Origin of the sequence: Alteromonas aestuariivivens (genome assembly GCF_003367475.1) — a bacterium.
Taxonomy (GTDB): Bacteria; Pseudomonadota; Gammaproteobacteria; order Enterobacterales; family Alteromonadaceae; genus Alteromonas; species Alteromonas aestuariivivens.
Genome location: NZ_QRHA01000003.1, coordinates 57,672 through 115,342, shown reverse-complemented (window position 1 = coordinate 115,342; position 57,671 = coordinate 57,672). Strand labels below are relative to the sequence as shown.

Annotated in this window: 46 protein-coding genes and 2 pseudogenes (2 of these 48 cut by a window edge); 37 read left to right on the top strand and 11 right to left on the bottom strand. The window is 49.5% G+C overall.

Annotated elements, in window-relative coordinates:
- From DXV75_RS04920 to DXV75_RS04900, 5 genes are all read left to right on the top strand, one after another.
- Positions 1-602, top strand: the 3' portion of a protein-coding gene (locus DXV75_RS04920; RefSeq protein WP_115592496.1) for an NHL repeat-containing protein. 463 nt of this gene lie to the left of the window's left edge; 602 of the gene's 1,065 nt are visible here — the last part of the coding sequence; the start codon falls outside the window, past its left edge; its stop codon occupies positions 600-602.
- A 147-nt stretch (positions 603-749) separates the two neighbouring features.
- Positions 750-2,156: a DUF1549 domain-containing protein gene (locus tag DXV75_RS04915; protein WP_245953125.1), complete on the top strand. Its 1,407-nt coding sequence runs from the start codon at positions 750-752 to the stop codon at positions 2,154-2,156.
- Between the two features lie 88 nt (positions 2,157-2,244).
- Positions 2,245-3,075 (top strand): DUF1961 family protein, encoded by an 831-nt coding sequence (locus DXV75_RS04910; protein ID WP_245953124.1) that lies wholly within the window; start codon positions 2,245-2,247, stop codon positions 3,073-3,075.
- A gap of 177 nt (positions 3,076-3,252) precedes the next feature.
- Positions 3,253-4,731 (top strand): sulfatase, encoded by a 1,479-nt coding sequence (locus tag DXV75_RS04905; protein ID WP_245953123.1) that lies wholly within the window; start codon positions 3,253-3,255, stop codon positions 4,729-4,731.
- Positions 4,732-4,809: 78 nt separating this feature from the next.
- Positions 4,810-6,369 carry an arylsulfatase gene (locus DXV75_RS04900; RefSeq protein WP_115592278.1) on the top strand — a complete coding sequence of 520 codons (1,560 nt, stop codon included), beginning with the start codon at positions 4,810-4,812 and terminating at the stop codon, positions 6,367-6,369.
- 106 nt (positions 6,370-6,475) lie between these two features.
- On the opposite strand, the gene DXV75_RS04895 is transcribed toward DXV75_RS04900, so the two are convergent.
- On the bottom strand, positions 6,476-9,811 hold the full coding sequence (locus DXV75_RS04895; RefSeq protein ID WP_115592277.1) for a glycosyl hydrolase: 3,336 nt from the start codon (positions 9,809-9,811) through the stop codon (positions 6,476-6,478).
- A 240-nt stretch (positions 9,812-10,051) separates the two neighbouring features.
- Here DXV75_RS04895 and DXV75_RS04890 point away from each other — a divergent pair, with 240 nt between their 5' ends.
- The 9 genes from DXV75_RS04890 to DXV75_RS04850 all read left to right on the top strand — a co-directional run bounded on the left by DXV75_RS04890 (position 10,052) and on the right by DXV75_RS04850 (position 24,571).
- Positions 10,052-12,406 carry an alpha-L-rhamnosidase-related protein gene (locus DXV75_RS04890; RefSeq protein ID WP_115592276.1) on the top strand — a complete coding sequence of 785 codons (2,355 nt, stop codon included), beginning with the start codon at positions 10,052-10,054 and terminating at the stop codon, positions 12,404-12,406.
- 36 nt (positions 12,407-12,442) lie between these two features.
- Positions 12,443-13,906 (top strand): BNR-4 repeat-containing protein, encoded by a 1,464-nt coding sequence (locus DXV75_RS04885; protein ID WP_115592275.1) that lies wholly within the window; start codon positions 12,443-12,445, stop codon positions 13,904-13,906.
- A gap of 4 nt (positions 13,907-13,910) precedes the next feature.
- On the top strand, positions 13,911-16,796 hold the full coding sequence (locus DXV75_RS04880; RefSeq protein WP_115592274.1) for an alpha-L-rhamnosidase: 2,886 nt from the start codon (positions 13,911-13,913) through the stop codon (positions 16,794-16,796).
- Between the two features lie 132 nt (positions 16,797-16,928).
- On the top strand, positions 16,929-18,044 hold the full coding sequence (locus tag DXV75_RS04875) for an alginate lyase family protein (protein WP_181898361.1): 1,116 nt from the start codon (positions 16,929-16,931) through the stop codon (positions 18,042-18,044).
- Between the two features lie 43 nt (positions 18,045-18,087).
- A complete protein-coding gene (locus DXV75_RS04870) occupies positions 18,088-18,924 on the top strand; it encodes a heparin lyase I family protein (protein ID WP_115592272.1) in 837 nt (278 codons plus the stop codon).
- A gap of 25 nt (positions 18,925-18,949) precedes the next feature.
- Positions 18,950-20,407: a sulfatase-like hydrolase/transferase gene (locus tag DXV75_RS04865; protein ID WP_181898360.1), complete on the top strand. Its 1,458-nt coding sequence runs from the start codon at positions 18,950-18,952 to the stop codon at positions 20,405-20,407.
- 58 nt (positions 20,408-20,465) lie between these two features.
- On the top strand, positions 20,466-21,986 hold the full coding sequence (locus DXV75_RS04860) for a BNR-4 repeat-containing protein (RefSeq protein WP_181898359.1): 1,521 nt from the start codon (positions 20,466-20,468) through the stop codon (positions 21,984-21,986).
- 22 nt (positions 21,987-22,008) lie between these two features.
- A complete protein-coding gene (locus DXV75_RS04855; protein ID WP_115592270.1) occupies positions 22,009-23,670 on the top strand; it encodes a hypothetical protein in 1,662 nt (553 codons plus the stop codon).
- A gap of 325 nt (positions 23,671-23,995) precedes the next feature.
- Positions 23,996-24,571, top strand: coding sequence for a hypothetical protein (locus DXV75_RS04850; RefSeq protein WP_115592269.1), 576 nt, complete (start codon positions 23,996-23,998; stop codon positions 24,569-24,571).
- A 102-nt stretch (positions 24,572-24,673) separates the two neighbouring features.
- Here the strand turns inward: DXV75_RS04850 and DXV75_RS04845 are convergent.
- Positions 24,674-25,791 (bottom strand): annotated as a pseudogene (locus DXV75_RS04845) (IS4 family transposase).
- Positions 25,792-26,001: 210 nt separating this feature from the next.
- On the opposite strand from DXV75_RS04845, the gene DXV75_RS04840 reads away from it, so the two are divergent.
- From DXV75_RS04840 to DXV75_RS04820, 5 genes are all read left to right on the top strand, one after another.
- Complete coding sequence (locus tag DXV75_RS04840) at positions 26,002-26,340, top strand: hypothetical protein (RefSeq protein WP_181898358.1); 339 nt, start codon at positions 26,002-26,004, stop codon at positions 26,338-26,340.
- 80 nt (positions 26,341-26,420) lie between these two features.
- Positions 26,421-27,059, top strand: coding sequence for a LysE family translocator (locus DXV75_RS04835; protein WP_115592268.1), 639 nt, complete (start codon positions 26,421-26,423; stop codon positions 27,057-27,059).
- A 403-nt stretch (positions 27,060-27,462) separates the two neighbouring features.
- Complete coding sequence (locus DXV75_RS04830) at positions 27,463-27,963, top strand: hypothetical protein (RefSeq protein WP_115592267.1); 501 nt, start codon at positions 27,463-27,465, stop codon at positions 27,961-27,963.
- 117 nt (positions 27,964-28,080) lie between these two features.
- Entirely contained in the window at positions 28,081-28,284 is a 204-nt protein-coding gene (locus tag DXV75_RS04825; RefSeq protein ID WP_115592266.1) for a hypothetical protein, read from the top strand.
- Between the two features lie 86 nt (positions 28,285-28,370).
- Positions 28,371-28,943, top strand: a complete 573-nt coding sequence (locus tag DXV75_RS04820) for an SEL1-like repeat protein (protein ID WP_115592265.1) — start codon at positions 28,371-28,373, stop codon at positions 28,941-28,943.
- Positions 28,944-28,999: 56 nt separating this feature from the next.
- Here DXV75_RS04820 and DXV75_RS04815 read toward each other — a convergent pair.
- A pseudogene (locus tag DXV75_RS04815) lies at positions 29,000-30,039 on the bottom strand (IS481 family transposase).
- Positions 30,040-30,439: 400 nt separating this feature from the next.
- On the opposite strand from DXV75_RS04815, the gene DXV75_RS04810 reads away from it, so the two are divergent.
- The 4 genes from DXV75_RS04810 (at position 30,440) to DXV75_RS04795 (ending at position 33,094) form a co-directional block, all read left to right on the top strand.
- The gene (locus tag DXV75_RS04810; protein WP_115592264.1) at positions 30,440-30,805 is read left to right on the top strand and encodes a hypothetical protein; all 366 of its coding nucleotides are present in this window, start codon (positions 30,440-30,442) and stop codon (positions 30,803-30,805) included.
- Between the two features lie 121 nt (positions 30,806-30,926).
- Entirely contained in the window at positions 30,927-31,352 is a 426-nt protein-coding gene (locus DXV75_RS04805; RefSeq protein WP_115592263.1) for a hypothetical protein, read from the top strand.
- Between the two features lie 387 nt (positions 31,353-31,739).
- Positions 31,740-32,045: a hypothetical protein gene (locus DXV75_RS04800; RefSeq protein ID WP_147291796.1), complete on the top strand. Its 306-nt coding sequence runs from the start codon at positions 31,740-31,742 to the stop codon at positions 32,043-32,045.
- Between the two features lie 572 nt (positions 32,046-32,617).
- Positions 32,618-33,094 (top strand): DUF4265 domain-containing protein, encoded by a 477-nt coding sequence (locus DXV75_RS04795; RefSeq protein ID WP_115592261.1) that lies wholly within the window; start codon positions 32,618-32,620, stop codon positions 33,092-33,094.
- Between the two features lie 706 nt (positions 33,095-33,800).
- Here the strand turns inward: DXV75_RS04795 and DXV75_RS04785 are convergent.
- Together DXV75_RS04785 and DXV75_RS04780 are read right to left on the bottom strand one after the other, a co-directional pair.
- The gene (locus tag DXV75_RS04785; RefSeq protein WP_115592259.1) at positions 33,801-34,991 is read right to left on the bottom strand and encodes an amino acid aminotransferase; all 1,191 of its coding nucleotides are present in this window, start codon (positions 34,989-34,991) and stop codon (positions 33,801-33,803) included.
- 92 nt (positions 34,992-35,083) lie between these two features.
- Positions 35,084-35,869: an NRDE family protein gene (locus DXV75_RS04780; protein ID WP_115592258.1), complete on the bottom strand. Its 786-nt coding sequence runs from the start codon at positions 35,867-35,869 to the stop codon at positions 35,084-35,086.
- Between the two features lie 109 nt (positions 35,870-35,978).
- Here DXV75_RS04780 and DXV75_RS04775 point away from each other — a divergent pair, with 109 nt between their 5' ends.
- The 3 genes from DXV75_RS04775 (at position 35,979) to DXV75_RS04765 (ending at position 38,769) form a co-directional block, all read left to right on the top strand.
- Positions 35,979-36,605, top strand: a complete 627-nt coding sequence (locus tag DXV75_RS04775; protein ID WP_115592257.1) for a 1-acyl-sn-glycerol-3-phosphate acyltransferase — start codon at positions 35,979-35,981, stop codon at positions 36,603-36,605.
- On the top strand, positions 36,602-37,846 hold the full coding sequence (locus tag DXV75_RS04770; protein WP_115592256.1) for a cystathionine gamma-synthase family protein: 1,245 nt from the start codon (positions 36,602-36,604) through the stop codon (positions 37,844-37,846). Before DXV75_RS04775 ends, DXV75_RS04770 begins: the two co-directional genes overlap by 4 nt.
- Positions 37,847-38,169: 323 nt before the next feature.
- Positions 38,170-38,769, top strand: a complete 600-nt coding sequence (locus DXV75_RS04765; protein WP_115592255.1) for an FMN-dependent NADH-azoreductase — start codon at positions 38,170-38,172, stop codon at positions 38,767-38,769.
- Positions 38,770-38,915: 146 nt separating this feature from the next.
- Here the strand turns inward: DXV75_RS04765 and DXV75_RS04760 are convergent, their stop codons facing one another.
- Entirely contained in the window at positions 38,916-39,458 is a 543-nt protein-coding gene (locus DXV75_RS04760) for a glutathione peroxidase (protein WP_115592254.1), read from the bottom strand.
- Positions 39,459-39,656: 198 nt separating this feature from the next.
- Between DXV75_RS04760 and DXV75_RS04755 the strand changes: the two genes are divergently transcribed.
- The 3 genes from DXV75_RS04755 (at position 39,657) to DXV75_RS04745 (ending at position 44,788) form a co-directional block, all read left to right on the top strand.
- Positions 39,657-42,158 (top strand): S9 family peptidase, encoded by a 2,502-nt coding sequence (locus DXV75_RS04755; RefSeq protein WP_115592492.1) that lies wholly within the window; start codon positions 39,657-39,659, stop codon positions 42,156-42,158.
- 141 nt (positions 42,159-42,299) lie between these two features.
- Positions 42,300-43,775 carry a glutamate-cysteine ligase family protein gene (locus tag DXV75_RS04750; RefSeq protein ID WP_115592253.1) on the top strand — a complete coding sequence of 492 codons (1,476 nt, stop codon included), beginning with the start codon at positions 42,300-42,302 and terminating at the stop codon, positions 43,773-43,775.
- On the top strand, positions 43,766-44,788 hold the full coding sequence (locus tag DXV75_RS04745; RefSeq protein WP_181898357.1) for a M14 family metallopeptidase: 1,023 nt from the start codon (positions 43,766-43,768) through the stop codon (positions 44,786-44,788). The genes DXV75_RS04750 and DXV75_RS04745 overlap by 10 nt, the downstream gene beginning before the upstream one ends.
- A gap of 22 nt (positions 44,789-44,810) precedes the next feature.
- On the opposite strand, the gene rrtA is transcribed toward DXV75_RS04745, so the two are convergent.
- Positions 44,811-45,404 (bottom strand): rhombosortase, encoded by a 594-nt coding sequence (gene rrtA / locus DXV75_RS04740; protein WP_181898356.1) that lies wholly within the window; start codon positions 45,402-45,404, stop codon positions 44,811-44,813.
- 89 nt (positions 45,405-45,493) lie between these two features.
- Here rrtA and DXV75_RS04735 point away from each other — a divergent pair, with 89 nt between their 5' ends.
- Positions 45,494-46,258 carry an enoyl-CoA hydratase gene (locus tag DXV75_RS04735; RefSeq protein ID WP_115592251.1) on the top strand — a complete coding sequence of 255 codons (765 nt, stop codon included), beginning with the start codon at positions 45,494-45,496 and terminating at the stop codon, positions 46,256-46,258.
- Positions 46,259-46,272: 14 nt separating this feature from the next.
- Entirely contained in the window at positions 46,273-48,039 is a 1,767-nt protein-coding gene (gene ggt, locus DXV75_RS04730) for a gamma-glutamyltransferase (RefSeq protein ID WP_245953122.1), read from the top strand.
- An 8-nt stretch (positions 48,040-48,047) separates the two neighbouring features.
- On the opposite strand, the gene DXV75_RS04725 is transcribed toward ggt, so the two are convergent.
- Both DXV75_RS04725 and cysK read right to left on the bottom strand, forming a co-directional pair.
- On the bottom strand, positions 48,048-48,506 hold the full coding sequence (locus tag DXV75_RS04725; RefSeq protein WP_115592250.1) for a nuclear transport factor 2 family protein: 459 nt from the start codon (positions 48,504-48,506) through the stop codon (positions 48,048-48,050).
- A gap of 166 nt (positions 48,507-48,672) precedes the next feature.
- Positions 48,673-49,638, bottom strand: coding sequence for a cysteine synthase A (cysK, locus tag DXV75_RS04720; protein WP_115592249.1), 966 nt, complete (start codon positions 49,636-49,638; stop codon positions 48,673-48,675).
- 243 nt (positions 49,639-49,881) lie between these two features.
- Between cysK and DXV75_RS04715 the strand changes: the two genes are divergently transcribed.
- The 6 genes from DXV75_RS04715 (at position 49,882) to DXV75_RS04690 (ending at position 55,706) form a co-directional block, all read left to right on the top strand.
- Positions 49,882-50,718 carry an AAA family ATPase gene (locus DXV75_RS04715; protein ID WP_115592248.1) on the top strand — a complete coding sequence of 279 codons (837 nt, stop codon included), beginning with the start codon at positions 49,882-49,884 and terminating at the stop codon, positions 50,716-50,718.
- Positions 50,718-51,908 (top strand): vWA domain-containing protein, encoded by a 1,191-nt coding sequence (locus DXV75_RS04710; RefSeq protein ID WP_115592247.1) that lies wholly within the window; start codon positions 50,718-50,720, stop codon positions 51,906-51,908. The genes DXV75_RS04715 and DXV75_RS04710 overlap by 1 nt, the downstream gene beginning before the upstream one ends.
- 75 nt (positions 51,909-51,983) lie before the next feature.
- Complete coding sequence (locus DXV75_RS04705; RefSeq protein WP_115592246.1) at positions 51,984-53,117, top strand: RDD family protein; 1,134 nt, start codon at positions 51,984-51,986, stop codon at positions 53,115-53,117.
- Positions 53,114-54,100 (top strand): XdhC family protein, encoded by a 987-nt coding sequence (locus DXV75_RS04700; protein ID WP_115592245.1) that lies wholly within the window; start codon positions 53,114-53,116, stop codon positions 54,098-54,100. Before DXV75_RS04705 ends, DXV75_RS04700 begins: the two co-directional genes overlap by 4 nt.
- Entirely contained in the window at positions 54,085-54,687 is a 603-nt protein-coding gene (locus DXV75_RS04695) for a nucleotidyltransferase family protein (RefSeq protein ID WP_181898355.1), read from the top strand. Before DXV75_RS04700 ends, DXV75_RS04695 begins: the two co-directional genes overlap by 16 nt.
- 329 nt (positions 54,688-55,016) lie before the next feature.
- On the top strand, positions 55,017-55,706 hold the full coding sequence (locus tag DXV75_RS04690; protein ID WP_245953121.1) for a rhomboid family intramembrane serine protease: 690 nt from the start codon (positions 55,017-55,019) through the stop codon (positions 55,704-55,706).
- Here the strand turns inward: DXV75_RS04690 and DXV75_RS04685 are convergent.
- Together DXV75_RS04685 and moeA are read right to left on the bottom strand one after the other, a co-directional pair.
- On the bottom strand, positions 55,703-57,064 hold the full coding sequence (locus tag DXV75_RS04685; protein ID WP_115592243.1) for an MATE family efflux transporter: 1,362 nt from the start codon (positions 57,062-57,064) through the stop codon (positions 55,703-55,705). The two genes, DXV75_RS04690 and DXV75_RS04685, sit on opposite strands and share 4 nt — an antisense overlap.
- A 7-nt stretch (positions 57,065-57,071) precedes the next feature.
- A protein-coding gene (gene moeA / locus DXV75_RS04680; RefSeq protein WP_115592242.1) for a molybdopterin molybdotransferase MoeA crosses the window boundary here: on the bottom strand, positions 57,072-57,671 show its end. It continues 651 nt past the right edge of the window; only the last 600 of its 1,251 coding nucleotides appear in the window; the start codon falls outside the window, past its right edge; its stop codon occupies positions 57,072-57,074.

The following is a 57,671-nucleotide window of genomic DNA, read 5'->3' as shown; positions in this document are numbered from 1 at the left end:
TGCCAGATAATCAGCCTCGCCCTGAATTAAGGCTGACTGCGGTTGCCATTGATAGCGATGACAATATCTATACCGTTGACGGTTACGGCAAAGACTTTATCCATAAATTTGACGCCGAGGGTAATTACCTGAGCACTTTTGGCGGTAGGGAAGTACCGTACAATTTCCATAACTGCCACAAAATTCATATAGACCCCAGATTCGAGCCGAACCGCCTGATGTGCACCGACCGCAAAAAAGGCCGTCTGATCCACATGCAGCTGGATGGTACTTTAATCGGTGTCTACGCTGATGAGTTGCGCCGCCCCAGTTCGGTGGCTTTTTACAATGATATTGCTGCAATAGCCGAGATAAGTGGGCGGGTAAGCTTATTGGACAAAGCGGGCAATACGGTAAAAACCCTTGGAACAAATGACGTCGACGATGAAATAAATACCAATAACACCAGCCCGGAAAAATGGCGCGAAGGGGTGTTTACGGCGCCACATGGTATCACCTTCGACGCAAACGGAAATCTGTTCATCACTGAATGGAACCTGTGGGGGCGTATCGTCCGATATGACCTGCGCCTGCCCGCAACAAGCCTCAGTGCTGCCCACTAAAACTCGGTAACCATTATTATGCTGCTCAAAGGTCTCCGCTTTACATTAAGTTGTATACCGCTCTTCTTGGGGCTCACTGGCTGTTCAAAACAACCGTCTCCCGAACTGGCTGAGACTATCTCGTTCAATCAGCACATTCGCCCCATTTTGAACAAGAGTTGTACCGGGTGTCACGGCGGGGTAGGCAAACAGGCCAACGTTTCATTTATCTATCGTGAAGAGGCGCTAGGGCGCGGACATTCTGGCCGTTTAACCATAGTGCCGGGCGACCCGGATGCATCTGAGCTGATTGCAAGGGTAGAAAGTCAGGACCCAAACCTGCGCATGCCCTATAAAGGCGCCCCATTGCCTGAACATGAAATTCAGCTGCTTCGACAATGGATTGAACAGGGCGCACAGTGGGAGGAGCATTGGGCGTTTATTCCACCCCAAGCGCACAATGTGCCAACGGTTAGCAATCATCGGGTGGTCAATAATGAGATAGACGCCTTTTTACAGGCCAGCCTTGAAACGCATAACCTTTCACTGGCTGATGTTGCCAGCAGGGAAGCACTGCTGAGAAGGGTGTCCTTCGATTTGGTTGGGTTGCCGCCGACACCCGAAGAACTGGACGATTTTCTGGCCGATGACGGCGAGGATGCATTTGAAAAATATGTCGATCGTTTGCTGGCCTCACCACGCTATGGTGAACGCTGGGCTGCAATGTGGATGGACCTTGCACGATACGCTGACAGCCATGGCTACACGCGCGACGAATACCGTGAGACCTGGCCGTACAAACAGTGGGTGATTGAAGCCCTGAATGCCAATAAGCCTTATGATCAGTTTGTTATTGAACAGTTGGCGGGCGATTTAATTCCCGATCGCAGTTTGAATAACGTCATCGCCACCGGCTTTCACCGTCAGACTCCGACCAACAGTGAGGGGGGCACAGACGACGAAGAATTCCGTATGGTTGCGGTTATGGACAGAAATGCCACCACCTGGTCGGTATTAAATGCCATGACCATGAATTGTGTGCAATGCCACGCTCACCCTTACGACCCCATTGAACATGAAGCCTATTACACCTCACTGAGCTTTTTTAATACCTCCAAAGATGCGGATTATCGCGATTACAAACCGCTTTATAAGCTGGCCAAATTCAACAGTCAAAAACAGCGGGCGTTCGAAATCCAGGAACAGATGATTGAAATAAGGCATCACGAAGCTGAGCAGGCATTCAAATTACATCAGCAAACAGTGCAATCCGAGTCACCCTGGCAAAAGCTGCCCATTGAATTGGCTCAGGGTGATGAATATCGCGCATTATCCGAGTACGTCCAGGGCATGCAGCACAGCAACGCTGAACTGGAGGCGCAGTTGGATAATTGGTTACTGGATACCGGGGCGAAATTTCCAACCCCAAACCCGGAATATGATCCGGCTAAACGCCAGGCACGGCTGGATAACATCAAAGACAATGCCATCCCTGCTTTAGAAAAACGCCATGAAGCCTATCTGGATGAAAATTTTTCTCCACAAAACCAATGGTGGGGAAGTCAAATTGATTAATGGCCTGATGTGCCCATCAGGGTTGAATGGGTTATCGCAAAGGCGGGCAAATCGATGTTGTACACAAATAAAAAGAAGGAGGGGTAAATTGAACAAGTTAATCATCAAAACATGGCTGTTGCTGCTAATGAGTGTTTCTGCACAGGGAGAGGAGCTGGCCCAAACAGTAACGGGTAATCCTTCGGATCCAGAACAAACATTCAATCAAATCAACCGCGCCCGCTGGAAGCAGGTAATGTTTGATAGCGGCGACACGGACTGGCAGCAACACTGGCTGGTGGATGGGCTTGTTGGCACGGTTGAGAATACCCCGCAAGGGATGCATGTCGAGGCTGGCCCTGAAGCGCAAAATCACGCTCATCATCTGGTGGTATGGACCAAACAGGTGTTCGAAGGCGACATAAAAATTGACTACGAATATACGCGAACTGACGAAACCACGCGCTATGTCACAATCCTGTACGTGCTGGCAAGCGGTGAAGGCACTCCCGGTTTCGAGAAGGATATCATGGCCTGGGCTGATTACCGCAAAGAGCCTTTTATGCGCCACTACTTTGACAATATGGACGCATTGCATATCAGTTACGCGGCCTATCCCATGGTAAACCTTGATGAGCAGAATGATTATATTCGTGCACGCCGTTACCTTCCCCTTGCCAATAAGGGCTTGGCCGGAACGGATCTGAAAGGCGACAACTTCAACACCGGATTTTTCCGCCCCAACGTACCACACCAAATCACCGTAATTAAAAAAGGGCAAAGTCTGTGGATGAAGGTCAGTAACAAAGAGCAAAGCCAGGTTTACCATTGGTCGCTCAATGAACACCCGGACCTTACCGAGGGTCGTATTGGTTTGCGGCACATGTTCACACGCAGTGCTCTGTACAGGAACTTCAGCGTTTCCACGTTAATGCAATGAAACGATTCATTTTTGCTTTGCTGCATTTCTGATTGGCCTCAGTTCGAGTTTCGGTATTCACAATGCTGATGGCTGGTCATCCAGCGGGGCCCGTGAGCATCGTGGCTGTCGAAAAGGTAGGCATTAACATTGAACAGAGCAGATTCAGAGAGTTGTAAAAGCAGGGGAAATAAGTCAATGAAAGCAATAAGCCGTGTTAAGTCATGGGTAACTCTTTTATTTTTTGCGGGCAAAAGCGTGCTTTTGCTGTTGCCATTCAATGCGCTGGCGCAGACCGGGCAGACAACTGTAAAGCCGCCGAATGTACTGATGATTGTCGTGGATGATCTGGGCTGGGCGGATGTGGGTTACAACGACCACACGGATGTATTTCAAACACCGAACATAGACGCGCTGGCCGCGACAAGCCTTGTTTTTACCGATGCCTACGCCGGTGCAGCGAATTGTGCGCCAAGCCGTGCCGTGTTAATGAGCGGGCAATATTCACCCCGGCATGGCGTTTATACCGTATCGCCTTCAGCGCGAGGGGATGAAAAAACAAGAAGGCTCATTCCAATTCCCAATGTTGATGTGCTTGATAACGACATTGTAACCCTGGCAGAAATGTTTAAGTCTGTGGGTTATAGCACTGGTTCATTTGGCAAATGGCATTTGGGCGAAGATCCCAGAACTCAGGGCTTTGATCACAACGTGGCAGGGAGCATCAGGGGGCTTCCGAAATCTTATTTCAGCCCGTACGATCTGCCATTTTTAGACAATGGCCCTGACGGGGAGTACCTGCCCAACCGCATTACCAGCGAACTGCTCACGTGGATTTCACAGGTCAAAGAGCAGTCATTCTTCGCCTACGTACCTTATTACACCGTACATACCCCGCTTCAGGCTATTGATTCAGTGAAAGAAAAGTATTTGAGCCACCCTCGCATTCAAAGTAGCAGGCATGCCACTTATGCCGCTATGGTCGAGCTTATGGATATTAATATTGGGCGCATCATGCGCAGTCTGGAAGAGCAAAAGCTGTTGCACAATACACTGATCATTTTTACCTCGGACAACGGTGGTATTCGCTCAATCGCGTATCAGGATCCTTTGCGCGGCGGCAAGGGCAGTTACTATGAAGGGGGGACGCGGGTGCCTTTGCTGGTCTCTTGGCCCAAAAGAGTCATGCCCAGGACAGATTCTACTCCGGTCATCAATGCCGATTTCTACCCAACCCTGGCAAATCTCGTAAATGCCGACGTCAGTAACCGGGTACTGGACGGCGTTGATTTATCCCGCTTGTGGTTGGATGAACAACCAATCGAACCGCGCAATTTGTACTGGCACTTTCCCATTTACTTGCAGGCCTACAACCCAAATGCAGACCAAAGCCGGGACCCGTTGTTCAGAACCCGCCCGGGTACAACAATGCGCCAGGGAAAATGGAAACTGCATCATTATTTTGAAGATAACAGTTACGAGCTCTACGACCTGAGCAACGATTTGGGTGAGCACGTTAACCTTGCTGGCTTCCTGCCAGAGATCGCAGCCCGCCTGAGTAGCGAGCTCAGTGCCTGGCGAGATTCAGTGCAGGCGCCGATCCCGACCGAGGTCAATCCGGAATTCGATGCGGACTATACTGCGACTGTGACCGCACAAAAGCTGATGAAAAACTGAAATGGATAATGTAGGGTCATTATCAATACTTTGTGTCTCCAGATAAAGATTAAGACTCAAAAGATGGAGTGAGTGATAATGTTCAGGAAAAAAACATCTAATCTTGGTCTGTGCATCGTTTCGGCAGTCTGCAGTGCAATTCTGGCAGGCTGTTCGAGTAGCTTGGATGCGGCAGAGCAAACGGCGCCGATTGAGCAGGACAAACCCAATGTGATCTACATCATCGTGGATGACATGGGAATTGGTGATATCGAGCCGTACGGGCAGGATAAAATTCGTACTCCAAACCTTCAACAGTTTGCCAACGAGGGGTTAACCTTTACCCAGCATTACGCTGGCAGTACGGTTTGTTCGCCTTCCCGGGCTGCGCTGATGACAGGCTTGCATACTGGTCATAACCAGATACGGGGAAACTATGAGTTGGGCGACTATACTGACGACAAAGAATACGGGCAGATGCCGTTAAACCCGGGCTCTACTACCCTGGCAACAGTGATGAAGCAGGCGGGTTACACCACCGCACTGATCGGCAAGTGGGGGCTGGGCGGGCCTGGTTCTTATGGTGTGCCCAACAGGCATGGTTTCGATTATTTTTTTGGATATCTGGATCAAAAGCAGGCCCACAACCATTATCCAACACACTTGTGGCGCAATGAGCAATGGGTGGCGCTGGACAATGAATGGGTACATCCGCACCAGCCATTTCCTGAGGGTTTGGACCCCTATGATCCTGAAAGCTATAAAGCGTTTTTACGGGAAGACTTTGCGCAGGAACGATTAACGCAGGATGCCCTCCGTTACATAAAAGAAAACCACAACCGGCCTTTCTTTCTGTATCTGGCGTATGCGGGTCCGCATGCGGCATTGCAGGCTCCGGAAGCTGAGATTGATGCCTACAACTTTGAGGAAACACCCTATGGGCCTGGGGCACTGTACTTACCGCAAAGAAGGCCCCGTGCGGCACGGGCAGCCATGATCAGCCATATTGACAAAAGCGTGGGGCAAATCACCCGTTTGTTGGAGGAACTGAACCTGGATGACAATACACTGGTGATTTTCACCAGTGACAACGGGCCGAGCTTTGAAGGTGGTGCGGATTTGGAATTTTTTGACAGCAATGGCGAGTTCCGGGGATACAAGCGTGACCTTTATGAAGGTGGAATTCGGATGCCGACCATCGCACGCTGGCCCGGCAAAGTGGCGGAAGGGCAGCGCACGGATCACGTTTCAGCCTTTTGGGACGTGCTACCTACACTGGCTGATTTAGCCGGTGTTGAATTGACCACTCCCACCGATGGTATTTCCTTTCTGCCAACATTGCTGAACGAGGAAGGCCAGGAACAACACAGCAGTTTGTATTGGGAATTTCACAATATGAAGGGCTATCACATTCAGGCAGTGCGCATGGATGACGACAATAAAGCGGCCTGGAAGGCGGTACGGATTTACAAAAACAGGCAGAGAGTTGACCCGCCAATCGAGTTATACAACCTGACAACCGATCCTTCAGAAACCCACAATGTTGCTGAGAACTACCCGGAGGTGGTGGAAAAAGCGGCGCAGTTAATGAAAAGCTCCCGTACCCCCTCGTTTATGGATGCCTGGAACTTTGACTACAGGCCTGACAATAACCACTAAAGTGTGCGCGCCCTGCCAATTTCTGTCTGGCAGGGCCTTTGTTCGCAGGCCCGTGTGAATTATCTGCGCTTAGGTTCTCTTCAGCGTGTATCCAGGGCTTCACCAATCACTGATTGTCTGCTTTGCGTTTGAACAGTTGTACCGGGCCAATCAGCCCCGAGGGTAACAGCGCATCGTCTTTGCTCCAGTGTTTCCAGGTGGCAAAGGTATTACGTTGCCCGGGCTGTTGAGGGGTTGCTCCTTTCAACCAACCGGGAAAGTCGGTCAACTGAAAACCCTGAAAACCATTTTTTTTCCAACTGGCGGTGTCTGGGTATTCGCGTTCATCGCCAATCAAACGGTTGGGCCATAAGTTGGTCACTTCCACCTCCAGGCGGTTAATGCCGGTTGAGAGGTGGCTGCCGACTTCAAACAGGTAGGGGGCCCACATTTTTACCCCCAGATCATGGCCGTTCAGGGTTACCCGGGCAAATTGATGGGCCTCACCCAAATCCAGCCAGTACGTATCCTTGCCATCGGTTTTGCCAGTGAAACTGAATTCTGTCTGATAGCGGGCAGTACCTGAGAAAAATTTCACGTCATCCGTTGAGTGATCTTTCAGGTCAATCAGGTTATTGAGGGTAATCGGCTCAGGCTGTTGGGCACCTTTTATAAATTCAACGCGCCAGGGGGAGGTAACCGATTGGACCAGCGCCAGCTTTTCTGTGGAAAGCGTTTGCTGTGTGGTTGGCTGGTTGGCAAAAACCAAAAAGAAAGACTGTGCCTGTTCGAAGGTCAGGTTAATTTGAGTGCGACCACTGTGTTCGGCGTAATCGGTGATCCGCAGTCGCTGACCGGTCATCGGGTCCCACAGCTCAGGAATTTTGCCTGACACTCTCAAGTCCAGGGTAACATCGGCTTTTTGATGCTCCAGATTGCTGACGAAATACACATCCAAATCGCCGTTATTGAGGTAGTGGTGGCGCCAGATAAAGCGGTTTTCAGTGCCGGATACGGTCACGTCCGGTTGAATACCTAACGCGGCGAAGGCCTCAGGTAACGTGTTGAAGATCTGATCAGCATACTGCCCGTGCCAGATTTCCTTTACCAGTTGTTTAACCTTCAGGTCGGCACGGGCGGCGTTCGTCAGGCTGGGGGAAAACTCCGGTGCCTTGCCTACAATGAAGGCACCCTGGCTGAGCAACATTTGAATTATTCTCAGTACTGCCGGGCGCATGCTGACATCGTCAGCCAGTGATAAAACCCGATATTCCCTGCCGGTATCGTAGGCCAGATTATTGTTGGTGTTTACGGACAGTTTGTTGAGCAGGCCGTGGGCGGAAATAAATTCAAAATCATGGCCTTCCGGCAGTGTTTCATTTACAAAGGTTTGGTCGAATTTGGTTGCTGAATCGTCGCCTAAAAGGTGCAGAACATCAAACACCGGCTGCCCCTGGCTCAGCACGGCTTGGGCTCGGGTTACATAATCATTCCAGGCGTTGATCTCATGCCACCATGTTTGAGTGCGTTCAAAGTGCAGGCCCCAGTAGCCCAGAGTCATGCCCGGTTGCAGGTTTGTCCAGGGCTGGTGGGTGAACAGGTGGTGCGTGACCAGCGTGACCCCTGCGGCAAAGTCGGTATCAGCCTGCGATTTATAGGTTAACGGATGACTCAGCCAGCGATTGGCCTGAGGCAGTGACGTAAATGATTCAGAGCGCACCGGTTTGCCGTAAATCGAACCGGCGGATGCACTCATTTTGGCGGTCAGATACGCAAATTCCTGATTACTTTTGTTGTCCTGTGGGTTGAGTGAGCGAAAACTGCTGTTGGCGTAAATGATATCGGCTTGCCCAAGCGCGTACAAATTATCGATAAACGGCTTCATTGATTGGGCGGAAAACTGGATGCCCATGGCGTTCGCACGTTTTTGCATTCCCCCGTAAAAGCGTTCGGCAATCAGGTCGGCCAGCGTTTTGCGCAGATCCCACAAAAATCGTTCGCTGGTCTCGCTGTTGTCAACTCGGTAGCCCAGGGTGGCGGGCAAATACCGAATGGGTGAATAGCCCCGTTTTTCCGCGAAATCCTGTGTAAAACCCTGCGTCCAGTTTTGACGCCCGACTTCCCAGCTGTCGGCGTGGGTGCTGACAAGGCTGGTTCCGGTGTGTTCGCCTGCAAGGTCAACCGCTCGGGCAAGGTAATTTGCGAAGTGAACGTCCAGGGCCAGCTCGCTTAATTTGTCAACTTCCAGGCCTTCACCGCCTTCTGAGCCGGGCCGGTTGATCGCTTCGGTGGATGACATGCCAAAACGCACCACCGTCCAGTTGTCTGAAGGAGGAACCCAGTTAAGTTTGCCATCTTCGGTCAGATATTGGGAAACGTCAATGATGGAATCCAGCGCTATGCTGGTACCTGTGTGAGTCGTGTTCTCGAAGGTGTTTCGTTCGGCGGCCGGGGTAAAAAACGGGAATGAATGAGCGGCTTTCTGGCACCAGTTATCCAGCCTCGGGCGGTTGTCCAGAATAATTTCCCTAACCGATACTTTCACCTTCGGCATGGCGGTGTACAGCAATTTGTTGTCAGTGGGTTTGAATACGATTTTTGCATGGCGCGTGGTTACAGGCTCGAACTGAAAACAGCTGATGTCATCGTATATTTGCCCGCGATTTGAAAAAGCCACCTGCCGGTAATTTTCGCCGTCGTCCGACACCATCAGGTAGTTGCGTCCCATCATTCCATAGGCAGCAAACTTCACAAAAGCATTGCTGAAGGTGTATTCCTGTTTGAAGTCGAGTTTGATGTAGGTTTCGCCACTGTCAGGATCAACCGTTGGTGAGACCTGGCTGTTCCAGTCCCCGTCTATGGCTCTGGATGCTCGTTCAGGTTTAATTGGTTTTTGACCTGAAACGGTGATTTTACTGACCAGGCTGGAAAACTCTGGTTCAATAAACGCTTGTGGGGTGGGAAACGCCAGGGTGGTAATGTCCTTGTAAAAGCCCAGAGGGGAATGGGGGGGCGGAAACTGAATAGCCTGGCCTGCAACCGTGGTGTGAATTTCACTCCAGCTCAGTTCTTTCATGCCCAGTTCTGGTGTTACCCATGGGCCACCAGCCACAGACCAGCCTTCGCTGTTGTACAGGTTAACCTTTAGCCCAAGTTCTGCTGCTGTTTTGAAGGTAAGCTTCAATAACGACCGATATTCCGCAGACAAAAATCGCACTGGGCCCTGGGGGATCACATTGTGCTCATTGATGTGCATGAGCACAACACCACCCAGCCCCGCATCGGCCATTGATGTCAGGTCAGCGCGAATACCCTCAGCGGTCACATTGCCGTTTATCCAGTACCAGAACGCCCAGGGTTTATGTTGCTCTGCCGGGTGTTCGAAATGCTGAACTAACGATGTTGCAGAAGCACAGAATGTGAACAGGTAAAAAGAAAAGGCAATCAACTGCTTTATTTGCACAATGGCTCCAGTATCAAAAACGGATCGTGTTTCACGCCCGCTAAACGCCGAATCCGGTTAGAGATAGGGGCCCCTTTATAAGAAAAGATGCCAAATCATAAAACTGATACCCCTGCTGTGAAAAATGAACAAAAAAATTTTGTTAAAAAAGGGTAGCAATTCCCATTTGAGGTCAGCTTTTCCTGATAAAAGTCACCGCTTTGTAAACGGTGCATAAACCGGCAATTCACGGAGCAATGAATGAGAAAACTGCTGTTACTGACCGTTTTGGCAACACTAGGGTTTATTACCTTCAATACCCAGGCTGTAGACTGGGAGGCCGAATGGATATGGAAAAAAGAACGGTTCACCGACCCAAATTCGTGGATGGCGTTTCGTAAAGAAGTAAACCTGGCTGAAACCCAGGATAAAACCATTGCTTACATCAGCGCTGACACCAAATACTGGCTGTGGATCAACGGTGAGATGGTGGTGTTTGAAGGCAGTTATACCGGTGGGCCAAGCCCGGTTAAACCCTCACCCCGAGTGGATTTTTTCTCCATTGCTTCGAATAAATACTACGACCAGGTAGACATTACGCCATATTTGAAAAAGGGTAAAAACACCATAGCGGCATTAACCTGGTACTACGGCGATGAAGGCCAGAAAGGCACGTATATTTCCTCAAGAAGGGGGGGCTTTATCTTTCAGGCTAAGGCGGGTAACACGCTGATACTTTCAGACGATTCGTGGAAAATTAACCCCCATCCGGCCTACGACAAAAAGGTGATCAAGAAGCCACCTTACCGAGTGGCGGCATGGAGCATTAAGTACGATGCCCGTAATGATATGGACGACTGGAGTGCAGGCGCCTGGTACATGCCGGGTTATGACGATTCCCAGTGGCAAAATGCCAGAACCTTTCGTCCGCCACCCCGCGAGCCTTTTTTTGATCTCTATCCCAGTGAAATACCGATCCTGAACAACTATGGTTTGGCGAACTGTACCAATTACCCGGAGAGCGCGTTCCCGTTTGTTTCCGATGGTGAAACCATAGAGTGCAAACTCGATTTCAATAAAAATTTTACGCCCTACTTCGATATCGAGGCCGAAGCGGGGCAGGCCATTCATATAACGTCGAATATGCGTTTGAACACCATCGAAACCTTTTATACCACCAAAGCTGGCCGCCAGCAGTTTGAGTCCTATTCCTGGCTGAATGGCCGCATTATCGAATACACCATTCCAGCCGGTGTTACCGTGCATGGGCTGAAATACCGCTGGACCGGTGTTGGCAGTACCCCGGGGCATTTTGAATCGGATGACCCCTGGTTCACCCGAATTTGGCAAATGGCCGAGAATACTCTGTACATCTGTGCACGGGATAATTTTATGGATACGCCCGACAGGGAACGGGGCTTGTGGATAGGTGATGTGGCAGACCAGGCCAGTTACCTATTCTATTCAATGGACCAACCGGGCCGTGATTTACTTAAAAAGGCGATCAAGGTCACCATGGCGTTCAGCGATTCCGAGTCAGGTATTTTCGCCGGATTGGGGCCGGGGCGTTTTCGCGAGTTACCAGCCCAAAGCCTGCAGTTTATTGAACAGGGCGTGTGGCACTACTATTACAACACCGGTGATCTGGACACTCTCGAATATGCCTACCCTTACGTGCATAATTACCTGACCCTGTGGGAACTGAAAGAAAACGGTCTGGCAACCACACGCAACGGTGCCTGGAATTGGACCGATTGGGGCCCGCAGGACACCATTGATTACGACGCCATACAAAATGCGCTGTATTACAGTGCTTTGGTTGCTGCACGAAAAATGGCGGTGGCCCTGGGTGACTCTACCCACATTGGGTTCTATGACCAGCGTATAGATTCAATTAAAGCCGCTTACCAACAGCACTACTGGCAGGACGGCTTTTTCAGCAGCGATCCTGAAAAGTTCAAAGACGACCGTGCCAACGCCATCGCCATTCTGTTTGGTCTGGCAGAACCCTCACAATACCAGCAAATAGTGGATAACGTTCTGGTGCCAAACCAGTTTGCCAGCCCCCATTTTGAATGGATGGTGTATAACGCCATGGCGATTGCCGGGCGCTATGATGAAGCTCTGGCCAGAATGAAAACCCGCTACGGTGAGCAGGTAGACAACCAGGAACGTTCTACACTCACCGAATACATGACCGGGAAGGGCACGGAGAACCATGCCTGGAATGCGCCAAGTACAGTGTTAAGCCGCTATGTTGCCGGCATTGAACCGACTTCCCTGGCTTGGCAAACCTATCAGATCCTGCCCAATATGGCGCACATGAAACGAATTCAACAACGGGTTCCAAGTGTAAAAGGCGACATTGACTTTGAGATTAGCCGAACGGCCACTGCCATCCAAATCAATCTGACATCACCGCAGTCGACAACCGCAACCGTGGGCATTCCTAAAGCCTATTTTGCCGTTAATGAAGTGATGATCAACCAGCAGTCAGCCTGGAAACGCGGTGAACCTGTTAGTGCATTACCCGGGGTTAGTTTTATTGGTGAAGACGACAAATACCTCAGATTCGGGTTGGCAGCCGGGGAGTGGAGCATCAGTGCCAAGCAGTGATTCATTGATAAAAAAAATAATATTAAGGACACATTTATGTCATGCCTGAAACCCTTGCTGATATCCGCTTTGTTATCAGGTTTGCTGTCGGGATGTAATAACGCTGATGTTTCAGTACCCCAGCCAACCGTCGACTATTTTGCCGACAACGGCTTTGGTGAAGGGGTGGCAGTGGTTCAGCACCCGGCGGGTGAATACCGCAATGGCGTTACCTATGTTGCCTATCAGGGCACTCTGGAAGACCCGTATGTAGCTGCATACGACCACAACAACAAACTTTGGCTAGGCCCGTTTCAGGCCGGAACCAGCATACTGGGTAAGGACCCGAATGGCATAATTGACAGCCATGGCAAGCCAACCCTGTTGATTGATGACGAGGGTTATATTCATGTTTTTTACGGCGGCCACGGTGGTGTAAGTGAACTGCATGGCGAGAATGCTTTCGGCAATCCCCACTCCGGTCACAACAAGCATTCTGTTTCGGTCAGGCCCTACGACATCAGCAGTTGGCAGGCTCTGGACAACATTGCCCCGTTTGGTACCTACAACCAGGCGATAAAAATGGACAACGGTGACATCTACCTGTTCTATCGCCACGGTGCCCACCGCAGTGACTGGGTGTACCAGAAATCCACCGACCATGGCCGCACCTTTGGTGCGCCGGTTTCCTTTCTTAAGTACAAAAGGCGCGATGACATGCCCGGCGTCGACAGCTGGTATGCCTACGTTTCAAAGGGCCTTAACAATGAAATTGTAGTGGGTTTTGATTACCACTACTGCTGGGACAGAGATGCTCCGCGCAACAATCGGGGTGGCCACTCCACGGAGCGCAAGAACCTCTACTACATGACGTTCAATACCGTCACTGGTGAATGGAAGAATGTTCAGGGGGAAGCACTCAATATACCGCTCACCAAAGAGGAGGCGGATGAGAAAACCCTTGCGGTAAATACCGGCGACATGTGGACCTTCAACGGCACGACAAAAGTTGACGCAGAGGGGATTCCGCACATTTCCGCTTATATTGGTGAAGACATCGGCTGGCAGATTGGCGGGCCCAAGCATGCGCGCTATTTCAGTTGGACGGGTGAAGAATGGGCCGGAAGTTTTTCCAGCGGCTTACCCATTGCTCGGGGGGATTTTGTCAGTTCGGGCGAAGAGGTACGCTTTTTACTTAGCGGTATCGACCCGCAAACCGATAAAACCATTGTGCGCTGGTGGGAAAGCCACGACGGTGGAATGAGCTTCAGTAAGGGCGAAGAATTGCTCAGGTTCAAGGACGATGTTGTGACGGAACCTGAAAGAAGCAACAACAAGCGCCCCAAATCGCTGAGTAATCTCGATAGCCCGGGCTCGTCAGCAAGCTCCTTCATTCGCAATGCTCACCCGGACGCCAGAATCGTGATTGCCGAAAAACTGGACGGCACAGATTTCAGGCGCATGTATCTGGTGGGGGATAACGGCCCGGTTGTTCGTAGCCTGCCGTTTAGTCTGGAGTAAACCGATGTTTGTTGTATACACCCGATTTACCCGGTACGGAAACCTGTTCAGGCAATGTGGCCCAGTTGCAATAATTTTGCTTTGCGCAGGTCTGCTGGCCTGCTCGTATTCGGGCGAAAACGCCACAGTGGCAAGCCCTGGGCCAGTGGAGTTGAAGATCAATCAGGGCTTTGTTAATCCCCTGGGGTTTTATGATGCCACGCCCAATTTTTCATGGCAGTTACCGCCTCACAGCGGTGCTGTAAATCAAACCGGCTATCAGCTGGTGGTTGCCAGTAAGCCGGGTTTGTTACCAGAGCAGCCTGACTTATGGGACAGCAAAAGGGTAACCAGTGCGCAGAGTACCTTTGTCGATTATGAGGGCAAGCCACTGGCTTCAAGGCAAAAAGTCTACTGGCAGGTGCGTTTCTGGGACCAGCAGGGAAGGGCTTCCGGCTGGAGTGACATGGCCCGTTTTGAGCTTGGGTTGCTATCCAACCAGGACTGGCAGGCCAGGTGGATAGAAATTGACAGCCAACAGCCAGTAACGCTGAACAACTTTGATACACCGGTGCATGTTCCGCAGCATTTGCGTACCGAATTTAGTGCCGAAAAAACCGTTAGGCAGGCACGTTTATACGTTACCGCCAAAGGGGTGTTTGAAGCCTTTTTGAACGGCAAACGGGTGGGGGAAGATGTGCTGACTCCGGGTTACACGCCCTATAAAAAGCGCATAGAGACCCTGACATACGATGTTTCGGAACTCATTGAGCAGGGAGAAAATGCCTTTGGTATCCAACTTGCTGAAGGCTGGTATGCCGGGCGTTTTGGCCCTAAACGTCACTGGTACAAAAAGCTTGGCCTGACGCCGAAAGTATTTGCCCAGCTTGAAATCGAGTATACCGATGGCAGCAAACATGTGGTTGTTACGGATGACAACTGGCAGGCCACGCAAAACGGCCCGGTTCGTACTTCAGGCCTGTATGACGGTGAGGCGTATGACGCCAATCACGAGTTAACCAGCGATACCGCTTCATGGCATCAGGCAGGGTATGACACCCGCAACTGGCTGGGCGTGAAAACCAGTGCGTTGGAACCAGAGGTGTTGTTACAGCCAAAACGTCACTTCACGGTAAAGAACAAACAAACGCTGCCCGCCATTTCGCTTAAACAGGTGGCGGGTAAAACTGTGTTTGATCTCGGCCAGAACATGGTGGGTGTGGCTCGTATCAAACTTCCGATGCTAAAAGGGCAAACTCTTGAAATGCGTTTTGGTGAAGGGGTTAATCCGGACGGCTCGCTCTATACCAAAAACCTCGGCAGTGCCGGGCAGCGGGATTATTACACCGCCAACAAGGACGGGGTGGTTGAATGGCAACCACAGTTTACCTTTCATGGCTTTCGCTATGTTGAAATCAGTGGTTTCGATTCGAATTTCGAGCCAGAACTTTCGTGGGTTACCGGCGTGGTGCAGTTCACCGACTTTGCTATGACAGGCACGTTTGCCAGTTCCAGCCCGCAACTTAATCAGTTGCAATCGAATATTGAATGGGGCTTAAAGGGCAACTTTTTGGATATCCCCACCGACTGCCCGCAACGTTCTGAACGACTCGGCTGGACAGGGGATGCACTGGCATTTGCCAACACGTCATTGTTTATTGCCGACAGTCACGCCTTCTGGGCGGCCTGGCTTAAATCGCTTCGTGAAGAACAGTTTGAAAATCACGGTGTGCCTGTGGTAGTGCCCAACGAAGTGGGTGATATTGTCCAGGCCGGCTGGTCGGATGCAGCAGTTACTATTCCCTGGGATATCTACTGGCGCACCGGTGATAAAAACGTGCTGGCTGAAAACTACCCAATGATGACCCGCTGGATCAAGTATCACCAAAGCCAGCTTGATAAGGGTATTAGCAACATGTGGACGGTGGGTGACTGGTTACAGCCCTATTCCAGGCGGGAAGATTCCAGACGGGGTGAAACCGACCACAGCCTGATTTCTACCGCGTTCTATGCTCGCTCACTCGACCTGGTGGCCCGCAGTGCCAAGGTGTTGGGTAAGCAGCAGGACTGGGAGCACTATGAGCAATTGTTTACCCAGGCCAGACAAACTTTTCAGCGGCATTTTTTCGATGAGCAGGGTCGCTTGCAGGTAGGTGAACAAACGCAAACAGCCTACCTGTTGGCCATCGGGTTCGATTTACTTGATGAAGCTACCACCCAAAAAACCGTGCCACACCTGCTGGCACAGTTTGATGCCGCCGGGGGCCATTTACGCACCGGCTTTTTGGGTACGCCACTGATCGCGCCAGTGCTCGACAAACTCGGTAGAGCGGATGTCGCTCTTGATCTGGTGTTTAAGCAAACCTATCCCTCCTGGCTGTATTCGGTAAGCCAGGGCGCTACTACCATGTGGGAGCGTTGGGACGGTTATACGCGGGAGAACGGCTATGCTAATAAGGCGGGTTCGTTGAACCATTACGCTTACGGCGCTGTTGGCCAGTGGTTGTATGAGCGTATAGCGGGGATCAGCCCCCTTAGCGCGGGCTATCAAACCATACGGATCGCACCTCTGATTACGGAACACCTGACTTCGGCGCAGGCGAGTTACCAGTCACCTTATGGGCTTATACATTCCGGCTGGAAAAGAAATGCCGGTGAACTGACGATGGAAGTGGTCGTTCCGCCCAATACTCATGCCCTGATTGAAATTCCAAAATACCTACTGGGCGCAGACAGTACCCTTGATAACAAGTCGCTGCGTACTCTTGGCGATAACCTGCAGGTTAATGGGATCTTCCTCAGTGAGGAAGTCAGTGCCAAAGGGGTGAAAAACATGAGTGCCGGGCTTTCAACAACCACCATTGAAGTTGAGCCTGGTCAATACCAGATAACACTTACCCGGAAGTCTTAGATGTTTAGAATACTGAAATTATTCAATACCCAACTCGCTTATTTTGCAGTTTTGCCAGCGGTCTTGTGTGGAGGAATGGCTACCGCGATAGCCAGTACTGAACTCATATATTTGAATGAAACAAGGCTCAAAATGTCCCGCTCAGAGATTCAGGCAAAGAACCCGGTGTTTTTGAGAGCCTATGAACAACTTATTGAACAAGCGAACAAAGAGCTGAAAAAAGAGATCGACCCGGTAACCAATAAAACGGTTTTACCTGCCAGCGGTGATACTCACGATTATCATACGGTTGGCTCTTATTACTGGCCGGACGAAAGCAAACCTGATGGCTTGCCCTGGGTATACAAAGACGGGCAGTTCAACCCAATAAGTAACAGTGCTGCCACAGACTGGCAGCGCCGCAAGGAGATGCTCGACTCATTGGGAACACTTAATATTGCTTACTATTTTTCTGACCATGAAAAGTACCTGGAAAAAGCGGGAGAAATCGTTCAGGTCTGGTTTATTGACCCTGAAACCAGAATGAACCCAAACGTTAACTACGGTAAGGCCATTCCCGGCGCAGCCGAGGGTACCAATTTTGCCATTATTGACTGGACCGATATTGGCAAAGTCATTACCAGTGTTCAGTTGCTGGAAAGAGCAGGGTTGTGGAATGAGCAAAACAAGGTAGCCATGGATAAATGGTTCAGCGACTACTACACCTGGCTGACAACCAGTGAATTTGGCATTCTGGAAGATACGCGAAAAAACAACCATGGCACCAATTATGACTATCAGGCAATTGGCCTGATGATCTATCTCGGCAAAATTAAGCAGGCTGAAGCCAAAATTGAAGCGGCAAAGACAACCCGCATTGCCGCTCAGATTGAGCCTGATGGTAGCCAGCCACTGGAGTTGGCTCGCACCAAATCGGTTAATTATACCGTGAATAATCTTTGGGCGCTGGCAAGGATCGCGGATTTGAGCCGTCGTAATACTTCCGTCGACCTTTGGGATTATGAAAGAGAAACCGGTGCGAGCATCAAACAGGGCTTCGAGTTTGTAATACCGTATATCACTGGCCAAAAAAACTGGCAATGGAAACAAATTACCGGTGGCGGTGCCAAGGCACAATTGAACAAGTTGGCGTTACCCATGGTTCGCCGCACTGAGTTGCTGCTGGGGGAACAAATTGTCAGTCAGGATATAGGGGGTTACAGTAAATTCAATGCAATGGAAACACTTGTTTATGCCCCCGATTTCTGAAAGAGTAAGCATGCCCGAAAACAGGCATTTGGAAGGTTGAATTATGAAAAAAATTATTGCTTTTATGACATTTGTTGCGCTGAATGCTCTGCCTGCTTCAGCGGAGATTTTGTGGTCGGCAGATCCCAATGTCAGTGAAAAAGTTTCGGATTATTTTAAGCGGCTTGATGATGGCAACTACCCGCAGGATTATTGCGTGGTTAAAGGCGATGAGAAAGGCGTGACACCGTCATCGGTAGAAGTTGTGGATGACGAAACGCAGGGTAAAGTTTGGAAAATTAACAAACCCATCAACCGTAAGCGGGGGGAGTTTGCCCGTTTTGAAGGTGAGGTTAATTCCCTTTCACCAAAAGAGGGGGATGATATTTACATTGCCTGGAACTGGAAAATAGATACCCAGGACGGCGCTCAAATTGATAAGGAAATCACCGTATTTCAATGGAAATCTGCCAGCCCCCATGATCAGAATTACCCGCTGAACATGGAGTACGATGGGGATTTAACCCTGAACGCTTTTGGTCCGGATTATGAGGGCAGAAAAAACCAGTTTGCCCGTCGTTCAGTTTTGTGGCGCAAAGCAGTACCTCAGAATGAATGGGTGTCACTGGTCGTTCGAATTAAAGTCGATAAAGACGATTTTGGTGGTCTGGTTGAGTTTTGGTTTAATGGTGAGAAACAACCACTCGACAACCTCAAATCAAAACTGTATCGGGTGAAATTATCAGACGACAAAATGACTGTATTTCACCGCACCAACGATGGGCGCTTTGTTTATCCCAAGTGGGGCGCGTACAACAAAAAGTCCTGCCAGTACAATGTTAATGCCTACTTCCATAATATGAGGGTTGGCACCAGTTTGGCTTCGGTTATTGCCAATTAACCGGGAAGGAGACAGGAACGATATTATGCTAAGCAGAAGAAACTTTATGTTGGGTACAGCGGCCTGCGCTGGTGCCGCGCTTACGCCTTTTCAGGTTTGGGCTGAACTCAAAAAACAGTACCCGAATGTGTTGATGCTGATTGTGGACGACCTGAACGATTGGGTAGGTGCAATGGGCGGGCACCCAAATGCCAAAACGCCTAACATTGACAAGTTGGCCGATCAGGGGACCCTGTTTACCAACGCCCATGCGCCGGCGCCCTTATGTGGCCCCTCCCGTGCGAGTATTATGACCGGGCTCGCCCCTTCCACCACGGGTATTTACGGTCACATTGAAGATAACAATATTCGTAAAGCCAACGACAAAGCGGCCCATTCGGTATTTTTAAGTGAGTATTTTAAACAGCACGGTTATTACACCGCTGCTGTGGGTAAGGTGTTCCACCAGAGTGTGGCAGACGGAAGTTTTGATGATTTTGGTGGGCGGGTAAAACTGTTCGGCCCATACCCCGAGAAGAACTTCAAATGGGATCAACCCAAAACCAGCACCGATTGGGGCCCATTTCCGGAGCGCGATGATCAAATGCCGGACTTTGATTCTGCGCATTGGATAGCCAATAAACTGAAACAGCAACACGACAAACCGTTCTTTATGGCGTGCGGCTTTTTACGCCCGCATGTGCCCTGGCATGTGCCGCAAAAGTGGTTCGATATGCACCCGGCCAAAGATTTGTATTTGCCTCCTTACATGAGTGAAGATTTAAGCGATGTGCCTGAAATTGCACGTATTATTTCAGACCATCCCATGATGCCTACTACTCAGTGGGCTCTGGAAAACGGAGAGTACCGCAATATTGTGCAGGCCTACCTTGCCAGTGTTTCCTTCGTGGATTCCTGTGTGGGTATTGTGCTGGATGCGCTGGAAAACAGTGAGTATGCCAACAACACGGCAGTGGTTTTGTGGGGAGACCACGGGTACCATTTGGGTGAGAAAGACAAATTTGCCAAAATGACGTTGTGGGAGCGGGCCACCCGCACACCGCTCATTATAAAGCCCCCCAAATCGTCGGAAAAACAAGTCAGTAACAAGCCAGTGAGCTTGCTCGACCTGTACCCCACGCTGGTAAAAATGTGCGGTTTGCCTGAAAACCCCGACACCGAAGGTAAAGATTTAACTCCGTTATTGCACAACCCGAATGCGCCCTGGCAGCACGCTGCTGTTACCACCTATGGTGAAAACAATCATGCGGTAAAAACCGAGCGTTATCGTTACATCCGTTATGAGGACGGTTCGGAAGAACTCTATGATCATCAAATCGACAAGGAAGAATGGCGCAATTTGGCGGGCGACCCTGCCTATGCCCAGGTAAAACAGCAACTGGCGCAACATTTGCCCAGGGTTAATGAAAAATGGTCCAGTCAGTCCCAGTATCGGGGTAATGATTATTTTACCACCAAAACAGAACAAGCCGGTGGCAATTAGGGCAGAACACCGTGGTTGTTCTGTTGGATTGGTCTGTAGTCAGGAAGTGTATAAAAAGATGAATTACTGGAAAAAACAGTTATTACTGATGGTATGTCTCAGTGGTATTGCAACGGTTAGTGCCGAGGTTACCCTGGAACAGGAAGTGAAAATAACCGATTCTGCGCTGCATTTTGATGGTGTAAAAGTCAAACGCGGTACGCCCGACAATAAAGAGGGGAAGTACGACTACTATTTTGGCCCGCAGATATCGGCTCACGGTGACAGCGTTAAACCTTTTGGCGATTACGTGTTTTTGACCTGGTATCACGGCGGAAAAGACAACCGCCACGTAATGTTAACCCGGTACAACACGCTAACCGGTTCACTTGCTACCATTAAGTTTCCTCACCGGCATACCGGGTGGCAGGGCATTCGCCATATTGGCGAGTCTCACAACACCATAGCCGTAGCAATAAGCCCAATCGATGGAACCATTCACCTGCTGTACGATATGCATGGTTATGATCGCATCCGGCCCGGCGATGGCAGTTTTGCCAATGATTATTTTCGCTATTCCTACAGTGTTCCAGGCGCGGCCACATTGCCCGATTCGGAATTTACCCTGGATAAGTTCGTCAAAGATACCAGCGCCAAAAGTGAAGGTAATGATGATTACAAACACCTCTCCCTGACTGGCGTTGAAGATCACGAACAATACTCCCGCTTGACCTACCCCAAATTTTTCACCAATACCGACGGTACCTTGTTAATGTACATGCGTAAGGGGCGCGACAATAACGGCGGCTACGTGTTTTCCAGATACGAGGCTGATAATAAGACATGGTCGCCGTTTATACGTTTCAATGTTACCGATGCCAGCAACTATGGGCAGCCATACGACTGGGGTTTGTATGGCAACATGAAATACGTAAACGGAAAACTGAGGGTTGGGTTTCAACGCCGCCTGGCCAACAAGGAAGACAAGTATTCCCATCAAAATGGTTTTTACTACGCCTATTCTGACCACCCGGATGGCCGCGACCAGTGGAAAACCCATGAAGGCAAGCCCTTACCCGTTTTTCCCGTTCAGGATGCCGACACCATCAAAGTAGGTGAACCCGGTGATTTGGTAGAGGCCAGTGGTAAGAACCAGGTGTCCATTACCGGTGGTTTTGACTGGAATGTAACCGCCAGAGGGGACATCCATATTGTGGGTAAGGTAAAAGACAAACTGAACAATCAGACTGTTAACGTGCACAGCTACAAGCCAGCGGGTGCAAAGAAATTTACCACTACAAAGGATTTTTCCGGCGCGGACAAAATATATACGGCGGGCAATGATATCTACATTGTCGGCTTAAAAGATGGCAGACCGTTTATCGAGAAAGGCATTGGTGGTACTAACAATTTTGCCCTTGTATACCATGCACAGAGCGGTAAAACCTTCAATCATGGCACGGTGCACATTGCTAATGGCAAAGTGTATTTTTATATGATGGAGAAAAAGTCAGGCAGTAGCCAACCGCTGTATTTGCAGATCATTGATCTGGGTATTGGAGGGGGATCTGCCGCTTCCAATATGGTTGCTGATAACTGAAATTAAAGGATTTACAAGTATTATGAAATTACGCACATCGTTTACTTTGGTTATGGCAACGCTGATGGCTGTGGGTTGCACCAACAAATCTGAACAAACCCAAGCGGTGCAGCCTGATGAAACCTTTTCGGAGAGCCAGGCGCAGGCAAACCTGACTTTTGCCAAAAATCAGTATCTGAAAATGATCGACCACATTGAAAACGGTCGCAACCTCCATTTTCGTCCTGCCTGTGAAGCCGATCCAACCATGATCTGCATACCGCGCTCAGAGGAGCACGGTGGCATTTTCATGGACAAAAATGAAAAATGGACCAACGGCTTTTTCCCCGGGTTAATGTGGAAACTGCTCGCCAACAAAGAGAATGTTGAGTGGCAGAGTGGCGAGGAGCAAAAACTGTATAACAGTGCCAAATATTTTCAGCAGGCACTGTATGGCGACGCCACCCTGAGCAGCACCCACGATTTAGGCTTTATGCTGTACGATTCGTTTGGTGAAGCCTTGCAATACGAAGGGCTGGATGCTCAAGCTCGCGAACTGTATCGGAAATTACTGGACACCGGCCGTGCCACGTTATCTGCCCGTTACAGTGACCAGAAAGGTGTGATCAAATCCTGGGATTTCGAACCAAACATGAAATTAACCACGGTGGAGAACGGAGAACAGGTTGTCGGTTTGTATTCGCTGGCCAACCCCTGGACTTACCCGGTCATTATCGACAACATGATGAATCTGGAATATTTGTTAGACAGTGATGTCGAGCGTTACCATGAAATTGCGTTTACCCACGCCAAAACCACTCTTGCCAATCATTACTTTTATGACGAGTCTGACAGTAAAAAACAGTTCCCACTTTCGTACCATGTATTTGATTACGGTGCCAATAAGCCCGGAAACTGGCAGGGGGTCGGCAACATTTCTGCCTGGGCGCGAGGGCAGGGGTGGTCGCTGTATGGTTACCTGACCATTGTTGAAGCCATGGATAATGCCAAAATAGATTTATCAGAGTTCCCGGATTTCAACGCGCATTTACACCGCCTGCTCGGCAGTATCGAGCATTTGCTGGAAGACGGTTACGTGCCGTACTGGGATTTTTTTGCTGCGCGCGACAATGCCTATGAATACGCTGAAAATACCTCGCCGGAAACGGCGGTCTATTCCGGGATCCTGGAATTGTGTTCTAAGCGCCTGGAAGCGCACATCACGCCCTATAAAGGCTATCGCCCGCAAACGCTGGATGCTTCGCTGTTGTCACAGGAGTCTCTGGACCGCCTGCAAGGCAAGATAAACTGGTATGGTGAGCCAGTATTACAGGGGGATAAACTGGTTCCCTGTGGCAGTGAACCTTACCCTCAGAGCCATCAGAAGATCCCCCGTGACACCTCCGCTGCAGCCCTTTATGCCTCGGCACTGTACCGTTATGCAACCATTGCTGATGACCGCGCTGAAAAAGAAAAGTACGCGGCGCTGGCGGACAATATTATGGCAGAACTGACCACCCAGTATCGAACCGACCGCAACAACAGCCGCCCGCACAGTTTTGATTACGGATTTGTGCTTGCCGAGGCTACCGGAGATATGGGCAATGCCGGCGAAATCAGCACACCGATTGTTTATGGCGATTTTTATTTCGTTGAGGCAAACATACGTAAAATTGCTTACGAACAAAGCATTATCGCGCCGTAGGAGTACCCCATGCATTACAGTCATCGACTGACTGTAATGCATAAAAAACGGTGCTGTACTCAAGGCATTATTCCTGCAATGGGAATGTTTGGAGTTTTGGAAAGCAAACACGATGCCTGGATACATTCCCTTGGCATCGTTTCTACTCGATGTAGGGCTGCTTAAGTGCCAGTCGCTGCTGTTCAGACCTTATATCGTGAAGGGCTGTTTTGTACGTATAGCAGACATTTTGCCTTTCCCATGAAACACAGAATATGGTTTTTCAGGAGAAACGGGTGTTACTATGAAGTCTCAGTAATAAGCTGTTAGGCATAGCGAGGAATTTGTGAAAACAGGAGATTGGGTAGATACATTGCACGGAATTGGAAAAGTAATATCTATACATCCACTTTACGCGGATGAATTCGATGTTCTATTTTCGAACAAAACACTTGGAGAAAAACTACAAGATATTGTCATTTATAAAGTATTTTGTGACTTTAAAGGCAATATTAAAAAAAGGGTACATTTTGATAGCGGTGATTCTTCTCTTTGCACTCCTTTGTGTCAGGAGAGTCAAAATATAATTAACCGACTTTCTACCAGTCACCTTAAAGAAATTGATAACTTTTCCAATAAAACATCTAAAAAGAAATTTGGTAATTGGCTTTACCTTTACTTAAATTATAATGATAACCAATTCAATGCGTTAAAAAGCTTGGAAGGCGTTAAATATCCTATATCTTTTACACAATATTCTGATTTAATATCTGAGCTAAATTTAGATCTTAAAATCAGGCATTATAATGTCGATCCTAGTTCATATATTACTTTGAGCTTTTTTCATGAAAACTATGAATATATAAAAGGACAAAGGGTTTTTACAAAAGTAAATTGTACTCATATTGAAGGGTATGCCTAACAAGTCATTCAAGCAGGACAAAAAACAGCTGGTTTTTGCTCGTGCCTCGCTAATTTTAACCAGCTATTTTATTGCCTCTTAATGAGGCGCTGGGGGATCCCCTCATAATTCTGGCACTCCAGTGACGTGAATTCTCCGAATGTACTGGTCGATTGCCCACCGAATTTCAACCGTTGAAACTGGATAATCCCGCCTTCGTTTTCGTACTTCTCTGCCCAGGCGGATCAACGAGAGTACCGGCCGATGCCGGATGGTGTTGGCCTGAAACGCCCTCTGCCACTGGTGTTTGTGCGCTACCATTCCGATCAGTCTTAGCAGCCACTCAGCCAGCATGGCGATGAGCAGCAGAATATCGAAGCGCTTGGTACAGCGACTGTTACTGTGACGCAGGCCCAATCCATACTGTGGACTTTTGAGATCCCGGAAACTTTCTTCTATCTGCATCCGTTTGGCATACAGGTTCACTAGCTGTTTTGAGGTCATGGCCGACGCTGGTAGATTGGTCGCCAGCAACCAGGGCTCTTTGCTGCCATCCCGATAACTTTGCTGGGCGGTGTGGTTTCGTCCTGCTTTGGATGATCGGCTGTCCTGCCGCCCTTTGGGCTTTGCCTTGTATAAATGCAAGTGCGCGTTGATGGGGCTCTTGCGGCCTAGCTCACCCAACCCCAGGTACCGGGCCTTGGCGTTTGCAGAGGGATAATAGGATTTATTGCTGCGCCAGGTTTCACTGCCTTGCAACTTGAATCCAACTTCACCGCGCACCCGCCTCAGCCATGCTTTGCCACCTCCCGAAACCAGGGATTCCGATAGCCTGCATCCGTGATTATTAATGGGCAGCAGGTCGCCGGCAATATGGCCGCCAGTTCACGCAGGAATGGGTTGTGACTGACTGGAGAGTTATATTCCGAAAACGAGAATACCCGCTCGTACAGGGTTACCGAACGCCCTTCAAAACTGACAGAAGCCCTCAAGGTTTGATGGCGCATCTGCTCCCGTACATCCGACCAATCAATCAGGATTATCGGCATCGGATTGGCACCACACAGCAACCGCGCGTGCCAGCGATAAATGTCCAGACGCTCCTGATACAAGGCCCGGTTCCCAAGCAAACGGTCAATCCGTTTGATGTTGTGTTTGGCCGCTACGTTGCCCGTAACATTGCGGCCCAGCTCCGTAAGCGACAGTTGCTGCCCGTCCAGCAACGATTTCACCGCGACCATTAGCGAGTTCAGACGCTTTTGGTGCAAATTAGGGCATTGATATTGAAGCAAATCATGTAATATGGCGATGTCACGCATGGTGTGATGTTCTGAATTGTTTTTGGCGAAATAAATTAGATCAAATCGCGCCATGCGTGTCCATGTTATTGAATCTGCTTTAATTTATGAGGGGATTCGTTAGAGCTTAGTGTTATAAGCCAGTTTAAGGCCATGGAAATATTCATTTTTACAATTGGCGCTGCCATCTATTTAGTCGCAGTAAACTTGTTGATTAAAGGTCACAAGTCGTTAAACCTTCGCTTCGGTTGGCCAACCCCATCAGGGTTAGCTAACAACGCCATTTGCTATTTCTTTTTTGCTGTTTTTATTTGCGCGGTCATTCCATTCGCTTTCTTTTTCCCATTATGGCTCAACACGGTTGCGCCCATACTACAGTCAACTCAAACAAACAGGGCCCTTCTAATATTGGCCGGTGGCATTGTTCTTTCACTTGCAATGTGGTTAAACTATAAAAAGACTAAACAAGGCAGTTTTAACAATGGCTTATAAATTAATAAGCGGTTCTTAGGGTCCGCTTCATTTAAATGTTAGCTGCCGTTTAGCATTTGTTCTTTTTTCGGAGATTTGAAATGGATTTAAACAATATTCTTACGTTTATCGCTGTTGCAACGTTGCTCGTAATTTCTCCTGGCCCTAATGGGTTTCTTATTGCCAAAACAGTGCCTCTATCTGGGCATCGCGCAGGTCTAGCCAATGTTGCAGGTTTTGTGGCAGCTTTTTATGTCCATGGTACGCTATCAATATTTGGTATATCTATTCTATTGGTACAATCTGCAAACGCCTTTTTTGTTTTTAAAATGCTGGGGGCTGCCTATTTAATTTGGCTGGGTGTAAAAGCGCTTAGAAACGCTGTTAGTCAAAATTCAGTTGTACATAATTTAGAGCCGGAGTTGCAACAAAAACCAGTATCTACAAAAGGTGCGTTCTTTGAAGGCTTTTTAACTAATTCCCTTAACCCTAAAGTGTCAATATTCTACCTCGCTGCTTTTCCGCAATTCATGCCCGCAGATGGTAGCGCGTTCAGTGCGTATTCTCTTGTTACGGCCCACGCAATAGTTAATGTTGTATGGTTTTCAGCAATGGTATTTACTCTTGCCAAGGTTAAAAGTGCAACTAACCACCCTAAATTTAAAGTTTGGTTAAACTCAGTTACAGGTATTGTATTTATTGGGTTTGGCACTAAATTGGCATTTGCGAAGAGCAGCTAACAAACAACTGTAGCCGTTCGCTGGCGCTCACTGGGACAATAACACGCAGGCCCAGTCGCTCCGCTCCCAGTTTAGCCTGCGTGTTATTGCCCCTAAGTTGGGCGTTGAACGTCTGCTGTTTGTCTGATGGGGCCGCCTGGTAACGCTTGCTGTGCGTCATAACAGTACGTGAAGCAGACAGTTGTAATTCGGGCAGCTACAGTGTTTCGAATGGCCTAGGAAGCGGTCTCTGGGCGACATGATTTGTAGCGATTGCTGACCACGAATTATGCATTGCAAATGCTAAGCGACATACCTGTAGTTATGTACAAGTTTGATCACTTTCCCCCATATTCAGAAAAACGACCCAATCGCGCGTTTATGTCTAACTAATAATCAGACCAAGCAACTTACAGCCATTGTTATGCTTGGCTTTGATAAACATGACGAGCATGGCACTATAGATAAAAACGAGCACAGGCTCGGTAGAAAAACGCGCAATTTGCGCACTATTAAATTGTTATATTTTCGGAGTAACATGCTAATGAAATGGGTTTTATTTTGCTTGTTTCTATGCGGTACAGCCGAAGCTACAACTTGTATTGCAACAGATGAAGACTTTTTTCTTTGGAATCAAAAGTATCAATCTCTTATCGATGTTAAATCTAGAATGTCTGATGGGGATTATGTTGTTGAAGTAATCGCACCTAGCAGTCTAGATGATCGTGAGTTTGAAAATGTTGTTTTAATTTTCGGTAACTCCGAGTCCCCATTTTTATTTGTGCCTTTACAAACTTACGATGAAGACGGTAAAAAAGTTACTTGGTATACCGTTGCTGGTGAAATGGTTCGTAATCAAACCTTAGAGTTTTCCTACGGCGAAGGATGCGGAATCTCAGTCAGCGTGCCGGTAATATTTAACTGAAAATATAACAAACCAAGTCAGCGGGACACTAACACGTAGGCTCCCGTCACTTCGTTCCGGATTTTAGCCTACGTGTTATTGCCCCTGCTTGGGGCGTTATAGGGCTTCAAGGTGACTATGAGCAAACTCGCTGGAATGGCTATCAATGAACGTCTTTTCCATGTCGGTATCATGGAGGAGTTTGATGCGGCCATTTCGTCATGCAATCAAAAAGAAGCAGTTGCTCTATTACAGCGTGCAGAGATCTCTAGGGAAGAGGCAATGGTGGCTGTGGCAACAATTTTTGAGAATCCTGGTAGGTATGGCTACCCCAAGCAGTAACCACGGTGCCATGCAGTCCACTAAAAATTAATAAGCGGTTCTTAGGGGCCGCTTCATTTAAATGTTATATCGCATGGAAAGTTTAAATGTATAAATTGGTCGCTCTACTTGTCAGCCTTCTCACAACAAATGTCGTTTACGCAGAAAAGTGCAATATTGAGTATTTGGAAGAAATTGAATATACCGATATAGAATGCCAGTTCTATATGGGAACTCAAGCTTATCGAAATCATGTTTACTCTGTTGCGGCCGCGCACTGGCAATATGCAACTAAAGCTGAGGGTCGATTTGAAGGTGATGACTCGTTGAAGGCAATGGCACAAAGTACTTTAAATTTTCTTTATTACCAAGGGTTAGGTGTAAAAGAGAATAAAATTTTAGCCGTAAATAACTGGAAAGAGGCGGTTAAGAAAGGGGATTTTGAAGCTAGAAGGCATTTGGGGTTTGCTTATTCAGATCCTGCTTTCAAGCAAAAAGATGCCATAAAAGCTTTAGGCTGGTATGAATCAGTTTTCATGGTCGCAGAAAAATTCGACGAACTAGATGAATCGGATAAAAATGTTTATACCGATGCTCTTGATGCTGCTGAGAAAATTAGAAAACAGTTGTCAGTTGAGGAAAGAGGTCAATCGCTTGAGTTCGCTAGATCAACACTGTAAGTGTACTAGCTCAGACCTGATCTGACAGTTACCCGTTTTACGGTGCCAGTGTCAGATTAGCTTTGAGCTAAGTTCTTCTCAGCCCAAATCTGCTTCCCATCGGTTAATGTTTCCATTGGCGTTCTACCGCAGCACATTTTGCCCTGATGAGTCCTTCCATTGTTGTAGTATTCCAGCCACTCGTCCAGATCTTTCTGTAATGCTTCCAGCGAGTCATAGAGCTTTTTGCGGAAGGTGACCTGATAGAATTCATTCAGGATGGTTTTGTGGAATCGCTCACAGATCCCATTGGTTTGCGGATGTCGCGCCTTGGTTTTTGTGTGGTCGATATCGTTGATGGCTAAGTAAAGCTGATAATCATGCTGTTCTACTTTGCCGCAGTATTCTGTACCCCTGTCTGTCAGTATTCTCAGCATCGGCAGCTCCTGCGCCTCAAAGAACGGCAATACTCTGTCGTTGAGTATATCGGCCGAGGTGATTGGCGTTTTGGTCGTGTAGAGCTTGGCGAACGCAATTTTACTGTAGGTATCGACGAAGGTTTGCTGGTAAATGCGGCCGACACCTTTGAGGTTGCCGACGTAGAAGGTATCTTGCGAGCCTAGGTAGCCGGGATGGTGCGTTTCAATTTCACCGCAGGCCTCGTCGTCCTGCTTTTTCTTCTCAAGCGCGGCAACCTGCTCATCTGTCAGAATGATGCCATCACTTTCAACCTTGGCTTCCAGTGCAGCAAGTCGCTTTTTGAAGTTTTCCAGATTATGCCTGAGCCATATCGAACGAACACCGCTGCCTGAAACGAACACGCCTACTTTACGCAGCTCATTACTGGTTCTCGCCTGACCGTGTGCAGGAAACGCAATAGCGTGTGCTCTGACGGCCTGCTCGGTCTCTTCATCGACTCTGTTTTTGAGATTAGGTGTGCGTCTTGAACGGTTAATAGCGAATCGACTCCGCCTTCCTCAACCAGTTCCTGATACCGATAGAATGTATCGCGGGACACGCCCATCACTTTACAGGCCTTCGATACATTGCCCAGCTCTTCAGCCAGATTTAACAGTCCTGCTTTGTGTTTAATGATTGGATTGCTAGTATGCAACATGAGAGTTACCTATTTTGTTTTGATTAAAGATTCGACACCTTTATCAAAACGGGTAACTCTCAACTTTTCAAGAAGATGTGTCAGATCTGGTCGGAACTAATTCACTGTAAGTGCGATATAACAAACGCATTAAATCGCTCGCAAGCTCGCTGGGACGTTAACACATGGGCTGCGTCACTTCGTTCCTAATTTTAGCCCATGTGTTATCGCCCTTTATGCGGGTGTTGACCGTCCGCTCCTTGTCTATTGATGCCCGTCGGTGCTCGCTGCCAGGCAGCTCCATACGTATAGCAGTCATTTAACCCTTCCCATGAAAACACAGAACATGTTTTTTCAGGGGAAACCGGTGTTACTATGAAGTCTCAGTAATAAGCTGTTATGTTTCTTGTAAGGTTGTCCGATGTTAAATAGGCTTTCAGTAAATCTTTGCTTTGGTACCCAGCTCTTTGGGCGAGCACTATTTATGTTGATTCTCCCTATTGCTCCAATCGCTGTAATATATAAGCCGTTTGAAAAAGTTTTAGTGATTTATATTCTCTTTGTTTTAGCGTTTTTGTTCATGTGGGCTGCACCGATCTACGTTTGGGGCGCGTTTCAAAAGTGTCCAAAATGCTCAAAGAGAATACTTGTATTGCCTAAAGGAAAACGTCGCCCTGAATTTGTCAAAGGGAAAGGGTGGTGGTATCAAGATTTTGGTGAGTTAATAAATATCATGCGTAGTCGTGAGCTTCCGTGTCATCACTGCGGTAATTTGCACGAAATGTAACAAACATAACAAACCAAGTCAGCGGGACACTAACACGTAGGCTCCCGTCACTTCGTTCCGTATTTTAGCCTACGTGTTATTGCCCCTGCTTGGGGCGTTAGGTGCCATACAAGGAATTAATATGGATTTGGATAACCAAATTGGTAACTTTTATCGTGCAGGTATTGGCTTAGTTACCTCTGCAATATCATTAGCTTTTTTTGCGTTAATTGGCTTTTTACTCCTAAACAAAACCGCTCCCTTATCTGTTCAAATAATCGGTTTCATTTTTGTTTTACTGCTTCTGGCTATTTGGTTTGCCAAGTTAAGCTATCAACTTATTTTTCAAACCTCCAAACAACATACTCGCTTGTTTTCGCCAATATCCATCATTGTCATATTTTCAGTTGTTGGTTTAGGCGCATTGGCGGGTATCATATTTAGGTTTGTATCAGGAGACTTGGAAAACGGTTTCTTAAGTATTTTTATTTTGCTCATGCTGTTTCCGCTTGGTCATTTTTGTTGGCAGCATGCTAAAAACAATAGTGGCAGTACAAATGGCACCTAACAAGCCACTCAAAGCTCTCGCTTCGCTCGCTGGGACGCTAACACATGGGCTGCGTCACTTCGTTCCTAATTTTAGCCCATGTGTTATCGCCCCTTAGTGGGGGGTTGACTGTCCGGCTATTGTCTAACTGAGTCGGCAGGTGAAGCTTGTAGTTCGGCATCGTACGTATTGCAGACGCTGGCGCTATATTAAATACATCTCATTTTTCGGTGAATTTCAGCCAACCTCAAAACTGCGCAGGAATGTCCTGCTTCCTTACAGCCAATGCCTCCTTTGGCTTTCAGAAAAAGAGTTGTTCTGGCACTATGGATAAAAAATGAACACATACTCGGTAGAAAAACGCGCAGCTCACGCACTATTAAATTGTTATACGTCATGGAGGAACTATTGGATACTCGTCAACTAAAGGCAATGAAGCGATTTCGAAAAGGTGCCAGGTTCATCGGATTTTGGTTTATTCTTATCGGTGGTTTTATGCTTTACCAGTTTTTGGGTATCTTGATGGACCCTGAGGCCACGATAACTTACAACGGAGTTCCTACTAATGAGTATTCGGTAAAGTTGGATGCTGTTATTTTTATGGGCTTATTTGTTGTTATTGGGTTGTTGGCGGCAGTCTCTCCTTCAAGTTGGCTTAATAAAATATTTGTTGCAAAAATGTCTTTTAAATCAGTCATCGGATTTAAAAAATGACACCGGCCTACATAATTGCTGTTTTAATTGGAATACATATAGTGTGGGCGTTTCTGAATTCAGTCGCCTTTAAAGATACTTTATTCGTCAGAAGTTATTCCAAGTATTTATATGCGCTTTTGAATTGGCTAATTCCTTTACTTGGGCCATTAATCGTTCACTTTTCAATAAGAGGCTCCTTCGCGGCCGGTAGTGCAGGCAATCCAGTAAAAGACTCCACTGGAAGCGGTAATTTGTATTCTGGTAACGAAGGCTCTGGTTGTGGCGGTGACTCTGATTAATTGTCTTAAGCAAAGTTGAACAAGGACGTCTTCGCTATGGCTTATAACAAGCCGTGAAAGAACAACGCCAGCAAACAGAGCTGGCACGGACACACAAACTACGCTCGCCCGTTAACGGGCGTTACTGAATGTCCGCTCCTTGTCTGATGAAGCCACTTGGTAACGCTTGCAGGGCGGCATGGCATTGCGTATAGCAGACATTGAACCCTGCCCACGAAAACTCAGAACATAGTTTTTCAGTGGAAACGGGTGTTACTATCAATTCTCAATATTAAGGTGCTAGACATCTAAATGAGTAATGAAGGATTAGTTAAAGTTCACGTTTCTTTACCCAATCATTGGATGATTGGTGGGGAGTCTATGTGGGCAGAACCTTTAGGGAACGATATTTATCGGCTAGAAAATGTTCCATTCTTTTCATATTCGTTAAATTTTAAGGATGAAGTAAAAGCCTATTCGGACGATGACGGCGTTTTAGAAATCACAGATGTAGTAGCACGAAGTGGTAACCGTACACTCAGAATAATCTTTGATAAATCAATCGATAGGCAAAAGCAAGAATATTATATTGAACAAATTCGCGATTTGGATTGCTCATTAGAAAGATGGGATGAAACATACTTAGCGATTAATGTTCGTAAATCTGCTCATTATTTAGATGTAATCGACCATTTTGACATTTGGAATGAGAAAGATATTTTGGCCTATGAAACATGTGACGAACAGATTCCTGGCTCCTTCGATGCTGAGCCGGATGAGGGTGCCTGACACGGCACAGCTATCGTTAAATTTTTCCGCATAGTACGGAGTGAGAAGTACCAGAAGGAGTTGCCATTGTCTTACTACAATTCGGCAATTATAAGGACTGCCGCAAAAGTATCGTTTCTTCATATATCTTGGCTAGTCGCGTTAATTGGCATCCCAATTGTCTTTTTTAGGGATGGCCTAGGGCCAATCGAGAAGACCCTACTATTCAGTGGGCTTTTGTTATTTTTCTGGTTGGTGTATTTGTTTTTTTGTATTGCGTTTCATCGGCTTAGTATGCGAAATGAGCATAATCGTTTCGGTTATTTAGCTAAGGACGATACTGAAAAAGGCAAAGAGGTAGGTACACACTTGGAGGGTTGGTAGGTATGTTATTTCTAACAACGCGCTGTTTGCGTGCCACAACTAATCGTTGAACGTCCGTTCCTTGTCTTTAGCAGACTATCGCTTTATCGGCGGTCATGAGCCACTATTCATTCAAAGCGGCGGTGAATACTTCAGGTTTAATTAGGTCTGGGTTCGCTTGGGTACTCCAAGCACACCTGGTAATAGCCGAAGCACACTAACTGAATGGCAATGCAAAAAAGCACTTTCGAATAATCGAACTCTCTTTGATTCACCTCTTCGAGGTAATGCCTTGGTTGTATCACTTACGTTTTACGCAAGAGCCGCCTTTACAGCGGCCCTTTGTTGTTGCACCTTAGCTTTGTTACAGCACTGAAACCAGCGCTTTAGCCAGTGCATCAACGTTGTGCTGGTTAATACCGGCAATGTTGACGCGGCTGGATTCAACGAAGTACACACTGTGCTTGGCACGGACTTCCTTGACCTGCTCAGGGGTAATGCACAGGAATGAGAACATGCCTTTTTGCTCGTTCACGAAACCGAAGTCTTTTTGTGCACCGTATTCGGCCAGTTTGTCGACCAGCATGGCGCGCAGGGATTGCATACGCGTGCGCATTTCGTTCACTTCGCCAACCCATTCCTGCTTAAGATTGGCGTTGGCCAGAATGATGTCGACCAGAGCGCCGCCGTAACTGGGGGGCATGGAATAGCTGCCACGGGCAACCGACTGAATTTGGCTTTGTGCGATTTTACGGGTTGTGCTGTCTTCGGTAACGATAGCAGCCAGACCCACCCGTTCACGATACAGACCAAAGTTTTTGCTGCAGGACGCTGCAATAATCACTTCCGGCAGATTTTCGACCAGCAGACGTATGCCATAGGCATCTTCTTCCAGACCTTCGCCAAAGCCCAGGTAGGCAACATCGATAAATGGCAGGAATTCACGTTCCTTGGCCAGTTCCAGAATGGCATTCCACTGTTCTTTGGTTAAATCGGCGCCGGTGGGGTTGTGGCAGCAACCGTGCAGCAGCACTACGTCACCCTTTTGCGTTTGCTTGAGCGTTTCCATCATGGCGTCAAAGCGAATGCCTGCAGTGGCTTTATCGAAATAGGGGTAGGTTTCCAGAGCCAGACCAGCAGAGCCAATCAGTGGAATGTGGTTGGCCCAGGTCGGGTCGCTAACCCAAACACGGGTTTTGTCTGAGCAACGTGCAAGCAATTCTGACAATATGCGCAGCGCACCACAGCCACCGGGGGCCTGAACCGCAGCTACCCGGTCTGCCAATAGGACCGGGCTGCTTTCACCCAACAGCAATGCAAGCATGCCGTCAATAAAACCCTGATTACCCTGGGGGGTGATGTAGGTTTTGCTGGTTTCTTTCTCCAGCAGAATACGTTGTGCCTTTGCCACCGATGTCAGGATCGGCGTATTACCTTGTTCGTCTTTGTAAACGCCCACACCCAAATCAATTTTATTCGGGTTGCTATCTTCTCGATAAGCTGCAGACAGACCAAGAATCGGATCGGGAGCCAGAGGCGGTAATACTTCAAACACGATAGTTCCTCACGTTGCGTGATAATTAAGCGAGCTCGGCATTATGCCACTGATGAAATAAAAAACGAGAGGCAACCGTAAAATTATTGGGATTATGTACGCTTTTGACTTTCAGCCAGTGGAAATTCGAATTCCTGACAATGGCTTAGCCCACCATTTGGGTTGAATGTACGCTCCTGCCAGTAGGCCAGACCGGTTGAATTGATTAACAGCAGGGTTGAGCTGCGGGTGCCATATTGTGGGCTGCGGATGAAGATGGCTGAGAGTGCTTTTTCCCACTCGTAGCCCACGCCGGTATCGGGCAAAAATTCGTCTTCTGCAAGTTCGTCGTTGCGCAGTAGTTCAAATAAATCCTCACACTGTATTGCACGTTGCTGCTGGCAATATTGGGAAAGGGCCTGCATGCCCTTGGTTACTTTTGGCCACGGGCTATTGAGCTGGGCGTTGGACAACCCGTGTATACCTGGCGCCAGACTTTGGTATTGGTTGTAGCGGTTGTTGTAGACACCCGGTTTTGACCAGTGACCAAACAGAAAATTGTAGCCGTTGAACTCTGCGCGTTGCGATACTAACTGGCTCAATTGCTGATGGTGGGGGAGCGGATTGTGCAGGTAACCGGCACACACTTCTCCGCGGCTGCGGGCCTTGTCATTTTGCCTAAGAGGTTCCCGGATGTTGGTTAAAGCACTGATGAATCCGTTACGCGTAACCCCCATCCATGTGCCTCCGGCCTTTAAATCCCGGCCTGCCAGCAAATCAGGGTTTTCTGGCCAAAACTGGCTGGGGGCCGTTGCCCGTTGATGGAATTCATCGCGATTGGCAGCAATAATAAGGGGAAAGTCTGCTCTTTGTCGGTAGGCGATAAATAGGATACACATGCGTTTGGCCCCAAATTCCGGTTAGCGCATTATGGTAACAATCCGCATTGGCAGCAAGGCCCGAGAGGGGCAATCTTAGAGGGGTTTACAGAGCAGGAGGTGAGTGCCAATGACAAACACAGTTCATAAAATCTGTTCTGCGGTAGTGCCCGATAGGATCCCACGAAGAGACGCAACATTAATATCTCGAGTCTGCCAGTGGTGCCTGGAAAAGTTTGGCTGGCAAATTGAAGGGGAAATGCACAACAGCGAAAAACTGGTGTGCACGGTAGCGCCGCATACTTCAAACTGGGATTTTGTGCTTGGTGTTTTTATCCTGTTTGCGTTGCGTTTGAAGGTGTCTTTTTTCGGTAAACACACATTGTTTAATTCGCCACTGGGCGGTTTGTTTACCCGCTTGGGCGGCATTCCTGTTGAACGAAGGCAGGCTCACGGTATGGTGGAGTCGATTGCAGAGGCAATTCGCAAGCAGCACAAAATTTTGCTGGTTATCGCGCCAGAAGGCACCCGAAGCCCGGTTTACCCATGGAAAAAGGGCAGTGTGCTGATTGCCCACAAAGCGGACATACCTTTGCAATGTGTTGGCTTTGACTATGCCAGAAAACGGGTGTTGTTCGGCCCGGTGCTTTTACCTTCCGACAATATCGACAATCAAATGCAAACTCTTTATGCATTTTATGCTAACGTTGCAGCCAAATTTCCAGAAAAATGTTTAGTAACGGAGCCAAAAGCGTGACAAAGCAGGGATTTACTACCCGCCAGGTGCATGCCGACCGACGCCTGAATAAACCCCAATCGGGCGCGGTGCATACCAGTACCAGCAATTCGGTATTGTTTGAATTTGAAGATGCCCAGGGCATCATTGATGTGTTTCAGGGCAAGGTTCCCGGGCATGTGTATTCACGATCTTCCTCACCTTCGGTAAGTGCGCTGCAGGAGATAATCAATGATCTGGAAGGCGGCGTGGGCGCATTGTGTTTTGCGACCGGTATGGCAGCAATCAGTGCGACCTTTTTGTCTCTGTTCAGGCACGGCGATCATCTGATTGTCAGCCAGTTCCTGTTTGGTAATACCCGCAGTTTGATGAATACCCTGATGGATTTTGGTGTTCAGATCAGTTTTGTCGATGTGACCGACGTGCAGTGCGTGAAACAGGCTTACCAGCCCAATACCCGAGCTGTGTTCACTGAAACAGTGGCCAACCCCGTAACCCAGGTTGCCGATGTGCAGGCGATAGGGCGCTATTGTGAAGAGCGAGGGTTATTGCTGATCGTTGATAACACCATGACGCCACCACCTTTGCTCAGTGCGAAAAACATGAAAGCCTCGTTAGTGGTGAATTCTCTGACTAAATATATCGCCGGGCATGGCAACGTGCTGGGTGGGGTGATTGTTGATACCGGTAACTTCGACTGGCGCAGCTTTAGCAATATTGCACCGGGCTACCAGGTTGGCGAGCCAGCTCAGTGGGGCTTAACCCAGATTAAAAAGAAAGGCTTGCGGGACATGGGTGCAACGCTGGCTCCTGCGTCGGCACACAGTATATCCATTGGCCTTGAAACTCTGGCTTTACGGCTGCAGCGCAGTTGCACCAACGCACTGAGGCTGGCGACTTTCCTAGAAAGCCATGCAAAGGTCAAAGCGGTATACTATCCAGGGCTGGCCGATCACCCACAGCATTTTCTGGCTAGGGAGCACCTAACCGGTGGTTACGGCGCCATTTTGAGCCTGGATGTTACTGATGATATCGACCCGGTTGAATTTTTGAACCAGCTTAAATTAGTTATCTGTGCGACGCATCTGGGCGATAATCGCACACTGGCGTTGCCGGTTGCGGCAACCATATTCCACGAAAATGGGCCGGAAGAACGGGCCAGAATGGGCATCAGCGAGACCATGATTCGGGTGTCGGTGGGCATTGAAGACACTGACGACCTGGTGGCCGATTTTGCCCAGGCACTGGATTTCTTTGCATAACAGCCTGTCACCAAAGGCCCTACGCTCATCCGGGAAATTTTTGTAAAAAAGTTGTCATCGGATGAGCATCTTTCAATTAACGATGTTATCATCTTTTTTTGCAAGCTACGTGATCCTGATTCATTGTCATGTTCTCGCGATTGTGTTTTGGCAAACTCGGTTTCGTACCATCACAATGCGGGGTCACCATGCTTGCACCTCATCCAACCCCCATTCCTGAATATCCGTTCTGCTAATTCGAATGAATTAAGCCAATTAAAGCAATTTTAGTTCTGTTTTGTTTTTTCTACACTCAGCCGTATTGAGATTAAGGAGAGCAAAGCATGTCTAATATTCTAGTGATCTATTCCAGCATAAACGGGGCTTCCGGCCATTCCAGCCAGCTTGCCAAAGACTATGTGGCATCTCTGTCAGGCAGGTCAGGTGTCAGTGTGGTTGAACGCAACCTGTCGTCGGGTGAGCTTGGTCATCTCAGTGCTGAAGAGATGGCAGCCTGGATGACGCCGGCAAACACCCGGACAGAGGAGCAGGAGGTACTGGCATCCCAGTCAGACCTTTTGATTGAAGAGGTAAAGGCGGCGGACGAGATTGTTCTGGCGGTACCCATGTACAATTTCGGAATTCCGTCGGTGTTAAAAGCGTGGTTCGATCGAATCGCCCGCGCGGGTGTGACTTTCCGTTATACAGAAAGTGGCCCGGTTGGGTTACTGGAAGGCAAGCGGGTAACCATTTTTGCAACCCGGGGCGGGATGTATCAGGGCACCGAACTGGATACCCAAAGCCAGTATCTGAAGCATTTCCTCGGATTTATTGGGCTCACTGACGTCCGTTTTGTTTACGCGGAAGGCCTTAATATGGGTGAAAAATCCGCCGAAGCTGCATTAATTCAAGCAAAGCAAAAAATTGTTGAACTTATTGCCTGAGGGGCTGACTAACCCTATGCAGTTAGCAAAAAACGTTATCTCATCCTGAGCTAATGCAAACGGTGCAGATGGCGTTCCCGCTAAAGTGTGTTCCAAGTTGAGTGTGCTTGATTGCCCCGCAGGACTGCGGGGCTTTTTTATGCGAGTTACATTGCCAGTGAACGCTCAATGTCCTCAACCAAAGTTTCATCGGTAGGTTTTACACGGCTGCCATAGTGTTTGACAATGTTGCCGTCTTTGTCGACCAGATACTTATTGAAGTTCCAGCTGGGTTCTTCACCGGTGGCTTCGCTTAACATCCGGTACAAAGGGTCGGCGTCGTCACCCTTGACGGCGATGGGTTCAAACATGGGAAACTTCACGCCGTAGGTCAGTTCGCACAGTTCCGCGGTTTTGCCTTCATCTTTGGCTTCCTGGTTAAAATCGTGGGAAGGGAAACCCAGAACGGCAAAATTCTTATCTTTGTATTTTTCATACATGGCTTCCAGCCCTTCGAACTGGGGGGTAAAGCCACAATAGCTGGCGGTATTTACAATCAGTAGTGTCTTCCCCTGATATTCACTGCACAGGTTAACCGTTTCCTGTGAATTGAGTTTACGTTTCACAAATTTCAGTACTGAAGGGCACTCTGAGGCAAAGGTGGGGGCCGAGAGCAACGCTACAGTCACAGCTAAAATCATCTTTTTCATTGTTTATGCTTCCGTTTTATGCGTAAAAATGTCGGTTGACCGAATCAGATCATCGACCTTCCTGATTCGAAGTTTGCGCCCATTCCGATCACTTCGCAAGACGATTGACCCGCTGACGTAGACGAAGCTTGACCGTTGCAGGCAGGCCTTGAGTATAATGGTCGGGATATTCCGTACAGCTATAAGACCGACAATAATATGAAAAAAATTTCAACATTTGTGGCGACAGTGGGGCTGGTAACCGGGTTGTCTGCCTGTGTTTCAACGACAGAAGCGCCTGCCACCGGCCCAGCACCTCAAACTTCCGGCACCTACCAGCAGGTGGGGCCAACTGTGGTCCAGCCGGTTCCTGACCAGTCTGTCAGCCCTTCCGGCATAATCACTCTTGAAAAAATCATGTCGGATCCGGACTGGTTGGGTCGTCAGCCCCAATCTCCCGGCTGGTCACTGGATGGCAGCGCACTGGTTTATGAACGCAAGTTGCCCGGCAGTCCGGTTAAAGCGGTCTATGCCGCCAAGGTTACTGCACCCCAGTCCGCCAGCGAGGTATCCCTATCAGAACAGCATCTGTACCGTTTTGATGAAAAGGTAACCAGCGCCGAAGGTTCCCTGATTGCCTTTCGCGTGGAAGACAGTGTGTTTGTGCAGTTCCAGGATGGCTCGGTGGCGCAAATCACGCGGGGAGGAGAGCCACTTAAACACCTGCGTTTTATGACCGATAATCGCCTGATGGCTCAGCAGGGCAACCGCATTATCGCTATCAATCTGCAATCCGGCCATCGCCAGCAGTTAGTCAGCTGGCAGTTTAAGAAAAAACCTGAGGCCGTCAGTGAACCCAAGGATTATATTGCAGGGGAGCAAATCAGTCTTATCGAGTACATTGCCAAACAGCGGCGCGACAAGCAGGCTATTGCGGATCACGAGCAGGCTTTGGCAAAAGCCAGCCCTGCGGCTGCACCTGATCCGGTTTACTTTAACGAAGGTGATCAGCTGGTAGCGGTAACTGTTTCCCCCAAAGGGGACAAAGCCATCTTCGTTACCTCCAAGGACGTTGCATGGCGGGATGACTCCGACATCATGCCTCACTATATTCAGGAAGATGGGCGCATCGCATCGAAAAAAGTGCGTCGCCGCGTGGCCGACGCGGAATCGGTTAATCATGATGTCTGGTATGTTGACCTGGTCAGCGGCAAAAAATCGCCGTTGTCATTTGTCTCCCTGCCTGGTTACAACGAAGATGTGCTGGCCGAAGTAAAGGCTGAAAATGCCAAGGCCAAGGGTGAAACCTACCAGATAAACCGTTTGCCCAGAGACATCATGCTGATGGAGGGGGGCTATTGGGGTGAGCCATCTATACGCTGGCACGCCAATGGCGAGCAGGTCGCGCTGATGCTGGAAGCCTGGGACAACAAGGATCGCTGGATTGCGACGGTTGATTTCGACCGGAAAACATTGGTCAATCAGCATCGCTTGCATGACGATGCCTGGGTGAACTATTACTTCAACGAGTTTGGCTGGCTGAATCAGTCGGAAAAACTGTATTTCCTGTCTGAACATAGCGGTTATTCCCATCTGTATGTGCAGACACCCGGGCAGGCTCCAAGGGCCATGACCAGTGGCCAGTACGTGGTCAGTGATCCAACCCTTACCAGCGACGATCGCTACGCGTATTTCAAAGCAAATAAAAAGCACCCGGGCATTTACGAGATATACCGTGTGGATTTACACAGCGGCCAACACGAAGCCCTGACCGATCTGAATGGTATGACCGATTACGTACTGAGCCCCGATGAACAAAATCTGCTGCTTACTCACAGCACAGTCAGCAGGCCGCCGGAGCTTTATCTGCAAGCCGCTGAGTCTGGTGCCAGCGCTCAACAGATTACCGATACCGTGAGTGACGAATTCCTGGCATTGCCATGGACCGCGCCGCAGGTTGTGGCCATACCTTCGTCCTACACAGCCCAACCCATTTATGCACGGGTGTATTTACCCGAAGACTATCTGCAGGGTGAGCCTCGTCGGGCGGTGGTATTCAATCATGGTGCCGGTTACCTGCAAAACAGCCATTTGGGCTGGTCAGGCTATTTCCGTGAATACATGTTCCACAGTATGCTGGCGCAACAGGGTTACGTAGTGCTGGATATGGATTACCGCGCTTCCGCTGGCTACGGCCGGGATTGGCGCACTGCGATTTACCGCCAGATGGGGACACCGGAAGTGCAGGATTTGCGCGAGGGCATTGAATGGCTGGTAAGCAATGCCAACGTTGATCGCGAGCGTATTGGTACTTATGGCGGCTCTTATGGTGGTTTCCTGACGTTTATGTCCATGTTTACCGCACCTGAACTATTCCAGGCAGGAGCAGCATTGCGTCCGGTTACTGACTGGGCGCATTACAATACGGGGTACACGTCCAATATTCTGAATACGCCGGATGTTGATCCCATTGCGTTTGAACGCAGTTCGCCGATTTATTTCGCAGAAGGGCTCGAAAAACCACTGCTGATCAATGCTCCAATGGTGGACGATAACGTGTTCTTTCTGGATACCGTGCGTTTGGTTCAGCGTTTGATTGAGCTTGAAAAAACGGATTTTGAAACAGCCATTTACCCGGTGGAACCTCATGGTTTTGTGCAGCCCAGTTCCTGGCTGGATGAGTACCGCCGTATTTATAAATTGTTCGAAAGCAACCTCTAAACTGAAGTGATCCGGTGATCTGTGCCCTGCGAAAGTGCAGGGCACAGATCAACCAGCAACCCTGCCACATAAACGCGCCTGCGCGTTTAAAAATTACCCGGTTCTGTTATGCTAAAACTGGCCATTCAAAAGGAGCCAGGCATGGGACGTAAACTCGAAAACCGGGAGTTCACCAGCGCTGATTTTGAAGCTTTTAACCAGCGGATCCACCAACAGGCCGACCGCCTGAAGTCTGCTATTACCCAACCGAATTTCGGCCAGCAACCCCCGAGCCTGGGTGCCGAAATTGAGATATATCTGTTGGATTCACACGGCGAAGTTAACCCAGTAAACCAGCAACTGATTGATTTACTGGGCGACAATCAGTTTCAAACCGAATTGAATCAATACAATCTGGAACTCAATCTTTCTCCGGTGCCCGCACAGGGCACGCCTTTCAGCGCCATGGTGCTGGAAATGCTCGATAAGTATCAAAAGCTGCTGGGTGCAGCCAGACAATTGGATGTGAAGCCGCTGGCAATTGGCACACTGCCCACTATGCGCGAAGAGAAACTCACCGGTGAATACATGACCCGGGAGGGGCGATACCGGGCGTTGTCGCGGGAACTGCTCCGGCGCAGAGGGCAGCAATTTGAAATCAGGATAAATGGCGATGAGTCACTGAATTTCACCACACCGGAAATTGTGGTTGAGGGTGCCAATACTTCTATGCAGGTACATTTAACCGCCAAACCAGAAGAATTCGCCGATGTGTTCAATGCATCACAACTGACACTGGCCATGTCGGTGGCGATGGGGGCCAATTCGGGGGTTTTCATGCATAAATGCCTGTGGGACGAAACCCGTGTGGCATTGTTTAAACAGTCTATCGACAGCCGCATACACAAGGACGGAAGCTGGCGGCCACCCTCAAGAGTCACGTTTGGTAAAGGCTGGGTACGTAAAAGTGCCTGGGAAGTCTTTGCGGAAACGGTCAATCTTTATGATCCCATACTGCCTCAACTGTTCGATGAAGATCCGGCTGTGGATCCTCCGGTGTTGGCAGAACTTAACCTGCATATGGGGACTACCTGGCCCTGGAACCGGGCAATTTACGATCATCATGGCAACGGCCATCTCAGGGTGGAGCAGAGGGCATTGCCCGCAGGCCCAAGCGCAATTGACATGGCAGCAAATGCAGCATTTGCCGTAGGCATGATTTCGGGCCTGAAAGAAAACGTTGATGAATACCTGGCCCGGCTGCCGTTTGACTACGCAGAGTACAATTTCTACCGTGCGGCAAAGCAGAGTCTCAACGCCAGCATTTTATGGCCACAAAAATATCAGAATAAACCGGTTGAAGTGGCCATAACCAGTGCCGTGGACGAAATGCTTAGGATCGCCAATGATGGTTTAAGCCAGTTGGGAGTTGAATTGAGTGAGCGGGATAAATTCCTCAACATCATTCACCGCAGGCTTGTAACAGGGGTAAATGGAGCCATTTGGACCAAGAAAACCTATCAGCATTACAAAAAAAGCTATTCTGATGAGAAGGCATGCCAACTTATGCTGGAACGTTATTATGAACATCAGTACGCCGGGGAACCTGTGGCGCACTGGGAGCAGCTGTGGCGGTGAACACGTTTTTGGAACAACCCCGCCACATAAAATTCAAACCGGGGCAGCCAGTTGAACCGGACCCTTTACGTTTTTTGCATCAGCTGGAGGGTTTTACCGTTGTGGATATCAGTGGCCGGGATACTGGCCGCTGGCGGGTGATCACTACGCTGATCCACGGTAATGAACCTTCGGGTTTTCTGGCGTTGCATCGTTGGCTAAAAACTGGCTGTGTTCCCAGTACCAATGTCCGGCTGATATTTTGCAATGTGGAGGGGGCGTTGGCCGAGCCCTTGTTTTCCCAGCGTTTTGTTAACGATGATGCGGATCTGAATCGTTATTTTGATACCGCTGACGAACGGAATCCGGTTGCCCGCCGAGCCGGCCAGATTAAGGAACTTATTACCAAACTTGCGCCGGAATGGTGCCTGGATATGCATAATACGTCTGGTAGCAGCCCGTCTTTTGCCGTCAGTGTTCACCAGCGACATTCCGTGCACCAGCTTGCTGCATATTTTACCCGCCATCTGATAGTTACCGATACACGGGTTGGCGCGCTCATGGAACTCGCGGTTGAATTCCCGGTTGTCACGATTGAATGCGGTGGTGCACATCAGGAACATGCCCATCAACTGGCCTTCGATGGCATATCGCGCTTGTTGGATGAAAATGCACTGGCTGAAGTTTCAAACGCGGATCTCTACGTTTACCGCAATCCCTATCGGGTTGAGTTGCAAAGAGAGTATTCTGCGGACTTTGAGAATTTTCAGCTTATCACCGCAGACTTTACTCTGCGGCGGGATGTTGAGAGCCTGAATTCCGGGGCTGTAACTGCCGGTGAATTTATTGGCTGGTTCAGTGGGGCGGGGATGCCGTTTAGGGTGAACGATGCCAATGGAAACGATCGCTCAGGGCAGTTGTTCTATCGCGAGGGGAATCGGGTTTTCTGTAACGTCTCAATGCAGATTTTCATGGCAACAACCAACCGCGAGATAGCCACCCGCGATTGTCTGTTCTATTGTGCTCCGCTGTGAAAATTACACGTGGGCCGCTGCTTTACTTTTGCGCTGGGCGGCTCAAAGCCCACATCACCAAAAACAGCGCCAACCCGCTTATTGCGCCGTACAAATGGGCATCAACCGCCACATTGGCATCAATCAGTTCTGCCAGTTCGGCACTGCTTCCCTGCCATTGTTCCATACCAAGTTTGAAGACGATGCCTGCAAGCAATAGCCAGCCTGACTTTATGCCCATCCGGATGTCCATACAGGCACCCCAGATAAATACGCCGTGCAATGCGCCAGACAGGCCTGCGTACCAGATGAGACTGGGTGAGAAAAAGTAAATGCCCAGACTGGTCCCCAGACAACACCAGACGAACAGCTTCAGAAACAGACCAATGCGATAGTGATCACCGTGCAGGGCCCACAGCAATATCAGCCCTGCCAGGTTCAGCAACAGATGAAAACCGTTGGTATGCACAATATTGCCGCTTATCAGTCGCCAGGTTTCAAACCCTTCAATGGCGTAGCGGTCGTAGGCGAACCAGTCGTTAGAGTACGGAGAAAACAGAAATCCCAGTATGGCCAGTAGGGCAATCAGAAGGGGCCCCAAACATTGGGTGGGGCGGTACGGCAAAGAGACTATCATTGAATGTGATTGTTGTTTGGTTGAATGACTGGCTATGATACAGAAAAATAACATTTAATCCGGCATAAACTCGTCAAGTGGAGGTATTTATGAGTGAAATTCATTGCAGTGTGGATAAAGGCGTATTGACTATCTCGCTGGCCAGGGCACAGAAAAAAAATGCCTTAACCCGCATGATGTATCAGCAAATGGCTGATGCATTAACCGAAGCGCAAAATGATGATGGTATCAAGGTGGTGCTGCTGGAGGGGCAGGGAGACAGCTTTACTGCAGGCAACGACATCAGCGATTTTGCGTCTGGCCGCGGTACCGGAAATGTCACTGAGGTATCGGCGTTTATGCGCGCGCTGGCTGATTTCGAAAAACCTGTAGTGGCCAAGGTGCAGGGCATGGCAGTTGGCATTGGTACCACCATGCTGTTACATTGTGATTTGGTCTATGCTGCAACCACCAGTAAATTTGTTTTGCCGTTCATCAATCTGGCGCTGGTTCCTGAATATGCGTCAAGCTACCTGCTGCCTAAATTGGCTGGTCATCGTAAGGCCAGTGAGTGGTTGATGTTGGGAGAGCCCTTTGGTGCCCGGGAAGCAGAACAGTTCGGACTGGTCAGCCAGGTGCTTGAGCCAGAGCAATTGGACGCCCACGTACAAACCGTATGCAGTAAACTGGTGGCCAAGCCCACATTTGCGTTGATGCAGACCAAACAACTAATGTGTTTTGATCGGGATAACATTCATCAGTACATGGGAATAGAGATGGACGTATTTCTGGAAGCGTTAACTACCGAAGCGGCCCAGGAAGCGTTCGATGCCTTTTTACACAAACGCCCGATAGACCCGGATAAATTCAAATAAAGGAATACTCGATTTTGCTGTATCGTCAATCCACTGTCACTCTGAAACTGGCTGTTGCCCTGGGAGCCTTCTGGCTTGCCGGTTGTGCCTGGGCCGATAAACTTACTCCGGTTGAGACCCGTGAACCGGAAGCGGCCACAGGTTACATCGACAAGAAAGCCGTGGTTACCGATGACTACATGGTCGTTGCTGCCAACCCCTACGCATCTGAAGCTGGAAAGCACATCCTTGAGCAGGGCGGGAGTGCAATTGACGCCGCTGTGGCGGTGCAGGCCATGCTGACTCTGGTGGAGCCGCAAAGCTCCGGGCTGGGTGGTGGCGCTTTTATCCTTTACTGGGACAACAAAAACAAGCGTCTGCACACTTTCGATGGCCGGGAGATGGCACCTGCTGCCGTGGACCCCAACTGGTTTATGAACGGCGACAAACCTATGGGGTGGCTGGAAGCCGTTGTGGGTGGCAAGTCGGTGGGTGTTCCCGGGGCTGTGAAAGCACTGGAAGTGGCACAGCAAAAATTTGGTAAGCTGCCTTGGAATGCGTTGTTCAGTGATGCCATCAGTACCGCGCAAAACGGCTTTACGGTTTCCCCCCGTATGGCAAAACTGGTAGCGCTGGACTATCACCCGGGGCTCAAAACCTTCCGCGACAGTGCGGCGTATTTTTTCCCGGGCGGCGAGCCGGTAAAAGCGGGTACAGTGAAGCAGAACCCCGCACTGGCCAAAACACTTAAAGGCCTGGCGCAGCAAGGCGCTGATTATATGTACACCGGCGAACTGGCAGAAAAAATAGTAGCTACAGTGAATAATGCCAGTATTAATGCGGGCAGGATGACGCTGGATGATCTGGCTGGCTACAAAGTGGTAGAGCGTGAACCGGTGTGCGGTGATTACCGCGTTTACCGGATATGCGGAATGGCTCCGCCAAGTTCTGGTGGCGTCAATGTGTTTCAGTTACTGAAAATGCTCGAGCCACAAACGCTATCCCAATACACCCCTGACAGTGTGGCTTTCGTCAATATGTTCGCACAGGCCAGCGCCAAAACCTTCGCGGACCGAGAGCGTTACATAGCTGACACCGATTTTACCCGGATGCCGATTGAACCTTTGTTGGCGACGGACTATCTGGGAGAGCGGGCAAAGGGTATTGCACCCGACCGTAAGTGGGAAGTGGCACAGGCCGGTCAGCCCTATGCAAACGTTCGTCTGGCTGCCGGAGTTTCCATTGAGCAGCCCAACACAAGTCATATTTCTATAGTCGATAAACAGGGCAATGCCGTTTCCATGACCACCAGCATTGAGTTTATGTTCGGTTCCGGTCTGATGGTGGAGGGTTTTTTGCTTAATAATCAGCTAACCGATTTCTCTTTTCAGTCCGTGAAAGACCAGGCTCTTGTGCCAAACCGGGTAGAGCCTCATAAGCGGCCACGCAGTGCCATGAGTCCCACTATGGTGTTTGCTCCGGATGGCCAACTGGAACTGGTGGTGGGTTCGCCGGGTGGCAGCCGTATCATCAGCTATGTGGCCCAGACATTAATTGGAGTACTGGATTTTGGTCTGGACATTCAGCAGGCGATTAACTTACCCAAAGTGACCAACCGTAATGACTACACGGCACTGGAGAAGGGCACGCCGATTGAACGCTTACAGTCACCGCTGGAGCAGTTAGGCCATCCGGTTAAAATCATGGATTTAAACAGTGGCCTGCATGGCATCCAGCTCAAGGCTGGCAAATTGATCGGTGGTGCCGACCCCCGCAGGGAAGGTCTGGCAGCAGGCGAGTAACACCTGAATCAAAGAAAATGGTCAGGGTGGACGCGATCAATTTTCCAGTCGCCGTCCACCTTGACTAAATCTACCCTGCGTAAGTCTTCGGTGCGTTCCTCATTTTTCATACCGCTGAAGAACACCGTAATGGTGGCTTTCTGTGCATACTCGGTTCGCCCTACGTTGGAACCACCCTCAGGCGTTATTTCCACACTGTCGAAGGTCAGGTTCATCACGTGGCGCTGAACGTTGCGGTTGGTGTGGTAATTTTTCAAAACCCGGGCCATCGACTCAGTGCTCAGGCTGATGGCTACGTCAACCGAATCTTCATGATAAATGCTGCGCATAAAGCGCACTGCGGTGTATTCAGGGGTGCTTTCATCGAGCATACCATAGCGGCCAACACCCGGTTCTTTTTCACCACAGCCAGCGAGGCTCAATACCATTGCCAAAAAGACAGGAAAAAGAAGGAACTTGGAAAACATACTGTGATCTCGTTTCAATTGGTGCAATCCGGTGGGCCGGATGTGCTTGGCTCCAGACATCAGAAACGTCAGGCGATTTCATTGTGCGATTCAAAATAACAAAACCCCGCCTAAAAAAAAAGCGAGGCATGGTGCCTCGCTTTGTAATTTCCATTACATATTGATATTACTGTACTTCTTCCTGATCCGAGAAGGCTCCTGCAAACAAGGGGCTGCTCAGGTAACGTTCAGTACCACTGGCCAGCAATACTACAACCAGCTTGTCCTTGTTTTCCGGGCGCTCAGCAAAGCGCTTGGCAGCGACAACCGCAGCACCGGAAGATATGCCGGCCAGAATACCTTCTTCTTTCATCAGGCGGTGAGCCATTTCCATACACTCTTCATTGGTAACCTGTTCAACTTCGTCAACCAGATCCAGGTCCAGGTTGCCCGGGATGAATCCGGCTCCAATGCCCTGGATTTTGTGTGGCCCCGGAGTCAGTTCCTGACCGGCTTTGGCCTGGGTTATAACCGGTGAATCGGTTGGTTCAACGGCGACTGACGTAATGGCTTTGCCCTGGGTGTTTTTGATGTAACGGCTGACACCGGTAATGGTGCCGCCAGTGCCAACGCCAGCGACAAAGGCTTCGATTTTACCGTCTGTGTCTTCCCAGATTTCAGGCCCGGTGGTTTTTTCATGAATTTCCGGGTTGGCCGGGTTGTCAAACTGTTGCAGCAGTACGAATTTTTCAGGATCGGAATTGACGATCTCCTGGGCTGCAGCCACTGCGCCTTTCATGCCTTTTGGCGCTTCGGTCAGAACCAGATTGGCACCCAGCGCCTTAAGCAGCTTGCGTCGTTCCAGACTCATACTGCTGGGCATGGTCAGGGTCAGCTTGTAGCCACGGGAAGCGGCAACGAATGCCAGTGCAATACCGGTGTTACCACTGGTGGGTTCAACGATTTCTTTGCCCGGCTTGAGCACGCCGCGTTTTTCGGCATCCCAGATCATGTTGGCACCAATACGGCACTTAACGCTGAAACTTGGGTTGCGGGATTCAATTTTGGCGTAAACATTGCCACTCGTTACACGGTTGAGTTTTACCAGTGGAGTGCGGCCAATGGAAAGTGAGTTGTCGTCGAATAATTGCATTCTGGTTCCTTACCTGTTTAAAGGGGTTCCCGATGGTTCAGGTTGCTGACACAGATTTTTTGTTAGATGACTGCGCTGCCAAACCCGATAGATATTTATTGATATCCTTGATTGGGATATTACACGTTACCCCTATATCATTGGCGGCAAACGCGAAAATGCAAAGTGCTTTTTCGCTATATGATATGGTTAATTGAAAAGATTGTTACGAACTTCTGTAAAATACTGCTCTGAGGCAAGTCTATGGCATTTCAAAGTACTGCAAATTATATCGCCAGCAAGGAGCTGCAACTGGCGGTAAACGCCGCCATTACCCTGGAAAGGCCGTTACTCATCAAAGGCGAGCCAGGCACCGGCAAAACCATGCTGGCGCAGGAACTGGCCCGAAGCCTGAACACGAATTTGATCCAGTGGCACATCAAATCTACCACCAAGGCCCAGCAGGGGTTGTATGAATACGATGCGGTTTCCCGTTTGCGGGATTCGCAACTGGGCGATGAACGGGTTCATAACATTGCCAATTATATTGTGAAAGGGAAACTGTGGCAGGCCTTCGAGGCGGATACACGGCCGGTGTTGCTGATTGATGAAATTGACAAGGCCGACATAGAGTTTCCCAACGATTTATTGCAGGAACTCGATAAAATGGAGTTCTTTGTTTACGAAACCCAGCAAACGGTTACCGCAGCCCAGCGCCCCATAGTGATAATAACATCCAATAACGAAAAAGAGCTGCCGGATGCGTTTTTGCGCCGCTGCTTCTTTCATTACATCCAGTTTCCGTCTGAACAGGAAATGCGTGAGATTGTGGCTGTGCATTTTCCTAAGCTAAAAAAGCAGTTGCTGGATGAAGCTTTGGCGGCTTTCTTTGAATTGCGCGAGGTTCCGGGGCTTAGGAAGAAACCCTCGACTTCAGAACTCATCGACTGGCTGAAGCTATTGGTGGCGGAAGACATTGCCCCCGAAGCTCTTAGGAACAAAGACACCACCGCCAGCATTCCACCGCTTTACGGCGCGCTGCTCAAAAACGAACAGGATATTCATCTGTTCGAAAAGCTGGCGTTTCTGGCCCGTCGCTGATGTTGATCCGGTTTTTCTTCACGCTTCGACAATACGGTGTTCCCTGTAGCCTGAGAGAGTTGCTCGATTTACTTGCGGCGCTGGAAAAACACGTTGTGCACGCTGATATGGAAGGCTTTTATTTTCTTGCCCGCACGGTGCTGGTGAAAGACGAAACCCAGTTTGACAAGTTTGACAGGGCCTTTGCAGACTATTTTGATGGTGTGCAATCGCGGGATTTATTCTTTGAATCCATTCCTGATGAGTGGTTGCGTGATGCGTTAAAGCGAACCTTCAGCGACGAAGAAAAAGCCAGAATAAAGGCAATGGGAGGGCTGGAAAAGCTGATGGAAACTCTCAGACAACGGCTGGAGGAACAGCAAAAACGTCACCAGGGCGGCAACAAGTGGGTAGGTACCGGCGGCACGTCGGCGTTTGGTGCATACGGCTATAACCCGGAAGGTGTGCGTATGGGGCAAAGCGGCAATCGCAATTTTTCCGCCGTAAAAGTGTGGGATCAGCGACGCTTTCAGAACCTGTCCGGCGATGCCCAATTGGGTACCCGCAATATTAAAATGGCGCTTCGTAAATTGCGTAAGTTCGCTCGCACCGGCGCCAGTGAAGAACTGGATGTGCCAACGACCATTGGCGAAACAGCCAGAAAAGGTGGTTTGCTGGACATTCATATGGTTCCACAGCGCCATAATGCCGTGAAGCTTTTAATGTTTTTCGATGTGGGCGGTTCGATGGACCCGTATGTGCGCACCACAGAGGAACTGTTTTCCGCTGTGCACAGCGAATTCAAGTATCTCGAGTACTTTTATTTTCACAATTGTGTGTATGAAGGGGTATGGAAGGACAATGCTCGTCGGGACCGCGAACGGATATCGGTATGGGACATCATTCATCGTTATGGCCGGGACTACAAGCTGGTGTTCGTGGGCGATGCGACCATGGGGCCTTATGAGATCACTTATCCGGGCGGCAGTGTAGAACACTGGAATGATGAGCCGGGAGCGCTTTGGCTGCAGCGCCTTACCGACCATTTTACCAAAGCGGTCTGGCTCAACCCCCAGCCGCAGAATTACTGGCAGCATTATTCTTCAATACGGATCATCCAGGAACTGATGTCACAGCGCATGTTTCCGCTGACACTGGAGGGCCTGGCTGCAAGTATTCAGTGCCTCAGTCGAGGGGCAGCCAACACGTAACTGGAGTTAGGTGGGACATCTGTTTATATTGATGTTTTATGAAAAATCGCGCAGGGATAAAGCAAGGATTAAGTCATGTCAGAACGCAGTATACCGCCCCAGGCGTCCTATTCCGATAACAGCAGTGGTTCTGGCAACCGGGAAACCCGCCAGATAGTTACGCCTTATGCTTTTCAGGTGGCCGAAGAATTACTTGGGCAGCCTTTGGCTTCACCGTGGCGGCGTGTGTTGGCACAAGGAATTGATTTGGCTGTGGTTGCCATTTTAAGTGGTGCGAACTCAATTTTTCTGGCCCTGTTGTTGTCGTTGACGTTTTTTAAAGCCGGCAGCAATCTTGCTCATCGTGAAGAGCGCAGCGCAACCCGGAAAATTCTGCGGGTCAGTGGGGCTGTGCTGTTGTTTTTGATCGCTTGGGTAACCATTGAAGGGTACCAGCAAACCAGTGAGTGGGATGACAAGTTCATTGAGGTCAATGGGCTGGAAAGCTCGTTGATCAAAGGGGCGTTTATTCTGGGCTGGAATCAGTGCGACGGTAAAACCGATTGCATGTCGGAGGTTGCCGGCTCGTTCGGAGAATCTTTAGGCGAATCTGGTGTCGGGCAGGAAAAAGCGATGGAGTTTTTCACCGAATTGTTGGAACAGCAGACTTTAACTGCAGAGCAATCAATGCAGCTCAGCGCTGTGTTCAACAGTGCCTATCAGTCTGTTCAAACCCCAGGATCCGACCCGGCAGGTACGGAAGAGCCAGCCCAGACGGACACGCCTCTGTCTTCAGCGCAGACTGCCTCGCCCACTGGCGCAGAGCCGGCACCGCAGCCCGACAGTGTGGAAAATTCTCACAGTGTGATTGCCTGGATCAAGGGTATTCTGGGAGATCTGGGATTAGGTTTTGGCTGGGCGGCGCTGTACTACAGTGTGTGTACTGCATGGTGGCGGGGCTACACGCCGGGTAAGCGGTTAATGGGAATCAAAGTGTTGAAGCTGGATGGTACTACAATGACGCTGTGGGAAAGTTTTGGCCGTTACGGTGGCTACGGCGCAGGCCTTGCCACTGGTTTACTGGGTTTTCTGCAAATATTGTGGGACCCAAACCGGCAGGGCATTCAGGACAAAATAGCCGAAACCCTGGTACTGCGCCATACCGAACAATTGTCTGCCATTACCCGGCAAACCCAGTCTCAGGCTGGAGTGGAAGGGGAAGGGATATGAATCATCATATCTACCATTTGCTTGAACACTGGTACCCGCAGCGAGATACAGGCCGCTGGCTACTGGCAACGGTTATCGGTACCCAGGGCTCCGCGTATCGCAAACGGGGCGCTACCATGTTGTTCAGTGATCAGGGGCAGCAGCTGGGGCTGATTAGTGGTGGCTGCCTGGAGCAGGATCTGTTTCATCAGGCCAGGAAGTGCTGGGAAACCAATACCAGCCGTCAGGTTGTTTACGACATGCAGGAAGAAGGGGATATTGCCTGGCGGCTGGGCATTGGCTGTGGCGGAGAAGTCAGGCTGTTGCTGCAGCCCATCAGCGCGGACAATCTGTACCTGGAACTGGATAAGCTGTTCCGGGCCCTGCAACGCAAACAAACCGTGGTTTATGCCCAGTCACTCGAAGCCGGAATTGCCTGTGGGAAAATCGTCTCGGGTGAGCCTGCTTCACAAAGCTGGTTTACCCATACCGTTCAGCCTCCTGTGCATCTTGGTATTCTCGGAGGTGGAGTCGATGCGCAGCCATTGGCGAACATGGCGGCCAATTTGGGCTGGCTGGTGACCGTGAATGATCCCCGTGCCCGTTATGCACGCCGCAGCGAATTTCCCAGCGCCCACCATGTCGACGATTCAAAGCCCGAATTCCTGGCCGACTGCGAGTGGTTTATACGCTGTGACGCCCTAATTGTGATGCACCATCAGGTAAAAATGGACGCCAGCGCCCTGCAAACCATAGCGCGCCAGCCTCCCACCAGTCTCAGGTATCTGGCGCTGCTGGGGCCTTTTCATCGCAGCGAAAAAGTGCTGCAGCAAGCACAACTTGAAGAATCGCAACTTCCTGTTGCGCTTCAGGCTCCGGCAGGGCTCGCAATCGGAGGGGACCTGCCTGAATCCATTGCACTGTCAATGTTGGCCCAGGCACATGCCACCCTGTTTCAGCGCAACGCCAGACCGCTCAAAGGCCAACCTTGCAGTATCGGTTAGGAGTTGTATTACTGGCGGGCGGCAGCGCAAGCCGTTATGGCCGCAATAAACTGCTTGAAACCTCAGGCGGAAAAAGCCTGATTGAGCAGGTCATTGGTGTCTATGCGCCGCTTACCCTTCAGCCAGTGGTACTTGTGACCGGCGCGTATCACAAGGCGCTGTCTTCCCAGATTCGTCGCCCGGATGTGATCTGCCACTATAATCCGCACTGGCAACAGGGTATGGGCAACAGTCTTGCCAGCGGGCTGAGTGCCGGGCTGGCCCGGTTTCCTGCAACCAGCCACTGGCTGATTGGATTGGGTGATCAACCCCGGGTCAGTACAGCGAGCCTGTCTAAGCTGGTAAAGGCTTCAAACCAAAGTCCACACAAGATGGTTGCCAGTGCCTGGAAAGACAGGCTCACAGCCCCGGCCATATTCCCGGTTGAGCATTGTAAGACACTCACCATGCTCACAGGGGACCGGGGCGCGGCGTGGGTGTTGCGTCAGGGAGCCATGACAGTTCCATCTACCTGTGAGGGAGTGATACACCCCGAGGCTGAGTGGGATATTGACACTCCGGAAGACTGGGCAAAGTTTCATTGCTGAATGAATGACTCCCGGCCAATTGCATTTCGCCGGCAGAGTTCCCATGTTATACCAATCCACATAGTAAAGTGATCAGCTCAGAATCCCCAGGGCTAACCCTATCAAGGCGCTCGATTGCAGGAATGCCCAGGCCTTTCAAAGTCGAGTAACGTGGAGAGGGTTAGCCCTTGGGATTCCCGAAGGGCGCGGCCTTCCGACTTCCTAGACTGCATCAATCACTTTTGATTTGGAACCACCAAACCTGCAAGTGATTTCTTTATCAGGACGCCGGAATTCTCGCGCTGAGTGAAAACTTTACTATGTGGATTGGTATTACAGCTATGAACGTTATGCAAAGCTATTCAGTGTCCCGGGCCATTACCATTAGTGTGTGCATGGTTGCGTTATTGTGGGTGATTCAGTCGGCAGGGGTATTGTTTGATCTGCCGCTGGGGCGGCTGGGAATAGTGCCCCTAGAAACGGGCCGATGGTATGGGATATTCAGTGCGCCCCTGGTGCATGGTTCCTACGAGCATCTGTTTAACAATACTATGCCACTACTGGTTTTGGGCAGTGCGCTGGTGTACGGATACCCAAAATCGCGCATCAGAGTGCTGCTTGCCTGTTGGCTGGCATCGGGAATCGGTGTGTGGGTGTTTGGCCGTGATGCCGTGCATCTGGGCGCCAGCGGGGTCAGCCACGGGCTGTTTTTCTTTCTGTTTTTTGTTGCCATATTTCGTCGCGACGGGCGCTCGGTTGGGTTAATGATGATCGCCTTTTTTCTCTATGGGGGCATGGTGATGAGCATTTTTCCCCGTGACCCTGCGATTTCGTTTGAGTCCCATTTTTTCGGTGCCCTGGGCGGCGTGGTGAGCGCCATTCTATGGTGGCGCCGTGACCCGAAACCAATGCTCAAACGTTATTCCTGGGAGACTGACGGCGGAGACGATCCCCTTATCGGTGATCTGTGGCAACAAAAGCTGTCGCCACAGAATTCAACCGATGCGGAAGGGGATAACCGGCATCATGGGAAAAGCTAGCCGAGCTTTCGCTTCTGCAATACGTAAACCCTGCCGCCCAGTAATACGGCGGCGCTGCTCAAGCCCACAATAAAGCCTATCCAGAAGCCCGCTGCGGACATGGGGGCATCGGTTAGCCAGTCTGTGCGGCCAAGAATGATGCCGGTGGGTAAACCTATCAGCCAGTAGGCGCAAAAGGTAATGATGAACATGGCAGTCGTATCCTTGAACCCGCGCAGGGTGTTGGCGGATATGACCTGGACCGCATCCGAGAACTGAAACAAAGCGGCATAAATCAGCAAAGCGCTGGCCAGCTCAACGACGGCCTGATCCGTGGTATACAAACTGATGATGGCTTTTTTGGCCAGTACCGTAAAGGTAGCTGTGGCGATGGCAACCAATAGCCCAATCAGTAACGCGCTTTTGACTGCAATGCGCGCTTGCCTCGGGCGGCTCTGGCCTATGCGGTAACTTACCTGAATGGAGATAGCCATACCCATGCTCAGCGGGAACATAAACATCAGTGCCGAGAAATTCAGTGCTACCTGATGCGCGGCAACTGTGCTGGCGCCAAAGGGGGCCAGCAGCAGGGCAACCACAGCAAACAGAGTAACCTCAAACAGTAAGGTCATGGCGATGGGTAAGCCGAGGCCGAAGGTACGCATTATCTGGCGCAATTGTGGGCGATGGAGAGTGTCAAACAGCCTGTAGCGAGCCAGCCTCGGAGCATAACGGGTGTAAAAGAGAGTGGCGAATAACATTGCATAAATAACCAGGCAGGTTGCCAAACCACAGCCTGCGCCACCAAAAGCAGGGATGGGCCCGGCACCGTAAATAAACAGATAGTTGCCCAAAACGTTGAAGCACAGCCCAATGACCGTGATTACCATGGTCGGCTTGGTGTTGCCAAGTGCTTCGCAATAGTTTCGTAGCCACTGGTAAAGAGCAAAGCCTGGCATGGCCAGCAATACGTAGCGCACATAGTCTACGGTAATGGTATACAAGGCCTCTTCCATGGGGAAAAGCGCCACTAATTGGCCGGTAAACGGAAATATGGCCACGATAAGCAGGCTTATGCAGAGTAACAGATAACCGGCTTGCTGGGCGGCATTGGCAATCTGATTCGTCTGGCCTTTTCCATGCAAGCGGGAGATAAGGGGAGGAATGGCAAATGCCAGGCCCTGCAAAAAACTCATCAATGGAATGGTAATGCTGAATCCCAGAGCTACTGCTGCCATGTCGGTGGCGCTGTACCGGCCAGCCATGATGGTATCAATAACACCCATCATCATCTGGGTCACCTGGGCAATCAGCAAAGGCCAGGCGAGGTTGATAAGCCGCCGGCTTTCAACAGCCATGCGGCGGGAAACTAACTGCATTTTTCGTTTACTTCCACAATCCGTACAAATCAAAAGGTTGAATACACACCCAGTCACCGTCATTCAGCTCAGCAACATTCTGCTCTATCAGCATAAAACAGTTGGCGGATGTCACTGTCGTCATGATTGCAGAACTTTGTTTGGGCAGAGGGGAAACCCAGGCCTGGTTCTGATCATCAAAGGTGACGTGAGCACGCTGAAAATCCAGCCTGCCGGGTTTGCGATTTATGCTCCCCTTTAGCCGTGCTTTGAGGGGCAGAGTGCGGGACTCTGCAATAGCGGATTCCCCCTGCAAGTGACGAACAATGGGGAGAACCAGTTTTTGAGTGGTGACATAACTGGATACAGGGTTGCCCGGTACACCGCAGAAAATGGCTTTGCCAAGCTGACCAAATGCAAAGGGCTTACCGGGTTTAATGGCTACCTTCCAAAAATCAATGCGGCCCAGTTCAGCTACAATGGCTTTGACAAAATCGGCATCGCCTACCGATACACCGCCACTACTGATAAGCAGGTCGACTTCGCTGGCAGCCTGTTTAAAGGTGTTTTTTAACCTTTGTGGCTCATCGGGAACAATACCCAGGTCGAGAATTTCCACCTCAAAAGG

Excerpts from the sequence above, each read along its gene's own strand:
- DXV75_RS04905 (WP_245953123.1), top strand. The coding sequence starts at position 3,253 with ATGAAAGCAATAAGCCGTGTTAAGTCATGGGTAACTCTTTTATTTTTT.
- DXV75_RS04900 (WP_115592278.1), top strand. The coding sequence starts at position 4,810 with ATGTTCAGGAAAAAAACATCTAATCTTGGTCTGTGCATCGTTTCGGCA.
- DXV75_RS04890 (WP_115592276.1), top strand. The coding sequence starts at position 10,052 with ATGAGAAAACTGCTGTTACTGACCGTTTTGGCAACACTAGGGTTTATT.
- DXV75_RS04885 (WP_115592275.1), top strand. The coding sequence starts at position 12,443 with ATGTCATGCCTGAAACCCTTGCTGATATCCGCTTTGTTATCAGGTTTG.
- DXV75_RS04880 (WP_115592274.1), top strand. The coding sequence starts at position 13,911 with ATGTTTGTTGTATACACCCGATTTACCCGGTACGGAAACCTGTTCAGG.
- DXV75_RS04875 (WP_181898361.1), top strand. The coding sequence starts at position 16,929 with ATGTCCCGCTCAGAGATTCAGGCAAAGAACCCGGTGTTTTTGAGAGCC.
- DXV75_RS04870 (WP_115592272.1), top strand. The coding sequence starts at position 18,088 with ATGAAAAAAATTATTGCTTTTATGACATTTGTTGCGCTGAATGCTCTG.
- DXV75_RS04865 (WP_181898360.1), top strand. The coding sequence starts at position 18,950 with ATGCTAAGCAGAAGAAACTTTATGTTGGGTACAGCGGCCTGCGCTGGT.
- DXV75_RS04860 (WP_181898359.1), top strand. The coding sequence starts at position 20,466 with ATGAATTACTGGAAAAAACAGTTATTACTGATGGTATGTCTCAGTGGT.
- DXV75_RS04855 (WP_115592270.1), top strand. The coding sequence starts at position 22,009 with ATGAAATTACGCACATCGTTTACTTTGGTTATGGCAACGCTGATGGCT.
- DXV75_RS04840 (WP_181898358.1), top strand. The coding sequence starts at position 26,002 with ATGGAAATATTCATTTTTACAATTGGCGCTGCCATCTATTTAGTCGCA.
- DXV75_RS04835 (WP_115592268.1), top strand. The coding sequence starts at position 26,421 with ATGGATTTAAACAATATTCTTACGTTTATCGCTGTTGCAACGTTGCTC.
- DXV75_RS04830 (WP_115592267.1), top strand. The coding sequence starts at position 27,463 with ATGCTTGGCTTTGATAAACATGACGAGCATGGCACTATAGATAAAAAC.
- DXV75_RS04825 (WP_115592266.1), top strand. The coding sequence starts at position 28,081 with ATGAGCAAACTCGCTGGAATGGCTATCAATGAACGTCTTTTCCATGTC.
- DXV75_RS04820 (WP_115592265.1), top strand. The coding sequence starts at position 28,371 with ATGTATAAATTGGTCGCTCTACTTGTCAGCCTTCTCACAACAAATGTC.
- DXV75_RS04810 (WP_115592264.1), top strand. The coding sequence starts at position 30,440 with ATGTTAAATAGGCTTTCAGTAAATCTTTGCTTTGGTACCCAGCTCTTT.
- DXV75_RS04805 (WP_115592263.1), top strand. The coding sequence starts at position 30,927 with ATGGATTTGGATAACCAAATTGGTAACTTTTATCGTGCAGGTATTGGC.
- DXV75_RS04795 (WP_115592261.1), top strand. The coding sequence starts at position 32,618 with ATGAGTAATGAAGGATTAGTTAAAGTTCACGTTTCTTTACCCAATCAT.
- DXV75_RS04780 (WP_115592258.1), bottom strand. The coding sequence starts at position 35,869 with ATGTGTATCCTATTTATCGCCTACCGACAAAGAGCAGACTTTCCCCTT.
- DXV75_RS04775 (WP_115592257.1), top strand. The coding sequence starts at position 35,979 with ATGACAAACACAGTTCATAAAATCTGTTCTGCGGTAGTGCCCGATAGG.
- DXV75_RS04765 (WP_115592255.1), top strand. The coding sequence starts at position 38,170 with ATGTCTAATATTCTAGTGATCTATTCCAGCATAAACGGGGCTTCCGGC.
- DXV75_RS04760 (WP_115592254.1), bottom strand. The coding sequence starts at position 39,458 with ATGAAAAAGATGATTTTAGCTGTGACTGTAGCGTTGCTCTCGGCCCCC.
- DXV75_RS04755 (WP_115592492.1), top strand. The coding sequence starts at position 39,657 with ATGAAAAAAATTTCAACATTTGTGGCGACAGTGGGGCTGGTAACCGGG.
- DXV75_RS04750 (WP_115592253.1), top strand. The coding sequence starts at position 42,300 with ATGGGACGTAAACTCGAAAACCGGGAGTTCACCAGCGCTGATTTTGAA.
- rrtA (WP_181898356.1), bottom strand. The coding sequence starts at position 45,404 with ATGATAGTCTCTTTGCCGTACCGCCCCACCCAATGTTTGGGGCCCCTT.
- DXV75_RS04735 (WP_115592251.1), top strand. The coding sequence starts at position 45,494 with ATGAGTGAAATTCATTGCAGTGTGGATAAAGGCGTATTGACTATCTCG.
- DXV75_RS04725 (WP_115592250.1), bottom strand. The coding sequence starts at position 48,506 with ATGTTTTCCAAGTTCCTTCTTTTTCCTGTCTTTTTGGCAATGGTATTG.
- cysK (WP_115592249.1), bottom strand. The coding sequence starts at position 49,638 with ATGCAATTATTCGACGACAACTCACTTTCCATTGGCCGCACTCCACTG.
- DXV75_RS04715 (WP_115592248.1), top strand. The coding sequence starts at position 49,882 with ATGGCATTTCAAAGTACTGCAAATTATATCGCCAGCAAGGAGCTGCAA.
- DXV75_RS04710 (WP_115592247.1), top strand. The coding sequence starts at position 50,718 with ATGTTGATCCGGTTTTTCTTCACGCTTCGACAATACGGTGTTCCCTGT.
- DXV75_RS04705 (WP_115592246.1), top strand. The coding sequence starts at position 51,984 with ATGTCAGAACGCAGTATACCGCCCCAGGCGTCCTATTCCGATAACAGC.
- DXV75_RS04700 (WP_115592245.1), top strand. The coding sequence starts at position 53,114 with ATGAATCATCATATCTACCATTTGCTTGAACACTGGTACCCGCAGCGA.
- DXV75_RS04690 (WP_245953121.1), top strand. The coding sequence starts at position 55,017 with ATGCAAAGCTATTCAGTGTCCCGGGCCATTACCATTAGTGTGTGCATG.
- DXV75_RS04685 (WP_115592243.1), bottom strand. The coding sequence starts at position 57,064 with ATGCAGTTAGTTTCCCGCCGCATGGCTGTTGAAAGCCGGCGGCTTATC.